Origin of the sequence: Streptomyces sp. NPDC058401 (assembly GCF_042722885.1) — a bacterium.
Taxonomy (GTDB): domain Bacteria; phylum Actinomycetota; class Actinomycetes; order Streptomycetales; family Streptomycetaceae; genus Streptomyces.
The window spans coordinates 28,472-78,808 of the sequence record NZ_JBHXKA010000025.1; the positions used below are offsets into that span (position 1 = coordinate 28,472).

The 50,337-nt window shown below is 73.1% G+C and carries 50 protein-coding genes, 3 pseudogenes and 1 riboswitch; of the genes and pseudogenes, 27 read left to right on the top strand and 26 right to left on the bottom strand.

From position 1 onward, the window contains the following. Nucleotides 1-137 precede the first annotated feature (137 nt). Nucleotides 138-830, top strand: coding sequence for a class F sortase (locus ACFWNV_RS12190; RefSeq protein ID WP_383944505.1), 693 nt, complete (start codon nucleotides 138-140; stop codon nucleotides 828-830). A gap of 204 nt (nucleotides 831-1,034) precedes the next feature. Here the strand turns inward: ACFWNV_RS12190 and ACFWNV_RS12195 are convergent, their stop codons facing one another. The 4 genes from ACFWNV_RS12195 to rpmG all read right to left on the bottom strand — a co-directional run bounded on the left by ACFWNV_RS12195 (nucleotide 1,035) and on the right by rpmG (nucleotide 3,402). Then, a complete protein-coding gene (locus ACFWNV_RS12195) occupies nucleotides 1,035-1,502 on the bottom strand; it encodes an Ohr family peroxiredoxin (RefSeq protein ID WP_383944508.1) in 468 nt (155 codons plus the stop codon). A gap of 75 nt (nucleotides 1,503-1,577) precedes the next feature. Further along, nucleotides 1,578-1,640: riboswitch (guanidine-III (ykkC-III) riboswitch) on the bottom strand. A 155-nt stretch (nucleotides 1,641-1,795) separates the two neighbouring features. Continuing rightward, on the bottom strand, nucleotides 1,796-2,938 hold the full coding sequence (locus tag ACFWNV_RS12200; RefSeq protein ID WP_383944511.1) for a CobW family GTP-binding protein: 1,143 nt from the start codon (nucleotides 2,936-2,938) through the stop codon (nucleotides 1,796-1,798). Beyond that, a complete protein-coding gene (locus ACFWNV_RS12205) occupies nucleotides 2,935-3,183 on the bottom strand; it encodes a type B 50S ribosomal protein L31 (RefSeq protein WP_383944513.1) in 249 nt (82 codons plus the stop codon). The genes ACFWNV_RS12200 and ACFWNV_RS12205 overlap by 4 nt, the downstream gene beginning before the upstream one ends. Nucleotides 3,184-3,237: 54 nt before the next feature. Further along, entirely contained in the window at nucleotides 3,238-3,402 is a 165-nt protein-coding gene (gene rpmG, locus ACFWNV_RS12210; RefSeq protein ID WP_383944517.1) for a 50S ribosomal protein L33, read from the bottom strand. Nucleotides 3,403-3,470: 68 nt separating this feature from the next. Here rpmG and rpmB point away from each other — a divergent pair, with 68 nt between their 5' ends. Both rpmB and rpsN read left to right on the top strand, forming a co-directional pair. Continuing rightward, a complete protein-coding gene (gene rpmB, locus ACFWNV_RS12215; protein WP_383944520.1) occupies nucleotides 3,471-3,707 on the top strand; it encodes a 50S ribosomal protein L28 in 237 nt (78 codons plus the stop codon). After that, nucleotides 3,707-4,012 carry a 30S ribosomal protein S14 gene (rpsN, locus tag ACFWNV_RS12220; RefSeq protein ID WP_383944523.1) on the top strand — a complete coding sequence of 102 codons (306 nt, stop codon included), beginning with the start codon at nucleotides 3,707-3,709 and terminating at the stop codon, nucleotides 4,010-4,012. Before rpmB ends, rpsN begins: the two co-directional genes overlap by 1 nt. Nucleotides 4,013-4,105: 93 nt before the next feature. Here rpsN and ACFWNV_RS12225 read toward each other — a convergent pair whose 3' ends face one another. The 5 genes from ACFWNV_RS12225 to ACFWNV_RS12245 all read right to left on the bottom strand — a co-directional run bounded on the left by ACFWNV_RS12225 (nucleotide 4,106) and on the right by ACFWNV_RS12245 (nucleotide 8,907). Then, nucleotides 4,106-4,657, bottom strand: a complete 552-nt coding sequence (locus tag ACFWNV_RS12225; RefSeq protein WP_383944526.1) for a hypothetical protein — start codon at nucleotides 4,655-4,657, stop codon at nucleotides 4,106-4,108. Nucleotides 4,658-4,677: 20 nt separating this feature from the next. Next, a complete protein-coding gene (locus tag ACFWNV_RS12230) occupies nucleotides 4,678-5,256 on the bottom strand; it encodes a fasciclin domain-containing protein (protein ID WP_383944529.1) in 579 nt (192 codons plus the stop codon). Nucleotides 5,257-5,399: 143 nt separating this feature from the next. Then, on the bottom strand, nucleotides 5,400-6,131 hold the full coding sequence (locus tag ACFWNV_RS12235; RefSeq protein ID WP_383944531.1) for an alpha/beta fold hydrolase: 732 nt from the start codon (nucleotides 6,129-6,131) through the stop codon (nucleotides 5,400-5,402). Next, nucleotides 6,128-7,411, bottom strand: coding sequence for a class I SAM-dependent methyltransferase (locus ACFWNV_RS12240; RefSeq protein ID WP_383944534.1), 1,284 nt, complete (start codon nucleotides 7,409-7,411; stop codon nucleotides 6,128-6,130). Before ACFWNV_RS12240 ends, ACFWNV_RS12235 begins: the two co-directional genes overlap by 4 nt. 251 nt (nucleotides 7,412-7,662) lie before the next feature. Then, complete coding sequence (locus tag ACFWNV_RS12245) at nucleotides 7,663-8,907, bottom strand: NAD(P)/FAD-dependent oxidoreductase (RefSeq protein ID WP_383944536.1); 1,245 nt, start codon at nucleotides 8,905-8,907, stop codon at nucleotides 7,663-7,665. Nucleotides 8,908-9,050: 143 nt separating this feature from the next. On the opposite strand from ACFWNV_RS12245, the pseudogene ACFWNV_RS12250 reads away from it, so the two are divergent. The 4 genes and pseudogenes from ACFWNV_RS12250 to ACFWNV_RS12265 all read left to right on the top strand — a co-directional run. After that, a pseudogene (locus ACFWNV_RS12250) lies at nucleotides 9,051-9,205 on the top strand (Sua5/YciO/YrdC/YwlC family protein); the annotation flags it as partial. Nucleotides 9,206-9,272: 67 nt separating this feature from the next. Then, nucleotides 9,273-10,853 carry a molybdopterin-dependent oxidoreductase gene (locus tag ACFWNV_RS12255; protein ID WP_383944538.1) on the top strand — a complete coding sequence of 527 codons (1,581 nt, stop codon included), beginning with the start codon at nucleotides 9,273-9,275 and terminating at the stop codon, nucleotides 10,851-10,853. 59 nt (nucleotides 10,854-10,912) lie between these two features. Continuing rightward, a complete protein-coding gene (locus ACFWNV_RS12260) occupies nucleotides 10,913-11,569 on the top strand; it encodes a fasciclin domain-containing protein (RefSeq protein WP_383944649.1) in 657 nt (218 codons plus the stop codon). Between the two features lie 172 nt (nucleotides 11,570-11,741). Beyond that, the gene (locus tag ACFWNV_RS12265; protein ID WP_383944541.1) at nucleotides 11,742-11,885 is read left to right on the top strand and encodes a hypothetical protein; all 144 of its coding nucleotides are present in this window, start codon (nucleotides 11,742-11,744) and stop codon (nucleotides 11,883-11,885) included. Nucleotides 11,886-11,908: 23 nt separating this feature from the next. Here ACFWNV_RS12265 and ACFWNV_RS12270 read toward each other — a convergent pair whose 3' ends face one another. From ACFWNV_RS12270 to ACFWNV_RS12285, 4 genes are all read right to left on the bottom strand, one after another. After that, nucleotides 11,909-12,346: a UBP-type zinc finger domain-containing protein gene (locus ACFWNV_RS12270; RefSeq protein WP_383944544.1), complete on the bottom strand. Its 438-nt coding sequence runs from the start codon at nucleotides 12,344-12,346 to the stop codon at nucleotides 11,909-11,911. A 366-nt stretch (nucleotides 12,347-12,712) separates the two neighbouring features. Further along, a complete protein-coding gene (locus ACFWNV_RS12275; RefSeq protein ID WP_383944546.1) occupies nucleotides 12,713-13,900 on the bottom strand; it encodes an FAD-dependent monooxygenase in 1,188 nt (395 codons plus the stop codon). 61 nt (nucleotides 13,901-13,961) lie between these two features. After that, a complete protein-coding gene (locus tag ACFWNV_RS12280) occupies nucleotides 13,962-15,422 on the bottom strand; it encodes an MFS transporter (RefSeq protein WP_383944549.1) in 1,461 nt (486 codons plus the stop codon). Between the two features lie 195 nt (nucleotides 15,423-15,617). Beyond that, nucleotides 15,618-16,034, bottom strand: a complete 417-nt coding sequence (locus ACFWNV_RS12285; RefSeq protein WP_383944552.1) for a hypothetical protein — start codon at nucleotides 16,032-16,034, stop codon at nucleotides 15,618-15,620. 148 nt (nucleotides 16,035-16,182) lie between these two features. Between ACFWNV_RS12285 and ACFWNV_RS12290 the strand changes: the two genes are divergently transcribed. The 3 genes from ACFWNV_RS12290 (at nucleotide 16,183) to ACFWNV_RS12300 (ending at nucleotide 18,759) form a co-directional block, all read left to right on the top strand. After that, nucleotides 16,183-16,722 (top strand): MarR family winged helix-turn-helix transcriptional regulator, encoded by a 540-nt coding sequence (locus ACFWNV_RS12290; RefSeq protein ID WP_383944555.1) that lies wholly within the window; start codon nucleotides 16,183-16,185, stop codon nucleotides 16,720-16,722. Between the two features lie 1,269 nt (nucleotides 16,723-17,991). Then, nucleotides 17,992-18,204 (top strand): hypothetical protein, encoded by a 213-nt coding sequence (locus ACFWNV_RS12295; protein ID WP_383944558.1) that lies wholly within the window; start codon nucleotides 17,992-17,994, stop codon nucleotides 18,202-18,204. A gap of 120 nt (nucleotides 18,205-18,324) precedes the next feature. Next, nucleotides 18,325-18,759: an ester cyclase gene (locus ACFWNV_RS12300; RefSeq protein WP_383944560.1), complete on the top strand. Its 435-nt coding sequence runs from the start codon at nucleotides 18,325-18,327 to the stop codon at nucleotides 18,757-18,759. On the opposite strand, the gene ACFWNV_RS12305 is transcribed toward ACFWNV_RS12300, so the two are convergent. Then, nucleotides 18,736-19,227 (bottom strand): winged helix-turn-helix transcriptional regulator, encoded by a 492-nt coding sequence (locus tag ACFWNV_RS12305; RefSeq protein ID WP_383944564.1) that lies wholly within the window; start codon nucleotides 19,225-19,227, stop codon nucleotides 18,736-18,738. The genes ACFWNV_RS12300 and ACFWNV_RS12305 overlap by 24 nt on opposite strands. A gap of 110 nt (nucleotides 19,228-19,337) precedes the next feature. On the opposite strand from ACFWNV_RS12305, the gene ACFWNV_RS12310 reads away from it, so the two are divergent. Next, complete coding sequence (locus ACFWNV_RS12310) at nucleotides 19,338-19,829, top strand: PaaI family thioesterase (RefSeq protein WP_383944568.1); 492 nt, start codon at nucleotides 19,338-19,340, stop codon at nucleotides 19,827-19,829. Nucleotides 19,830-19,922: 93 nt separating this feature from the next. Here the strand turns inward: ACFWNV_RS12310 and ACFWNV_RS12315 are convergent, their stop codons facing one another. Then, nucleotides 19,923-20,483: a TetR/AcrR family transcriptional regulator gene (locus tag ACFWNV_RS12315; protein WP_383944571.1), complete on the bottom strand. Its 561-nt coding sequence runs from the start codon at nucleotides 20,481-20,483 to the stop codon at nucleotides 19,923-19,925. A gap of 113 nt (nucleotides 20,484-20,596) precedes the next feature. On the opposite strand from ACFWNV_RS12315, the gene ACFWNV_RS12320 reads away from it, so the two are divergent. Beyond that, entirely contained in the window at nucleotides 20,597-21,289 is a 693-nt protein-coding gene (locus tag ACFWNV_RS12320; RefSeq protein ID WP_383944574.1) for an SDR family oxidoreductase, read from the top strand. Between the two features lie 64 nt (nucleotides 21,290-21,353). Here ACFWNV_RS12320 and ACFWNV_RS12325 read toward each other — a convergent pair whose 3' ends face one another. The 4 genes and pseudogenes from ACFWNV_RS12325 to ACFWNV_RS12340 all read right to left on the bottom strand — a co-directional run. Next, the gene (locus ACFWNV_RS12325) at nucleotides 21,354-22,301 is read right to left on the bottom strand and encodes a M56 family metallopeptidase (protein ID WP_383944577.1); all 948 of its coding nucleotides are present in this window, start codon (nucleotides 22,299-22,301) and stop codon (nucleotides 21,354-21,356) included. After that, nucleotides 22,298-22,678, bottom strand: coding sequence for a BlaI/MecI/CopY family transcriptional regulator (locus ACFWNV_RS12330; protein WP_383944580.1), 381 nt, complete (start codon nucleotides 22,676-22,678; stop codon nucleotides 22,298-22,300). Before ACFWNV_RS12330 ends, ACFWNV_RS12325 begins: the two co-directional genes overlap by 4 nt. A gap of 203 nt (nucleotides 22,679-22,881) precedes the next feature. Beyond that, a complete protein-coding gene (locus tag ACFWNV_RS12335) occupies nucleotides 22,882-23,532 on the bottom strand; it encodes a hypothetical protein (protein WP_383944583.1) in 651 nt (216 codons plus the stop codon). Beyond that, nucleotides 23,529-23,903 (bottom strand): annotated as a pseudogene (locus ACFWNV_RS12340) (BlaI/MecI/CopY family transcriptional regulator); the annotation flags it as partial. The gene ACFWNV_RS12335 and the pseudogene ACFWNV_RS12340, both read right to left, overlap by 4 nt. Nucleotides 23,904-24,017: 114 nt before the next feature. Between ACFWNV_RS12340 and ACFWNV_RS12345 the strand changes: the two are divergent. The 4 genes and pseudogenes from ACFWNV_RS12345 to ACFWNV_RS12360 form a co-directional block, all read left to right on the top strand. Then, complete coding sequence (locus ACFWNV_RS12345) at nucleotides 24,018-24,686, top strand: DedA family protein (protein WP_383944652.1); 669 nt, start codon at nucleotides 24,018-24,020, stop codon at nucleotides 24,684-24,686. After that, a complete protein-coding gene (locus ACFWNV_RS12350; RefSeq protein ID WP_383944586.1) occupies nucleotides 24,683-25,330 on the top strand; it encodes a phosphatase PAP2 family protein in 648 nt (215 codons plus the stop codon). The genes ACFWNV_RS12345 and ACFWNV_RS12350 overlap by 4 nt, the downstream gene beginning before the upstream one ends. Beyond that, the gene (locus ACFWNV_RS12355; RefSeq protein WP_383944589.1) at nucleotides 25,327-26,052 is read left to right on the top strand and encodes a phosphatase PAP2 family protein; all 726 of its coding nucleotides are present in this window, start codon (nucleotides 25,327-25,329) and stop codon (nucleotides 26,050-26,052) included. The genes ACFWNV_RS12350 and ACFWNV_RS12355 overlap by 4 nt, the downstream gene beginning before the upstream one ends. Before the next feature lie 12 nt (nucleotides 26,053-26,064). Then, nucleotides 26,065-26,541, top strand: a pseudogene (locus ACFWNV_RS12360) (ROK family protein); the annotation flags it as partial. An 11-nt stretch (nucleotides 26,542-26,552) separates the two neighbouring features. Here the strand turns inward: ACFWNV_RS12360 and ACFWNV_RS12365 are convergent. Both ACFWNV_RS12365 and ACFWNV_RS12370 read right to left on the bottom strand, forming a co-directional pair. Next, nucleotides 26,553-27,521 carry a YihY/virulence factor BrkB family protein gene (locus tag ACFWNV_RS12365; protein ID WP_383944592.1) on the bottom strand — a complete coding sequence of 323 codons (969 nt, stop codon included), beginning with the start codon at nucleotides 27,519-27,521 and terminating at the stop codon, nucleotides 26,553-26,555. 11 nt (nucleotides 27,522-27,532) lie between these two features. Beyond that, nucleotides 27,533-27,715, bottom strand: coding sequence for a hypothetical protein (locus ACFWNV_RS12370; protein WP_383944595.1), 183 nt, complete (start codon nucleotides 27,713-27,715; stop codon nucleotides 27,533-27,535). 213 nt (nucleotides 27,716-27,928) lie between these two features. Here ACFWNV_RS12370 and ACFWNV_RS12375 point away from each other — a divergent pair, with 213 nt between their 5' ends. The 6 genes from ACFWNV_RS12375 (at nucleotide 27,929) to ACFWNV_RS12400 (ending at nucleotide 36,212) form a co-directional block, all read left to right on the top strand. After that, nucleotides 27,929-28,279: a PRC-barrel domain-containing protein gene (locus ACFWNV_RS12375; RefSeq protein WP_383944598.1), complete on the top strand. Its 351-nt coding sequence runs from the start codon at nucleotides 27,929-27,931 to the stop codon at nucleotides 28,277-28,279. Nucleotides 28,280-28,459: 180 nt separating this feature from the next. Further along, the gene (locus ACFWNV_RS12380) at nucleotides 28,460-29,515 is read left to right on the top strand and encodes a glycoside hydrolase family 26 protein (RefSeq protein ID WP_383944601.1); all 1,056 of its coding nucleotides are present in this window, start codon (nucleotides 28,460-28,462) and stop codon (nucleotides 29,513-29,515) included. A 128-nt stretch (nucleotides 29,516-29,643) separates the two neighbouring features. Beyond that, nucleotides 29,644-32,352: a class III lanthionine synthetase LanKC gene (lanKC, locus tag ACFWNV_RS12385; RefSeq protein ID WP_383944604.1), complete on the top strand. Its 2,709-nt coding sequence runs from the start codon at nucleotides 29,644-29,646 to the stop codon at nucleotides 32,350-32,352. Further along, nucleotides 32,349-32,486, top strand: coding sequence for a SapB/AmfS family lanthipeptide (locus ACFWNV_RS12390; protein ID WP_383944607.1), 138 nt, complete (start codon nucleotides 32,349-32,351; stop codon nucleotides 32,484-32,486). Before lanKC ends, ACFWNV_RS12390 begins: the two co-directional genes overlap by 4 nt. Nucleotides 32,487-32,553: 67 nt before the next feature. Then, entirely contained in the window at nucleotides 32,554-34,401 is a 1,848-nt protein-coding gene (locus ACFWNV_RS12395) for an ABC transporter ATP-binding protein (protein WP_383944610.1), read from the top strand. Beyond that, nucleotides 34,398-36,212: an ATP-binding cassette domain-containing protein gene (locus ACFWNV_RS12400; protein ID WP_383944613.1), complete on the top strand. Its 1,815-nt coding sequence runs from the start codon at nucleotides 34,398-34,400 to the stop codon at nucleotides 36,210-36,212. The genes ACFWNV_RS12395 and ACFWNV_RS12400 overlap by 4 nt, the downstream gene beginning before the upstream one ends. A 56-nt stretch (nucleotides 36,213-36,268) precedes the next feature. On the opposite strand, the gene ACFWNV_RS12405 is transcribed toward ACFWNV_RS12400, so the two are convergent. The 3 genes from ACFWNV_RS12405 to ACFWNV_RS12415 all read right to left on the bottom strand — a co-directional run bounded on the left by ACFWNV_RS12405 (nucleotide 36,269) and on the right by ACFWNV_RS12415 (nucleotide 38,729). Continuing rightward, complete coding sequence (locus ACFWNV_RS12405; protein WP_383944616.1) at nucleotides 36,269-36,877, bottom strand: LuxR C-terminal-related transcriptional regulator; 609 nt, start codon at nucleotides 36,875-36,877, stop codon at nucleotides 36,269-36,271. 209 nt (nucleotides 36,878-37,086) lie between these two features. Further along, the gene (locus ACFWNV_RS12410) at nucleotides 37,087-37,773 is read right to left on the bottom strand and encodes a response regulator (protein ID WP_383944619.1); all 687 of its coding nucleotides are present in this window, start codon (nucleotides 37,771-37,773) and stop codon (nucleotides 37,087-37,089) included. Further along, a complete protein-coding gene (locus ACFWNV_RS12415) occupies nucleotides 37,770-38,729 on the bottom strand; it encodes a histidine kinase (protein WP_383944622.1) in 960 nt (319 codons plus the stop codon). Before ACFWNV_RS12415 ends, ACFWNV_RS12410 begins: the two co-directional genes overlap by 4 nt. A 292-nt stretch (nucleotides 38,730-39,021) precedes the next feature. On the opposite strand from ACFWNV_RS12415, the gene ACFWNV_RS12420 reads away from it, so the two are divergent. Further along, nucleotides 39,022-39,492: a cation:proton antiporter regulatory subunit gene (locus tag ACFWNV_RS12420; protein WP_383944625.1), complete on the top strand. Its 471-nt coding sequence runs from the start codon at nucleotides 39,022-39,024 to the stop codon at nucleotides 39,490-39,492. Between the two features lie 5 nt (nucleotides 39,493-39,497). Continuing rightward, a complete protein-coding gene (locus ACFWNV_RS12425) occupies nucleotides 39,498-40,787 on the top strand; it encodes a cation:proton antiporter (protein WP_383944627.1) in 1,290 nt (429 codons plus the stop codon). Nucleotides 40,788-40,839: 52 nt separating this feature from the next. Here the strand turns inward: ACFWNV_RS12425 and ACFWNV_RS12430 are convergent, their stop codons facing one another. Beyond that, nucleotides 40,840-41,532 (bottom strand): hypothetical protein, encoded by a 693-nt coding sequence (locus ACFWNV_RS12430; protein WP_383944630.1) that lies wholly within the window; start codon nucleotides 41,530-41,532, stop codon nucleotides 40,840-40,842. A 260-nt stretch (nucleotides 41,533-41,792) separates the two neighbouring features. Here ACFWNV_RS12430 and ACFWNV_RS12435 point away from each other — a divergent pair, with 260 nt between their 5' ends. The 3 genes from ACFWNV_RS12435 to ACFWNV_RS12445 all read left to right on the top strand — a co-directional run bounded on the left by ACFWNV_RS12435 (nucleotide 41,793) and on the right by ACFWNV_RS12445 (nucleotide 47,268). Then, nucleotides 41,793-42,938: a PP2C family protein-serine/threonine phosphatase gene (locus tag ACFWNV_RS12435; protein WP_383944633.1), complete on the top strand. Its 1,146-nt coding sequence runs from the start codon at nucleotides 41,793-41,795 to the stop codon at nucleotides 42,936-42,938. A 114-nt stretch (nucleotides 42,939-43,052) separates the two neighbouring features. Next, a complete protein-coding gene (locus ACFWNV_RS12440) occupies nucleotides 43,053-44,486 on the top strand; it encodes a serine hydrolase domain-containing protein (RefSeq protein WP_383944636.1) in 1,434 nt (477 codons plus the stop codon). Nucleotides 44,487-44,661: 175 nt separating this feature from the next. Beyond that, the gene (locus ACFWNV_RS12445; protein ID WP_383944639.1) at nucleotides 44,662-47,268 is read left to right on the top strand and encodes a SpoIIE family protein phosphatase; all 2,607 of its coding nucleotides are present in this window, start codon (nucleotides 44,662-44,664) and stop codon (nucleotides 47,266-47,268) included. Here the strand turns inward: ACFWNV_RS12445 and ACFWNV_RS12450 are convergent. Next, nucleotides 47,265-50,337 (bottom strand): AAA domain-containing protein (locus ACFWNV_RS12450; protein ID WP_383944642.1); only part of this gene is annotated, 3,073 nt, incomplete at its 5' end. The genes ACFWNV_RS12445 and ACFWNV_RS12450 overlap by 4 nt on opposite strands.

The window sequence follows — 50,337 nt, forward strand, 5'->3', positions numbered from 1 at the left end:
CGCGCCCCCCGGCCCGCCCCCCCCCCCCCCGCCCCCTCCCCACCCCCCCCCCCCTCCTGGGCGCCCCGCCGGCCCCCCCCGCCCCCGCCCCCCCCACCCCTGTGGGCCACCGACAGCACCTTGACCAGGGGGAGCACATGCCGGACGCACATCGTTGGGGGAACCGGACGATCGGATCTCTCGCCGTACTGACGGCAGCCGTGGGGGTCTGGCTGATCACCACCGACGACGTACCTCAGCCGCCGCCCCGGCCCTCACAAGCCGAAGGCCTTCTCGGCACCCAGCGCCGCCTCGTCGGCGAACTGGGAGAGGAGCGCCGGCGCGACCGTGGCCCCACGGCCGGTTCCCGGCCCGTGGCCGTGGCCCCGGCTGCGCCCGCACGCGTGCGCATCCCCTCGCTCCGCGTCGACGCCCCGCTCACCGGGCTGGGCCTCGAAAGCGACGGCAGCCTCCAGGCGCCCCCGCCGGAGGACAAGAACCTCGCGGGCTGGTACGCAGACGGCACATCACCCGGTGCCGACGGCACGGCCGTCATCGCCGGCCACGCCGACAACAAGCAGGGGCCGGCGGTCTTTTACCAGCTCGGAGCCCTCAAGAAGGGCGAGCGAATAGAAGTGCTCCGCCGGGACGGAACAGTGGCGGCCTTCACCGTCGACGCCGTCGACGCCGTCGAGGTCCACGACCGCGGAAACTTCCCCGACCAGCAGGTCTACGGAGCCACGGGCCGCCCCGAACTGCGCCTCATCACCTGCGGCGGCACGTACACGAAGAAGACCGGATACCCGGCCAACGTCGTCGTCTACGCACACCTTGCGTCCCCGGACGGGTGATGTGGGGGTTACGCGAGGCGAGCAGGACGGTGACCGAGGGGACCGCCTGCCCCACGACGCGCACGGCGCCCACGGTCCGCTTCCGTTCCGTCAGGAGGAGATCTTCGGACCCGTCGTGACCGTCCGGTCCTTCGCGGACGATACCGAGGCCCTGCACCTCACTCTCCCTGTCCGGCCTCCTGGACCACACCCAGGTCAAGCACGTCATGCTGGGAGCGGGGGCGCCGGCTCAGCGGTGGCCGGGTCGTCCACGGCCACGAGCGTCAGCGGTACGTTGCCGCGTACCGCCTGCGCGTACGGGCAGACGGCGTCCGCCCGGTGCAGCAGCGGCTGGAGGTCCGCGGCCCGCCATCCGGGCAGGCTGACGGTGAGGCTCACCGCGAGGCCGTAGCCCGCGGGCGTGTCCGTGGTACCGAGCTGTACCTCGCAGGCCACGCGCGCGGCGGAGGCGTCCGCCCCGAACTCGGCGGCGACCTCCGCGAGCGCGGAGGTGAAGCAGGCGGCGAAACCGGCCGCGAAGAGCTGCTCCGGGTTGGTGGTGCCCGGGACCTTCTTGCGCGGCGGGGCGAGGCGGACGTCGAGGCGCCCGTCGTCGGTGCGGACGGATCCGGTACGGCCCCCGGCGGCGTGCGCGGTCGTCCGGTAAAGGCTGCGGGTGAGTGGCACGGTCATGGCGTTCGGCCCATCCTGCTCGACGAGGACGCTGCCCGGGCACGGACAGCGGAAGGCACCGCTCGTGCGGAACCTCGCGCGTCGTCGTGCGTAACCGGGTACGGCGCATCTCGTCCGGGGCCTGGGGTCGGCCGCCGGACAATCTAGCAACGCGTGCGCCCGCCCGGGGCGCCGCCCGCCGGTGACCCTCCTCACCCGCGGCGACCTCTCCCCACTGTCGCCCCGGACTTCCAGGGGCTGCTCGCCGCTCCTTCGAAGGGCGCGGACGTGCGCGACGTGGGGCGGGGGAGCGGTCAGGAGACGGGGTCGAGGAGGGAATCGAAGGCGGCCGGCAGCCTCCGCCACGCTTCGGGCCCCGAGCCGTACTCGGCCTCCGTGAGCAGGCAGGACTCCAGGAGGCGGCCCAGCCCGTCGCGGTCGAGCCCGGGGGAGGTGAAGACGAGGTGCTGGCAGCAGTCGCCGTGCTCGGGATGCCAGTCGAGGGAGGCGGCTGCCCTGCGCATCGGCGGCACCATCTCCCAGGCGGCGTCCGGCAGGGAGGCGAGCCAGGGTCCGGCGCTCTCCACGCACAGGGCGCCGCCCGCGGCGTCCCAGGAGAGCAGCGTGTCGGGCCGGTCGGCGAGCCAGAAGCGGCCACGGCTGCGGGCAGCCGCGCAGCAGAGGTCTTCCAGGGCCTCGTAGAGCCGTCCGGGGTGGAACGGCCGGTGGCTGTGCCAGACGAAGGTGCCGACTCCCGCCTCCTCCGCTTCCTGCGGGAGCAGGGCACACGCCGGGTGCTGGGCGGCGGCCGCCGCTTCCACGTCGAAGCCGGCGAAGGCCAGCCGGGCCAGCTCGGCGGACCGGGCCGGCACCCGGCGGGCGGTCGGATGGAGCTGAGCCAGGAGGGCGCGGTCCTCGTCGGCGGCGTCCTCGCTGTCGACGAGGGCCAGTACGGGGGCGTACTCCAGCTGTCGTGCCCAGGTGTCCCCGACCGTCCGCCGGTCCGAGGCGGCCGCCGCGAGGCCGACGTCCGCCAGGTCGTCGCCGTTGACGAGGTAGGGCAGGACCAGCGCGGGGTCCACCGCGGTGATCACGCCCGTGAGGTCGAGTGCGCCGCCGCCGTGTTCGACGACGACCTCGGCCATCGCCCTGGGCTCGACGGAGTCCCACAGTTCGACGACGGCGAGCCGGGTCAGTCCGCTGCCGGCCAGCCGCTCCAGCTCCGGGACCAGGTCCTCGCGGAGCGCGCAGCAGGCGCAGTCGTTGAACAGGGGCGCCTCGCCGCGGGACAGCTCGCCCGAGGCGTCGCGCACCAGGCGCAGCACCGTGCCCGAGGGCGCCGTGGCCAGGTCGTGATGGAGTGCGACGCTGCCGGGGACGGAGCGGAGCAGCCGTTCGACGACCTCCTTGCGGGCGTCGGCATGGAGGCCGCCCACGATGACGACGGGCAGGCTCACTTGGCGCTCCCGTAGCGGCGCTGGAAGCGCTCGACGCGGCCCGCGGTGTCCAGGACGCGGGCGGTGCCGGTGTAGAAGGGGTGGCTCTGCGAGGAGATCTCGACGTCGATGACGGGGTAGGTGTGGCCGTCCTCCCACTCGACCGTCTTCTCGCTGGTGGCGGTCGAGCGGGTGAGGAAGGCGAAGTCGGCGGCCTTGTCGCGGAAGACGACGGGGCCGTAGGCGGGGTGGATTCCGGGCTTCACGGCGATGTCCTTCAGACAGTGGTGGCGGGGGTACTGGCGGGATCGGGCGTGGGGTCAGCGCTCTTCGCGGAAGTCGGCGTGCCGGCGCAGCACCGGGTCGAACTTGCGCAGCACCATCCGGTCGGGATCGTTCCGCCGGTTCTTGCGGGTGACGTAGGTGTAGCCGGTCCCCGCGGTGGAGCGGAGCTTGACGATCGGGCGTACTTCGTTGCGGGCCATGGCGCTAGTATATGGGAACGATTCCCATTTTCAATACAGTCCTTCGTGATCGAGAGGAAGGCAACCCCGTGTCCGCACACTGCCAACTGACCGGCTCCCGGCCGGGCTTCGGCAACGCCATCTCCCACTCGCACCGACGCACCTCCCGCCGCTTCGACCCCAACATCCAGAGCAAGCGCTACTGGCTGCCCGGCGAGGGGCGCCATGTCCGCCTCAAGCTGAGCGCGAAGGCGGTCAGGACCGTCGACGCGATCGGTGTCGAGGCGGCGGTGGCCCGGATCCGCGCCCGGGGGGTGAAGGTCTGATGGCCAAGAAGAGCAAGATCGCGCGGAACGAGCAGCGCAAGGCGGTCGTCGAGCGGTACGCCGCCCGGCGGGCCGAGCTGAAGAAGATCGTCCGGCGGCCCTCCTCGACGGAACCCGACCGGGAAGCGGCCGCGGCCGAGCTGCGCACACAACCGCGCAACGCCAGCGCGACCAGGGTGCGCAACAGGGACGGAGTCGACGGGCGGCCCCGCGGGTACCTCCGGAAGTTCGGGCTGTCCCGCGTGCGGCTGAGGGAGCAGGCCCACGCGGGCCTCCTCCCGGGAGTCACCAAGTCGTCCTGGTAGGACCTGCGCGTGGGCGGCCGGGAAGAGGCCCACGAGGTACGAGCCCGGGCCCCGTACGCCGGAAGCGGCGTACGGGGCCCGGGGGCTTTGGTGTCAGTTCTGTCCGGTCCGGGCGTTCAGGGGGCCGGTCCAGTGGGTGCCTTCGTAGTCGAAGACGTGGGGCACCGCCTCTATGTCGAGGGAGCCGACGGCTGCCCTGGGGATGTCGAAGACGTATGTGACCGTCGCGGACCGGCCGCGGCTGATGCTGCCCTCGAAGTCCGAGCCGATGCCGTTGGCGGAATCGAAGACCCGCTCGGCCCGCTCGCCGGCCGGGCCGTACTTGGCGTAGACGGCGACGAGCGACGTCTTGAAGGCCTTCGGCGTCCCGTTCTTGAGAGTGACCTTCCAGGCCACCGCCTGGTATCCCGCACGGTGGCCCGCGGAGGTGTCGCCCGGGGTGAACGCCGAAGGCGGGGCGACGGTCACCGCGAGGCCGTCGTCGTAGACGTGGGTCCGGCCCCAGGAGAGGCTCGAGGAGTCGTCCGGCGGCGCGAGTGCCGCGGCGGGAGCTGTGACGGCCAGCGCGAGGGCGCCCGCCAGGCCGAGTGCGATGGCCAGGCGCCGGCCGGGCAGGCGCGGTACCGGATGGTGTTCGGTGCTCATGTCCGTACTCCGGAGGTGTCTCACATCGGGGTGAGGACCGTGTCGATGATGTTCACGGTGGCGTTCGCGGTCTGGATGTCGCCGCAGACGATCTTTGCCTTGCCGTTGACGGTGAACGCCTCACCGGATCCCGCCGTGGTCAGTGCGCCACCCTCAAGGGTCTTGAAGGAGCCGGCGCCGAGCTGGTTCGGCGTGATCTTCTCGCCCACCACGTGGTAGGTGAGGATCTTGGTCAGCTGGACCTTGTCGGCGAGGATCTTGTCCAGGTCGGCCTTCGGGATCTTCGCGAAGGCGTCGTTGGTCGGGGCGAAGACGGTGATGCCCTTCGCGTTGTTCAGGGTGTCGACCAGACCGGCCTTCTTCACGGCCGTGACCAGCGTCGACAGGGCCGGGTTGTTGGACGCGGCGGTGGCCACGGGGTCCTTGGCCATGCCGGCGAGGCTGCCGGAGCCCTCCTTCGGCACCGATGCACAGGCCGGCCCGAAGGGATCGGACTGCTGCGAGCCGGCAAACGCCGGGGCTGCCACGCCCAGGGCTATCGGGAGTGCGAACGCTGCTGCCGCGAGTACGGCGCAATGACGGACGTGGTGGGTGGTCATGTGTTCCTCCTCGTGGAGGCGGGCTCACCGCTCTGCCCCGACCCGGGGCCCGCTCGTTCCCCTCACCCCTTCATTCGTCGCCGAACGCCGATCCGATTGGTGGAGAATGGTGCGAATTCTGAAGTCGTGCAGGCATGGGGGCTTCACCACGGCGGCGCGCCGGGGAGGTCGCGGGCCGGGCGGGGGTTCCCGGTCCACGACCTCCCCGACGCGAGCACGGAGTCCGCGAGGACCGCGCGGGTGGCTTCGGCGGTGATGCGGTGCCAGCGGCGGGCGTCGCGGATCATCGAATGGCCGCCACGGGGCATGGCGATGCCCAGGACCCGGGCTCCGGCGGCCTGGGCGTGGGTGAGGTGGGACCAGGTGTCGGCCGCACTGGTGACACGGTCGGCCTCGTCGTGCAGGGCGATGACGGTGCGGCCGTGCAGCTGGGCGGCGGGCTCGCCGGGCGGGCACCAGGGTGCCAGGGCGACGACTCCCTTGACCTGCGGATCCGCCGCCGCGCGCAGTGCCGCGCGGCCTCCCATGGAGTGCCCGATGAGGACGACGGGAACGGGACCCGTGAGTGCACGCAGTTCGTCCAGTGCCCGCCGTACGTCGGCGACCGGATGCGCGTTCGGTCCGTTCCAGCCGCGGTACCGGTAGCGGACGTGGGCGACGAGGACATCGTCGTGGAACGTGTCGCGCAGCAGCGCCGCGCCGAAGGGCCGCATCCGCAGTCCGGGCAGGTTGAGGCGTGGCGGTGGCCCGAGGGCGTCCGCGCGACCCCCGTGCAGGAGGAGGACCGCCGCCGCGGCTTCCTGCGGCAGGCGGTGACGGAAAACCGGGATCAGGGCCGCCGTGGTGGCCGGCGGGGTGTGGCCCAGGAGGTTCACCGGCCGTCCCCCGCGGACCCGGTTCCGGGGGTGGCGGGCATGCCCGAGTTCCCCTCGCGGGTGGGCCGGACGGCGAGGAACTGGTCGACGCCCATGCGGCGTTCGGAGAAGGCGAGGGATGCCCCGGCCAGGTACAGGCGCCACACCCGGCCGGTGGTCTCCCCGACGAGGTCCTCGATGTCGCCCCACCGTCCTTCGATGGTGGCGCGCCAGGCGTCGATGGTGGTCGCGTAGTGCTCGCGGAGGGATTCGACGTGCCGGACCTCCAGCCCGGCCGACTCCAGCAGGTCCGCGGTCCGGCCCAGGGGACGCATGTGCATGTCCGGGGCGATGTACGTCTCGATGAAGGGACCGCCGCCCGGCGCATGTGCCCCGCGGGACATCTGCTGGATGAGGAGCCGGCCTTCGGGGCGCAGCGCCCCGTGCAGCATCGAGGCGAACAGCGGGTACTCGGCGTCGCCGACGTGCTCGCCCATCTCCACGGCGGCGGCCGCGTCGTAGCCCCCGCCGTCGAGGTGTCGCCAGTGCCGGAGCTGGACGTCGACCAGGTCGGCCACGCCTTCGGCGGCGGCTCTCGCGGTGACGAACTCCCGCTGGGCGGCGGACAGGGTGACGGCCGTGACCCTCACCTTGTGCTCCCGGGCGGCGTGGACGGTGAGCGAGCCCCAGCCGCAGCCGACGTCCAGGAGCCGGTCGCCTGCGCGGAGCCCGAGCTTGCCGCAGATCAGCTCCAGCTTGTCGGCCTGGGCCTCGGCCAGACCGTACGAGGCGTCGGCGGGGCGCGTCCAGTAGGCGCAGGAGTACGCCATCGTCCGGTCGAGCAGCACGGCGTAGAACTCGTTGGACAGGTCGTAGTGGTGGCTGATGGCGGCACGGTCCCGGGAGGTGCTGTGCAGGCGGCCGCCGAGACGGGCGCGGCCGTCGGGTCGGCGCGGAGGCGGGCCCACGGCGCCCAGCCCTGCGGCGAGCGCGGTGGCCGCAGCCAGTGCGGCCGGCCGCGGCCTGCGGATCCCTTGCTCGCGGACGGATCGGCCGGCCCGGCCGAGCGCCTCGGCGAGATCGCCCTCGACGTCGAGGTCTCCGGTGATGTACGCCTCGGCGAGGCCGAGTTCGCCTGGCTGCCACACCAGGCGGCGCAGGGCGTCGGGGGATCGCAGGACGACCCGTGGTGCGTCGGCCGGCCCGGCCTCGCTGCCGTCCCAGGCACGCAGCCGTACCGGGAGGGGACCGGCGAGGAAATGGCCGAGGAGGTCGGCGAGCCGGTCGGCGGCGGGCCTCATCGGGTGGTCCCTTCCATGAGGAGGATCTGACGGAGCCCGGGGGCCCGTACGGCGGCGAGCTCGGACCTCGACGACGGGACGTGGGCGGCGGCCGGGCCTGCCGCGCCACGGCCGGACACCGCTGCCTTCCGTTGTTCCAGCACGATCGCTCCCGCCACTCGACACGCCGCCGGGCACGGCGGTTCCACCCGTACTTCGCGGCGGACGGTGGCGCGGATTGGCTGCGTGTCGAGTCGAACGGAGCGTGCCTCTCAGCCTCGCAGGTCGGCGAGGACCTCCCGGGCGGCGCGTGTGCCGGAGGCGAGGGCGCCCTGGAGCGAGCCGGTCGCCCGGTGGTCGCCGCACACGTACCGGTGGGGTGCGAAGCGGGTGGTGCGGGAGAGCGGCAGTGGCGCGGGCATGGCCGGGAGGGCGTCGTGGACGGTCGTACGGTGGATCGGTTCCCAGGTCTCGGTGTCCGTGGCGTACACCTCGGACAGGGCCGCACGGATGGCCAGTTCGTCCGCGGGTGCGGGCGTGCCGAGAACCGATGTCGCCACCAGAGCCCTTCCGTCCCGGGCGTAGCCGGCATGAACCTCGGTGAGGACGCACGTATTCAGGAAGCGCCGCTCGGTGTCGACGACCAGCGTGGGCTCCGTCAGCGGCGAGCGCTCCGCGGCGTGATAGAGGGTCGTGACCGTCCTGCCGCGGGGTACGGGCAGCCCGGGGAGCAGCCGGGCGGCGACAGCGTGTCCCGTGGCGACGACGACCGCGCGCGCGGGCAGCTCGGCCGAGCCGGCCAACGACACGCCTTCCGGAGTCAGCGCGGTGACAGGGGTGTTGGTGTGCAGTACGCCGTCGGGGAGGTGCGAGGCCAGCTGGGCCGGTACGGCGCCGATGCCGTCGGCCGGCAGGCACACCGTGCCGCGCAGGAGCGTCCGCCAGACGAGGTGGAAGAACCTGGCCGAGGTCTCGAGCTGGTCTTCGAGGAAGACACCGGACAGGAAGGGCCTGAAGAACGTCTCCACGAAGCGGGGCGAGAACCCGGCAGCGGACAGTGCGCTGAGCGTGGTGGCGTCGGAACGGGAACGCAGGCGCGCCGGAGGTGTCAGTACGTCGCGTGCGGACAGCACCGAGAGGGCCGCGAGGTCCCGGGCAGAGGCGAGTCGGCCCGAAAGGAGGTCACCGCTGTCCCGGAGACGGCGGGTGGGGTCGGTGAACCGCAGCCGCCCTTCGGGGGTGTGCACCAGGACGCCGGGAGTGAACGGCCGCAGCCGTAGGGAAGGCAGGTCGAGGCGACGCTTGACCTGGGGATAGGCGGTGTTGAAGACCTGGAACCCACGGTCGAGCGTGAATCCCCGGATCCTGTCGGTGCGCATCCGTCCACCCACGGCATCCGAAGCTTCGAGCAGGCGGACCCGTAGACCCGCGGCGACGAGGTCGGTCGCACACGCCAGCCCGGCGGCGCCCGCCCCGACGACGACCACGTCCGGGCCCGGACCGTCTGTCATCCACATCGCGGACGTCCTCTCCTTCGGGCATGGTGCGGGACTCGGCACGCTACGCGAGCCGTACCGCCGAACCGGCAAAGGCGCGCTCGACCGGGTCTCGGGCGTGACCGCGAGGGTCTGCACAGCAGCGGGCCGACATGGACGATGAGCTGGTCACCGACTTCTCCGAGCAGGGCTGGGCCCTGGTGGAGGCGTTCCGGCCGGGCGGGCTGACCCTGGTGGCCCGCCACCAGCCGTCGCTGACCTGGGACCCCGGGGAGACCCAGGCACGGTCGCGGTCCGGATGTCCTCCCATCCGGTGGCGCCGCGGGGAGCCCTGCGCGGAGGAGGCCCTTCGAGGAAGGACCAATCCGCCGGACGGATGACAGCGAATGGAGGGTGTGAGCACCTTTCGCACGTCCCTCTTCCGCGGCGCACTGGGCGCCGTGTCCGGCCTCCTGGCCGGGTACACGGCCCTGGCGGTGGCCGAGCTCGTGGCCTCCGTGGTGCGGCCGCAGGCCGGACCGGTGACGGTGGTCGGCGGCGCTGCCATCGACAGGACGCCCGCCGGGGTGAAGGACTTCGCGATCCGCACCTTCGGCGAGAACGACAAGCTCGTCCTCCAGCTCGGCATCCTCGCCGCCCTCGGCTTCCTCGGAGTCCTCCTCGGGATCATCTCCCTGCGCCACCGGCGCACCGGAGCGGCCGGGGTCCTCCTGTTCGGGCTCATCGGCGCGGCAGCCGCGCTGAGCCGCCCCGACACGGGCGGAATCGCGGACGCCCTGCCTTCGATGGCGGGCGCTGCCGCGGGCGCCGCGATCCTCTACCTCCTCGCCGGAAAGCTCTCGGCCACACCTACCCAGGCAGCCGCCACCGACGGCGGCTGGTCGCGGCGCGGCTTCCTCGTCGCCGCGTCCGTGACGGCCGTCGGCGCGACGGCCGCGGGCGCCCTGGGACGCACCCTGACCGGCCGGCGCGCCCAGGGCGCCGTCGCCTCCCGGTCCGCCGTCAAGCTGCCCGCCCCCTCCTCCCCGGCGCAGCCGCTCCCGAGGGGAGTCCAGCTGAAGGCGGAGGGCATCAGCTCCTTCACCACCCCCAACAGCGAGTTCTACCGCGTGGACACCGCTCTGGTCGTCCCCAGGATCGACAGCGACACGTGGCGGCTCCGGGTCCACGGAAAGGGCGTCACCCGTCCACGCACCTACACCTTCCGGGACCTGCTGGACCGTCCGCTCATCGAGCGGGACATCACCTTGACCTGCGTGTCCAACGAGGTCGGCGGCCCGTACATTGGACACGCACGCTGGCTCGGCGTACGCCTGGACGACCTGCTGCGCGAGTGCGGAGTCAAACCGCCGTCCAAGGGCGGCAAGGCCGATCAGCTGATCGCCCGCTCGGTGGACGGCATGACCCTGGGCTCGCCCGTCGAGGACGTCATGGACGGACGCGACGCGATCCTGGCCGTGGCCATGAACGGAGAACCCCTGCCGTTCGAGCACGGCTTCCCCGTCCGCATGCTCGTCCCCGGTCTCTACGGCTACGTGTCCGCCTGCAAGTGGATCGAGGACATCGAGCTCACGACCTTCGACTCCTACGACGCGTACTGGGTCAAGCGCAAGTGGGCCCGCAAGGGTCCCATCAAGACGCAGGCGCGCATCGACACCCCCAAGCCCTTCGCCCGGCCCACCGCCGCGACCGTCACGATCGCCGGCGTCGCCTGGGCCCAGCACCGCGGCATCCGGCGCGTCGAAGTCCGCATCGACGACGGACCGTGGCAGGACGCGGACCTCGCCGCCCAGGCCACCGTCGATACCTGGCGCCAGTGGTCCTACCCCTGGAAGACCACACCCGGCGGCCACACCCTCACCGTCCGCGCCACCGACGGAACCGGCCAGGTCCAGACCGAGGAACGCACCCGGACCATCCCCGACGGCGCCAGCGGTTGGCACAGCGTCTTCGTCACCGCAGGTTGACCGCCTCCCGCCTTCTGCCTCCCTGCTCAACCCCTTTGAAAACCAAGAGGAGTTCCCACATGTCCAGCACGCTCCGTTTCCGTCGTACCGCTCTCGCCGTGGCCGCTGCGGCCGTTCTGCCCTTCGCGCTGTCCGCCTGTTCCGACTCCGGCAGTGATTCCGCGTCCGGATCCTCCGCGGACAAGAGCAGCGAAGCCCCTGCCGCCTCGCAGCCCGCGACGCCGGAGGCTTCGATGGCCTCGGACAAGCCGTTCGGCCCGGCCTGTGCCGGAGTTCCCGCCGATGGCGCCGGCTCCTTCGACGGGATGGCCAAGGACCCGGTCGCGACCGCCGCGTCCAACAACCCGGCCCTGTCCACCCTGGTGGCGGCCGTCAAGCAGGCCGGGCTCGTCGACACCCTCAACAACGCTCAGGGCATCACGGTGTTCGCGCCGACCAACGACGCCTTCGCCAAGATCCCGAAGGCCGACCTCGACAAGGTCCTCGCCGACAAGGCCACCCTCACCAAGATCCTCACGTACCACGTCGTCGGCCAGGAGCTGACCCCGAAGCAGCTGGAGTCGGGCTCCTTCGACACCCTGGAGAAGACCAAGCTCACCACCAGCGGCTCGGGCGAGACCTACAAGGTCAACGACACCTCGAACGTCGTCTGCGGCAACGTCAAGACCGCCAACGCCAACGTCTACATCGTCGACACGGTCCTGATGCCCAAGTAACACCCGCGTGGTGCCCGAGTAGTCACGGGTCGGACCCCTTGCCCAGGGGTCCGACCCGCGCTCACGCTCCGACCGCCGAGACGGTCCACGGAAGTCGCCACCGCCGGCGGGCCAATCCTGCGGTAGTCCCGCTACGAATCACCTACGTAGAGAGTTCTGCGAGGTGAACCCCATGACCGACGAAGAGTTCGAGACCCTCCTGGTGCAAGCCCGGGCGGAAGCACGCCAGATCACCTTCCCGGCCCCGCCGTCAGAAGACGAGGCGGAGTACGCCTTCCACCCGCAGCACGCGGAATTCGGCGGGTCCGCCCACTGACGCGGAGCCCCTCCCGGGACCCCTCAGCGGGGCCTGCCTGATTCCTTGCCCCCAGGAACGCGAACGAGAAAGACTTCGTCCGCGAAACACCACGCCCAGGCCTCGTCGGGATCCATCGACAGGACCACGGGGTGCCCCGTCCGCGCATGATGGGCGTACGCGTGGCGCCCTCGCGAACTGTCGCAGCATCCGACGTGCCCGCACGTCGCACACCACCGCAGCCGGGTCCACGTCCACCCGCGTGCGCGGCATGCCGCGCACACCGCCACAGGCATCGCCGGCTGTACGGGCAGCGCGGTGAGGTGGGAACACGCACGTTCTTCGAGACGCCCGCCGTCGGGTGACACCGCCCATGTTGCGGCGGGACGCGGAGAGTTCACAGGGAAGCTCACGATCCCGCGATCCGGGCCCGGCGTGACACCGTGGGTGTTCATGGTGCCTCCTGGACGCAGTGCGGTCATTCAGCCCTTCCATGTTTCCGCGCCGGTCCGCCCCGCGCCTTGCGCATCGGTCGTGCACCGTCTGGCGGACCCGACTCGTCCCGCTGCGCCAGTGGTTGTTGATGCCGCCTGTGCTCCGTTCCTTACGAAGAGTGTTTAGGTCCGGAGATTTCGGTTACACCAAGTAACTAGAGTTCATCATCGGACGGAAGGCAGGAAAGTGACCCTAACCACCGTGCTCATTCTTGGCGTGGCCCTCGTGCTCATGCTTCTCCTGACTCTGGCCCCGAATGTTCCCGCGCGCCGGAATCCGTTCCCGGGCCGGTCCAGGGGGAATCGCCGTCGCCCTTCCCGGCGGCGCGTGCCCGGGCAACGCGGAATCCGGAATCACGCCCGCTGAACGGTGTCCCAGTCGATGTGGTGGCCGTAGGTCTGCCGGCTCTGTTCGCCGTTGGCCAGCCGCGGCAGGACCAGAGGCATCAGCAGGTCGCGGATGATCCGTCCGGCCGGGCCCGCGGCCTTGTTGTTGTTGATCCGGGCGGCCTGTTTGACGATCCGTTCGACGCGCGGGCGGCGCAGGGCCTCGTAGGCGGCGAAGGCGCTCTCGATCGTGGGCCGGTCGCGCAGGGCCTTGGCCAGCTCGACTGCGTCCTCGATGGACAGCGAGGCGCCCTGGCCGGAGGTCGGTGAGGGGGCGTGGGCGGCGTCTCCGATGGCGATCATCCGGCCCCGGTGCCACGCGGGGAGGGTCAGCAAGGCGTGCATGGGGCCGGCCGGAGTGATCACCTGGGCGGCGCGGATCAACGCGGCGGCGGGGCCCGTGTCCTCGGCGAACAGTTCGGTGAGTTCGCGGCGCCACTGCTCGGAGACGATGCCCTCCAGCTCGCCTCGGGCGGGCTCGGCGGGACGGGGCAGGTTGGCGAACCACCAGACCTCGCCGTCGGGCGCGGGCACGTAGCCGAAGAAGGCGCGCTTGCCGAACATCATCTGGTAGCTGCCCGTCCGCGTGCTCACGGGCACTCCGCGGGTGTAGCCGCCGAGCCCGATGAGCCCGGAGTACGAGGGCGCGGGGGCCGCGGGGTCGATGATGCCCCGGACCGTGGAGTGGATTCCGTCGCAGCCGATGAGCAGGTCTCCGTACTCCTCGCTGCCGTCGGCGAAGACCGCGCGGACACCGTCCCCGGTGTCCTGCGCGTCGACCAGGCGCTTGCCGTGCTCGATACGGATCCCTCGGCGCACCGCCTCGCCGCGGATGGCGCGGTAGAGGTCGGCTCGCTTGAGGGTCCGGCTGGTGATGTCTCCGTCCGGGCGGCTCGTGCGGACCCGGCCGAGCGCCTTGCCGGTGGTGGAGACCATCTCGATCGCCGGAGTCGGGAAGCCGGCGGCGATGGCAGGGGCGTCGGCGTCGATGGTGCGCAGGGCGTCGATGCCGTTCGAGCCCAGGGTCAGGAAGACGCCGACGTGGTCGGCGCCGCCGGGGTGAGCCTCGTAGACGACCGAGTCGATACCGGCCTTCCGCAGTGCCATGGCGGCGGCGGGTCCGGCTATTCCGCTACCGATGATCAGTGCCTTCATGGTGAGTGTCCCTCTCGTGGCATGGGTGTGTGGGGGTGCGGGAACGGCCGCGGGCGGCCGTTCAGGCGGCGTCGTGTTGGGCGGCCCGCCCGGGCATCAGGAAGGTGGCGGCGAGTGCGGCGGCGAAGGCGGCGACGGGCAGCCACAGGGTGTGCTGGAGCGCGGGGTCGTAGGCGGCGGGGCCGGGGACGTGGTGGCCGGTGCGGCTGAAGAAGAAGGCGCCGAGTCCGGCGATGCCGATGGCGCTGCCGACCTGCTGGACGGTGTTGTAGAGGCCGGAGGCGGAGCCGGCGTCGGCCACGGGGACGTCGGCGAGGGTGAAGTCGAGGAGCGGGGCGACCACCAGGCCCATGCCGATGCCGCCGATGAGCAGGGCCGGGACGAGCCTCATGGTGGTCACCTCGCCGGAGCCGACCGTCCACATCAGGGTGAGCATGGCGAGGATGTCCAGGACCAGGCCGATCTGGAGGACCGGGCGGCCCAGCTTGGGTGCGAGCACCGCGGCGGAGACGCCGGCGAAGACGGGCACCATCAAGCCCCAGGGCAGGTTGGTCAGGCCCGAGCGCATGACGGAGAAGCCGAGTCCGGTCTGCAGGTAGACGGTGAAGACCAGGAAGTAGCCGACCACGCCGCCCATGAAGAGCAGGTTGACCAGCAGGCCGCCGGAGAAGGACTTGTAGCGGAACAGGCTGAGCTCGATCAGCGGAGAGCCGGTCGTGCGGGTACGGCGCCTCTGATGGGCGGCGAACGCGGCGAGGACGAGCAGGGAGCCGGCCATGGAGGCGAAGGTCCAGGCGGGCCACCCCAGGTCCTGGCCCTTGATCAGCGGGTAGATCAGCATGAGCAGGGCGAGGGAGGACAGGAGGACGCCGGAGACGTCGAGGCGGGTTCCGCGCGGGGCCCTGGACTCGGGCAGGTAGATGACGGCGAGCGCGAGGGCGGCGATGCCGACCGGCACGTTGACCAGGAAGATCGCGCGCCAGCCCAGGCCGGCGATGTCGCCGCTCGTGAGCAGCGCGCCGAGGACGGGGCCGCCGACGGTGGCCATGCCGGCGAGTGCGCCGAACATGCCGATCGCCTTGCCGCGGTCCGCGGGCGCGTACATGGTCTGGATGATCGCCAGGACCTGCGGGATCATCAGCGCCGCCATCACGCCCTGTACGACGCGGGCGGCGATCAGCTGCCAGGGCTCCTGGGAGATCCCGCACAGTGCGGAGGCGATCGTGAAGCCGGCGGCTCCGGTGAGGAAGAGGCGGCGCCTGCCGAAGATGTCGCCGAGACGGCTGCCGGTGATCAGGGCGAGGGCGAAGGCCAGGGTGTAGCCGGCGGCGATCCACTGGACGGCGGCGTAGGTGCCGCCGAGGTCCTGGTGGATGGAGGGCAGCGCGACGTTGATGATCGTGTTGTCGAGGAGGTCCATGAACATCGCCAGCAGGACGACGAACAGGGCTATCGAGCGGTGGCGGCCGGTGGCGGCCGGCACGAACCCGGTCTCGGCATCGGGCGGGGCGGCGGTGACCATGCGGATCTCCGGTGAGGGGGCTCGCGGCCTTGGCGGCGGAGCGGGTGTGCGTGGTGTGTCGTGTGCCGTGAGGCTGGCCCGGGGGGTGTGGTCACGCCGAGCGCGGGCCGGGCGGAGGGCGGACCCGAATGGTCCGCCGCGCCCGGCTGTTCCTGCGTCGGCTCGGGGTCGGTCCCGCACCGGGGGAGTCGGGTGTCAGGCGGCCGAGTCGAGGGTCGCGGTGATCTTGCGGATCATGGACGCTTCGGCGGGACCGGCCTCGCCCCGGTGGGCGCGGGAGGCGGCGTCCATCACGACGGCGATCGTGTCGCGGAAGTTGTCGACCTCCTGCGGGGCCTTGGCCTTGAGCAGCGCCATCGATGTGGTCAGGGCGCCGAAAACCTGGTCGGCGACATCGGCGGTGGACTTGCCGCCCAGCTCCATGCCCTTCGGGCTCTCCGCCAGAACCCGGCCGACAGCCCCGGTCGCGGCGGACAGGGCCTTGCCGCCGGCCATGCCGGAGCGGGTGGAGGAGATGACGCCGGGGTCGGCGGCGGCCATCAGGCCGACGACGCCGTGGGCGGCGGTCTGGAGGATGAGCTGCTCGTCGGGGGTAAAGGCGATCTCGGGCATGGCGGTGCTCTTCTCTGTTTGATGAGGTGGTGGGGGAGCGGGCAGGACGGAGTCGCCGGTGCCGGCGGCCGGATCCCGCGCCTAGCTCGAATCTCAGGTATCTTGGATGTCGAGCAACTGATGTCCACCATGAACGGAGATAGCTTGAATGTCAAGCGAAGAAGAGGGGATCGGCGCAAGGCTGGGTAAGGCCGTCCAGGACTACCAGTCGGCCGTTGACGACTACGACCGCGAGACAGCTCGCCTCCTGGGTGTCAACGAGACGGATCTGCGGTGTCTGGAGATCCTCATGTCCACGGAGGAGACCGCTCCCAGTGCGCTCAGTGCGCAGCTCGGGCTGACCACGGGCAGCGTCACCACGATGCTCGACCGCTTGGAGAAGGCCGGCTACCTCACCCGCAGCCCGCACCCCACCGACCGGCGCCGCACCCTGGTGCGCGTCACCCCGGAAGCCTCGCAGCGGTCCTACGCCCTGATCGCCCCGTTCATCGAGGACTCCACGCGGCAGGTCATGGAGCGCTACACCGCCGAACAGCTCGAACTCGTCGCGGACTTCCTCACCTTCAGCCAGGGCATCCAGCAGGAACACGTCCAGCGACTGCGCGAGACGCCGGCCCCGGGCCCCGCCCGCAGCGGCGGCCGGCAGACCTCGGGCCCGCGCCGCAACGGAGCCACCGGGAGCCGGTGACCCGGAGCGGCGGCGGCGAAGACTGCGGCGGTCGGCCTCCCCTCGACCATCACCGCATCGTCCCGGCCGGCGGCCACGGCGGCCACGGCGGCCACGGCGTCCGCGGCGGCCGCGGCGGCCCGATTGCGGGCCGGCAGTGCGTCGCGGTCGTTCCCGCGGGCTTCGAGCGCGGCGCTCCCGGCGTCCGCTGTCCCGCGCAGCAGGAGTACCGCCCCCTCCGGCGTTCTCGCGGTCTCCCGCCCGCTCAGTGCCAGGTGGGACAGGGCTTTTGGCGTCGCGTCCTCGTCGGCCACCGCGCGTGCCGGCGCCTCACACCGTCCGTGAGCCAGTCGACCGTTCGGGGCGGGATCCGGGCCGGCTCGGCCGGTGCGGAGTCGGCGCGGGTCGGATCGAAGGGGTGCCACAGCCGCCACCCCCCCCTGGGCCGCCAACGGCTGTACGGCCTCGCGGCGTGCGCGGGTCTTGCCGGTGGACGAGGATCCGGCCAGGCCATCCGGCTGTTCCTGGTGGCCGCGTCGGCGACGGCCCCGGCCAACTCGGCGTCGTGCGGGCGCCGTACGTAAGCCGGCAGGCCGGAGGCCTTGCGCCCGGGCCGCGGTTCGCCCACGGGCGGCGCCGGTTCGACGGTCGGGTGGACTTCCAGGTCGTGGGGGTGCCACTCCTGGATGGGGCGGCCGGCATCGCGGGTCGGCGGGGCCGGTGGGGCCGGTGGGGCCGGTGGGGTCGGGGTGGCGGTCGGGGCGGCGGGGCCGGTGGGGTCGGGGTGGCCGGGGCGGCGGTCGGGACCGGCTCGGCCGGAGAGGTCGCGCGGGCCGCTGGGTGCGACGCCGGCAGGGGGCCCGGTTCCAGGCCGAGCGCAAGCGCGAGCGCGGCCACGGTCTGGGCGGAGGAGGCGGGGGCGGGGGCGGCGGCCGAGGCGCTGAACGCCTGGCTGGCGACCGTACGGCCCAGGGCCGTCCGGCGGGCGAGCGTGCTCTTGGTGAGCCCGGACACGGCCAGCGCCTCGTCGAGGCGGGCACGCAACTCGGCCCCCTCAGCGGGCCCTTGTGCGGTCCGGGGTGCTTCGTCGTTTGTGGCCGTCCATGGCCGTCCATGGCCGTCCATGGCCGTCCATGGCCGTCCACGCCCCCTCGTACGCCGGTGCCAACTCGGTGTTCGTGACTGTTCATTGCCGACCGGGCGCACCATGGCGAACAGGGGAAGCGAGACATTCGGTTCATCACCCACGTGTGCCGCCCGGTCGGCGCGCCGAGCCGAAGGGGACGCCCCATGTCCAGCCGAGCCACCCTGATCCTGTTGGTGTCCGCCCTCGCCGTCGTCGTCTGCGGCCTGGTGGGAGTGGGCGCCGCCTATCTCGCCCGGCGTGACGGCGCGTCGTACCCGCAGGCCCTGAGCCGGGCGGCGGGCGCGTTCGCCGTCGGCATCACCGTCGTCTCCGCGACGGCGACGGCCCTCGTGAACCTGATCGGCCAGGGTCCGTGAGCCCGGATCCTGCTCGGAGTCCGGTTTGACCTTGCCGCGACGTCAGGGTCTGTACTGGGTGGTATCCGGCCCGGGGCGAACCGAGTTCACGGGACGGCCGCCACCCGAGAGGACTCCCAGATGACCGCGACCACAGCTGTCGAGAAGAACATGGCCCTGCTGCGCACCGCGTACCGGCTGGTGGAGGGCGGTGAGCTCGACGCTGCCGGGCAGCTGCTGAACGAGGACTTCATCGCCAACGTCCCCGGATGTCCCGACCCGCTGCACGGCCGGGAGACCTGGCGGTCGGGTACGCAGATGATGAAGGACGCGTTCCCCGACCTGAAGATCGACGTCCTGGACATGTTCGGCGCCGGAGACAAGGTGACGGTGCTGATCCGCTTCCGGGCCACGCACCGGGGCGCGTTCCACCAGTTCGAGGCGACCGGGCGGGAGGTCGGCTACCGCAGTGTCGAGGTCTACCGCTTCGAGGGCGACCGGATCGCCGAGGAATGGGTGGCACCGGACCTGATCAGCCTCTTCCAGCAGATCTCACCCGCCCCCGCCGGTCACTGACGCCCGGCCCGCACCGGGACCCGGCCGGACGCTGACGTCCTGCGGGGTCAGGGCGGTGTGCTCGGCGGTGCACTGAACGGTGACGCGGACCGGAGCGCCGCAGTCGGTGTGGGTCACGTCCAGGACGGGGCGGGGCACCTCGGGGCCGAGGGCGTACGTCTCGCCCCACTGGCCGAGCGCCATCAGGACGGGCCACAGGTCCCAGCCCTTGCGGGTCAGGCGGTACTCGTTGCGGGAGCGCCGTCCCGGTTCCTGGTAGGTGACGGTCTTGAGCACCCCGGCAGAGGTCAGCTTCCGCAGGCGGTCGCTGAGGACGGCCTCCGAGAGGCCGATGTGACGGTGGAAGCCGTCGAAGCGGCGCACCCCGTTGACGGCGTCGCGCAGTATCAGCAGCGTCCACTTCTCCCCGACCACGTCGAGCGCGCGCTGGACGGGGCAGTTCTCCGTGCTGACCTCAAGCCACTCCATCCCGTCATCGTAAGGCCCCCGGCTCGGCTGGCTTCGTCATTGACAGTCAGCCGGGGGCAGGGCTAGCTTCAGCCGCGGAAGCCAGCTGATCGACAGGAAGGCACCCGGCCGTGGGGCGAACGCGTACGTACAGCTGGGAAGACCCCGAGATCCCGGCGCGGGCCGCCCGCGGCATGGCGGGCCTGGACTTCCTGCGCGAGGTGCAGGCGGGGCGGGTCGCGCGGCCGCCGATCGGCCGGACCCTCGACTTCGAACTGGACGAGGTGGAGCACGGCCGGGCGGTCTTCTCGCTGCTGCCGGGCGAAGAGCACTACAACCCGATCGGCAGCGTGCACGGGGGCGTGTTCGCCACGCTGCTCGACTCGGCGGCGGGCTGCGCCGTGCAGTCCACGCTCCCGCAGGGAATGGCGTACACCTCGCTCGACCTGACCGTGAAGTTCCTGCGGCCGATCAGCGTGGACACGGGCCGGGTACGGGCCATCGGCACGGTGCTGAACGCCGGCCGCCGCATCGCCCTCGCCCAGGCCGAACTGGTCGACGCGCAGGACCGCCTGCTCGCCCACGCCACGAGCAGTTGCATGCTGTTCCCGGTGCCCGCGTAGTACTGCGGGCGGGGGCGGGTGACGCTCCCAGTTCGCGCGTATCCCGATCCGGCGCGTACTCCGGTTCCGCACGTACCCCGGATCCGCCCCTGATCAGTCCGTTCGCGTCAGGGCGGCGTGCGCCGAAGTGAGGATTTCCTCGGAGAGCGGCGACCCCTTGGTGGCCCGGGACAGGAGCAGCGCGCCCAGCAGGGTGCAGAGCCGGGCGGTCCCGTCCTGGTCGTCGGTGGCCAGGAAATCGGCGAACCGGGCCGCTCCCTCGGTGTAGGCGCGCCGGGCCTCGGGCCCCCCGTCCTCCCGCGCCATGTCGGTGGCGAGCGCGGCGACCGGGCAGCCGTCCGCCGGTGCGTCGCGGTGCTCGACGGAGAGGTAGGCGTCGATCAGCGCCTGCTGGGCGGCGTCCCGCTGCCCGTCGGAGTCCTCGAGGCCGGCGGTGTGCCGCAGGGCGAGTTCGGCGAAGGCCTGGGCGGTGGCCTCGGCCACGAGTGCCTCCTTCGAGGCGAACTGCTTGTAGAAGGCGCCGTGGGTCAGACCGGCCGCCTTCATCAGGTCGGCGACGCTGACCTGCGTACCCCGTTCCCTGATGAGCCGCGAGGCGGTGTCCACCACCCGTCGGCGATTTTCCTGCGCCTGCGCCTGCGACACGCGGCCCATGGCCACCTCCCGTTTGGATGTCGACTGGCATCTATCCTAGTCCAGTGTTTAGATTGCAGTCATAATCTAATGCGCGGGCCGCCGGACGGCACCCGCCAGGACGAGGAGCAGGCATGGAACTGAAGAACGCGGTCGCGGTCGTCACCGGCGCCAACCGGGGCCTCGGGCGGCACCTGGCCGCCCAGCTCGTGGAACGCGGTGCGAAGGTCTACGCGGCGGCCCGCCGCCCGGAGTCCGTCGACCTCCCCGGCGTCATCCCGCTGCGCCTGGACGTCACGGACCCGGAGTCGGTGCGGGAAGCCGCCCGCATCGCCTCCGATGCGACCCTGCTGATCAACAACGCGGGCATCTCCACCGGTGCGACGCTGATCGGAGGCGATCCGGACGAGGTGCGCCGGGAGATGGAGACCAACTTCTTCGGCCCGCTGACCGCGACCCGGGCCTTCGCCCCCGTCATCGAGGGCAACGGCGGCGGAACCGTCCTCAACGTCCTGTCGGTGCTGTCCTGGGCGCACCCGGCCCACCTCGGTTCCTACGCCGCCACCAAGGCCGCCGCCTGGGCCCTGACCGGGGCGACCCGCGAAGAGCTGGCGCCCCGGGGCATCGCCGTATCGGCCCTGCACGTGGGCTACATGGACACCGACATGGCCGCCGCCGTCCCCGCCGACCGGAAGGTCTCCGCTGCCGACGTCGCCGCCCAGACCCTGGACGGCATCGAGGCGGGCCTGGCGGAGATCGTCGCCGACGAACTCACCCGGCAGGTCAAGCAGGGACTCGCCGCCGCACCGCAGCCGATCGCGGCCTGAGGCCCACCGTCGTAGGCGGCCCCCCGGCCCGACGGGTCGACGTTGGTGTTGTCCGTCGCGAGGTTCAGCCGGCGTGCAGGGCCCTGGCGGCGAGCTCGACGTACTCGTGCAGTCCGTAGGCCAGGGCCAGGCCCGACAGGGCCGCCGCCGACACCGCCGCGGCGAGTGCCACGACGGCCGCCCGGGTCCGGTGACTCCGCGGCCGGACGGGAACCGGCCGCAGCAGCGCTTCGACCCGCTGCGGAACGGGCCCCGTGCCGACCGCCAGCAGGGGCCCGCGGGTCTCGGGCTGCCTCTCGGCGGTCGAGGCGGCGAGGGCCGCGCGCGCGATCGCGGTGGCCGCGAGGCGCCGGTTGCCCACCGCGGTGGCGGCGGACTCGTCCGCCCACCGCTCCAGATGGAAGTCCAGGGCCGGGCGCAGGGACCGTAGGGCAGGGTGCACTGCGGCCGCGATGTCCGCGGTGAGGGACAGCAGGTGGTGGCGGCCCCTCAGATGGGCGCGCTCGTGCCCGAGGAGCACGGCGCGCTCGGCCGGGCCGAGGATGCGGAGCATGCCCGTCGTCACGACGACCCGGCCGGCGCGCCCCCGCCACGCGGGCAGTGCGAAGGCGTGCGGGTCGCCGTCCGGTACGACCAGGAGGTCGCCGTCGGACACGGCGTCACCCGTGGACGCCCACGCCCGCGCGAGCACGGAGCGGTGCGCGTACCAGCGGCGGGCCGCCCGTACCGTCTGGAGCGCCAGTACCGCCCCGGCCGCCGCGGCGGCCGGCACGGTGGCGGGCCACTCGGCAGCCGCCCGCGCCAAGGGGATCTGCTCCAGGGACGCCAGGAACGGTACGTGGAACAGGCCGATCAGCGCCGCCACCGTGCCACCGGTCAGGAGCACGGCCGCCGCGGTCAGGGCCGCACACGCTTCGCGCGGCGGCAGGAGCGAGGCGAGCCTGCGCGTCGCCGCCGCTGCGCCCCAGGGAAGGACCAGGGCCGGCATGACCAGGGCGAGGGCGAGGGTCATGCGCCTTCCTCTGCCTCCAGGAGCAGGCGCCTGAGCGCGTCCTCGTCGTCTCCGGACAGGGAGGACACGAAGCGCTTCAGGACGAGGTCGCGCTGCGGTCCCCGTTCGAGTTCGCGGTGCATGCGGCCGGCCGCCAGCCCGGCGGCGTCGTCCGCAGCCGCGTAGGCGAAGCCCCGGCCCTCGCGGGTCCGCAGGACCGTGCCCTTCTCGTACAGGCGGCCCAGGATCGTCGTCACCGTCGTCCTGGCCAGGTCCCGGCCGAGTGCGGCGTTGATCTGCTGCGGGGTCATCGGCCCGTCGGCCGCCCACAGGATCGCCAGTACGTCCGCGACGAGCTCGCCGTGCGGACGCCTCGGCTCCTGGCCTTCCTGCACCATCCTGCTACCGCCCCGCTCCTGCCCGGACCGCTACGCCCGGCGTCCATAGGTTTGCCTTACCTACTGTAAGGGGGGTGGGCCGTGCCCCGTAGGGGCGGTGCCCGCGCACCGGAGTCCTCATTTCCCGGCGCTTTCCCCCTGGGCGACTTCGATCGCCTCGTGCAGGCTGTCGGCAGCCCCGAGGGGGGCGCCCGCCGAGACGGTCAGGCAGGCCAGCAGGGCCCGGGCCGTGAGGCGGCGGTCACCCACGGCCCGGGCTGCGGATTCGTCGGCACTGCGTTCCAGTGCGTAGCCGAGGGGTTCGCGTACGGCGCGCAGGGCCGGATGGCAGCAGGCAGCCAACTCGACCAGTGCCACGTGGAGATGGTGCCGGTCCCTGAGGTGGGCCCGCTCACGGGCGAACAGGGCCCCCGCTCGTCGGCGGACAGGGCGCGCAGCATTCCGGAGGTCACCACGATGCGGCCGGGACGGCCCGGTAGCGCGTACGCGTCGGGGTGTTCCTCGTCGAGGACGAAGAGTTCGTCCGGGCCGGCCTCGGCCAGGACGCGTGCCGCACGGAGCTGCTTCCGCCGTCGGACCCCGGTGCGCAGCAGCACCGTGCCCCGGGCGGCGAGCAGGGCGAGGGAGGCGGCGGAGGTCATGGCGAGGGCGGCGGCCGAACCCGTCAACAGCCACACGGCCCGGCGTGGTGGAAGGGCGCCGGCCAGGACCCGGCAGGCCGGACCGGCCAGGAGGGGTAGGGGGAGGGGCAGCAACAGCACCAGGTGCGGCAGCAGCGGCGGTAGGTGGGGCTGCGACAGCGGTAGGTGGGGCAGTAACAGCACCAGGTGGGGCCGCGACAGCAGTCGGCTCATGCGGGTCCCTCCGTGCCGTCCTCCAGCAGGGTGCGCAGCAGGGTCTCGTCCTCGGCGGTGAGCTGGGAGACGAAACGGCTCAGCACGCTCACGCGGTCCTCGGTCCGGGCGAGTTCGGCATGCATGCGGCGCGCGGTCAGTCCGGAGGCGTCCTCGGCGGGCTGGTAGGCGAACCCCCGGCCCGACCGCCTCCGCGTCACCATGCCCTTCTCGTACAGGCGGGACAGGATCGTCGTCACCGTGGTCCGGGCGGGGGAGGGGCCCAGAACTCTCTGGACCTGCGCCGGTGTCTGCGGCTCGCCGGCCGCCCAGAGCGCTGCCAGGACGCTCGCGCCGAGCTCGCCGGCGGGCCGCCGACCCGCGTGCGCATCCCCATGGGCATCTCCTCGCCATCCCGTCGTCTACAGTGACGTAGACCGTCTACAGGGTTGTAGTCGATGCTGCTGCTTTCGCCCCGGCCCGCTCACCCCTGGGAGCCGCCCACCATGGTCCTGTCCGCCCACCTGGCAGTGCCTCAGGCCGTGAACCTGCTCGACGCGGGATCACTGCTGTCCGCCTTCGGCGCGCTTGGCATCGCGGTCGTGCTCTTCGCCGAGACCGGCCTCCTGATCGGCTTCTTCCTGCCCGGCGACTCCCTCCTGTTCACCGCCGGGCTCCTCTGCGTGCCGGGCGGCGGCGGAACCGCCCACCTCTCGCTGCCCCAGGTCCTGGCCTGCGCCGTCATCGGCGCGTTGCTCGGAGCCCAGGCGGGCTACCTCCTCGGCCGGCGCGGCGGCCGCGCACTGCTCGCCCGCAGCCGCAGCCGCAAGCTCCACGAGGGAGCCGAGCGGGCCGAGGAACTCCTGGAGCGCTACGGACACGCGAAGGCCATCGTCCTGGCGCGCTTCGTCCCCCTCGTGCGGACCGTCCTCAACCCGCTGGCCGGTGCGCTCGGCGTGCCGGCCCGGGTCTTCGCCCTCTGGCAGATCGTCGGCGGGGTGCTCTGGACCGTCGGCCTCGTGCTCGCCGGGTACGCCCTCGGCTCCTCCGTGCCCGACGTCGACCGCTACCTGCTGCCGATCGTGGCCCTCGTGGTCCTGCTCTCCCTGACGCCGCTGGCCATCGAAGTGATCCGCCGCCGTCGGCAGCGGGGCACCGACGGAGGCGTGCGGTGAGTCCGATCGCGCGGGGCGGGGCGTCCGCCGACGGCGGCCTGTACCTCTGGATCGTGGACCTGGCGCAGCGGGCGCCCTCCTGGGCCGACAGCCTCATCTCCGCCTGGTCCACCTACGGGTTGGCCCTGTTCGGGCTCCTCATGGCCGCCGCCTGGTGGAGAGCGCGGGCGCGAGCAGGGGCGCGGGCCCAAGCCCGGGCCTCCGTGGAGCGGCAGCGGGCCGTACTGGCCCTCATGGCGCCGCTCTTCGTCGTCACCGCCTTCCTCGTCGACACCGGCATCAAGTCCCTCATCCGCGAACAGCGGCCCTGCCAGAGCCTGCACGCCCTCACCCTCGAGGCCTGCCCGCCGCTCGGTGACTGGTCCTTCCCCAGCAACCACGCCGCCATCGCCGCGGCGGCCGCCACCACCCTGTGGTTCACCGACCGCCGCCTCGCCGCGCTCGCGGTGCCCGCCGCGTTCCTGATGGCGGTCTCCCGCGTCTGGGTCGGGGTCCACTACCCCCATGACGTCCTCGTCGGGCTGGCCGCCGGAGCGGTCGTGGCGTGGTTCCTCGTCCTCATGGCCGGCCGCGTCCTGCGGCGTGGCCCGCGGGCCCCCGAGTACGAAGGCTCCGCCGCACCCCTTGCCGGGAAGCAGGGGTGAGCCTCACCGCTGCTCCTCCGTACCGCCGGGCGCGGCCGGGCACTGCCGGACTGCTCGCCGCCGGGCTGTTCGGCGCCTCGTTCGCCCTGCTTGCCACCTTGGTCGCGGCCCGCCACGGTGCTCCGTACGCCCTGGACCGGGACATCCACCAGTGGGCGGTGGACCACCGTCCCCCCGTCCTTACCGCACTGCTCCGCCTCGTCACCGCGACCGGCACCGGACCCCTCCCGTACCTCTGCGCCGCGGGAGCCGGATGGATCGCCGGGCACGACATCCGAAGCCGCCTCCGGACGGCCGCCGGTGCACTGGCCTTCCTCCTCACGGCGCAGGCGGTCCGCTACGCCGTCATGTACTGCCTCGCGCGCTCGCGGCCCCCCACGGCCGATTGGGCCGCCCACGCCTCCGGCTTCGCCTTCCCCTCCGGCCACACCACCACCTCGGCCCTCGTGGCCGGGCTCCTCGCACTGGCGCTGTGCCGGAAGACCGGCTCGGCCGGACACCGCTGGATCCGGGCCCTCCTCGGCTGCTGGGCCGTCGGCGTGGGGCTGAGCCGCATCTGCCTGGGCGTGCACTGGCCCACGGACGTGCTGGGCGGTTGGCTCTACGCCCTCGCCTGGCTGAGCGCGGCCGCGACGTGGCTCCGGTCCGTACCCGGCTCACACCACGGCCGTCCGGCGACGGCATCCGGTCGGCACTCGCCGATACCTCAGGACCGGAGATGACCGAGCGCCCCGTTCGTATCGCTCGGCACCGGCATCGCGGGGGCCATCGGCATCGACGACCGCATCGAGACCGGCGCCCATGGCCGCGCCGGCGAGATCGGCCACATCGTCGTACGCCCCGGCGGGCCCGTGTGCGGCTGCGGCGGGCGCGGCTGTCTGGAGGCGGTGGGCTCCGCGGCGGCGGTCGGCCGTGCCTGGGCCGCAGCCCGGGGAGACCCCGCCGCCGACGCCGCCGACTGCGCCCAGGCCGTGGCGGCGGGCGACGGGGCAGCGGTCCGGGTTTGGCAGGCGGCGGTCGACGCTCTCGCCGACGGCCTGGTCACCGCGCACACGGTCCTCGATCCGCACACGCTGATCATCGGCGGCGGCCTCGCCGAGGCAGGCGGCACCCTGTTCACACCCCTGCGCGCGGCAGTCGCCGAACGCGTCACCTTCCAGAGGGTGCCCGCGATCGTCCCGGCGGCACTCGGGGACGCCGCCGGGTGCCTGGTCACCGCCGGTCAACGAGCAGATCGGGGACGTCCCGGGCGGGCAGATGCCGATGACTTTGGGCGAACGTCGTTCGGGCCGTCCGGCCGGGGTGTGAAGGCGGCTGAAGAGGCCGGGTCGCGAGCGCGTTCGGCATTGAACTGGGCTCCGGTGAGCATGGCCAGGTTCGCGAGCCAGAGCCAGATGACGAAGACCACGATGCCGGCCAGTGAACCGTAGAGCTGCCCGTACGTGTTCAGCTCCGTGTACAGGGTGAAGAGGCCCGTCGCCGCGAGCCAGAGCAGGGCTGCCAGGATGCCGCCGGGCAGCCCCCGGCGGGTGCCCCGGCTCTGGGCCGGGCCGCTTCGGAAGAGCATCAGCACCAGCAGGGTGACGACCGCCAGCAGTACGGGCCAGCGCAGGAGCGCGATGCCTCCGGCGCCGGGCCAGTCCGCGGTGCGCGCCACCCATCGGGCCGTCGGCCCGGACACCACCAGCACCGCGGCGGCGGCGATGAGCAGGAGGAGCAGTACCACGGCGTTGACGAGCAGCATGTGGGCGGCGCGCAGCGGGGGCCGGGTGTCCGGCACCTGGTGCATCGCGTGCAGGGTGCGGCGGAACACCGCGAGGTAACTGCACGCCGACCAGAGGGCGCTCAGTACGCCGCTGATCAACAGGGCCCACATAGAGGAGTGTTCCGTCGCGAGGCCGCCCAGCGCATCGCGCAGCACCTGCGCCGACTGGGGCGGTGCGTACGAGGTGAGCCGGGTGGTCAGCCGGTCCCTCGTCGCATCGCCCAGGAGACCCACGAGGGAGACGGCGATCACGAGCGCGGGCAGGAGGGCCAGTACGGCGTAGTAGGTGAGGGCGGCAGCCTGGTCGGCGAGGTTGCCGGTCCAGACGCGGACCGCCGTACGCCGCAGGTCGGCTCCGGTGCGTGACAGGAGGACGGCGGCGGACGGACGGCTCCGGCCCGATGCGGTGAGGGGCGTGTCGGTCATCCTTGAGGGTGTCAGCGCCTGCGGCCCCGACCGCGCGATGCCCACCCGGTGCCGATGCCGGCGACGTGCAGGGCGAGCGCGGCGAGACCGAGCAGCATGATGTTGGTGGAGCTCAGTACGTCGTTGGTGGCGATGCCGGCCGCGTTGATCAGGAACGCGATGAAGAACAGCACTGCGGCGATGATGCCGAGCATGTCCATGCCCCTTTCGGTTGGTGACGGCCGTGTGCCCCGTACGGGCCGAATCATGAGCGGCCGCCGCAGGATCTCGGGCGAAGGAGACGACCCGGCCGGGCCGACGTGTGAGACCCGGGTCTCGGGGCAGCCGCCTGTCCGAGGCGCCCGCTCCTCCGCCGTCGAGTGACAACGGGGGATCGGGTGCGCGGACCCGGAGAAGAGGAGACACCCGTGAACGTGAACGTGTGGAGCTACCGAGAGACCTCGGGCCGTCTGGAGGCGATAGACCTGAGCGGCTTCAAGGTCGAGGCGGCCGACGGGAGCATCGGCAAGGTGAGCAAGCACTCCGACGAGGTCGGCTCCTCGTACATCGTGGTGGACACCGGGCCCTGGATCTTCGGCCGAGAGGTGCTCCTGCCGGCCGGCACGGTCACCCATGTCGACGTGGAGGGCGAGAAGATCCACGTCGACCGCACCAAGGACCAGATCAAGGCCGCTCCCGAGTTCTTCAGCGAGAAGCACATCGGGGACACGGACTACTACAGCCGCATCGGCGGCTACTACGGCGGCTTCATGGGCTGAGGCGCCGCCCGCCCCGGCTGAGACGCCGCCCGCCCCGGTCCCCCTTCGCCCGGTCGGGTCAAGGGAGGCGGGCGGGTGCCGCGAATGGCCCAGGATCGGGGCACCGGGCAGGCCGTGTGTCGGATGAGATGCCTAATGTCGCTGCCAGGCACATCGGTGCGCGCGGCTCGTGGAGGTGTCATGTCCCGTCGAGGCGGTTTGCTGGCGGGTGTCTGCGCGACGGTGGTAGCCGTCGGCCTGCTCCTGACCGGGGGCGCCCGCGGCGCCCCGACCACGCCGCCGCGGCAGGATTCCGGCAGGCGCGCCGGGAGCGAGGTCGCACTGGGTGCCTACCTGCACTACGGGACGCCCGGCGTCGAGCGGATGCAGGAGCTCTCGCGCTGGCTCGGGGGTACCGAGCTGCGGGCAGGGCACACCTATCTGCCCGGCGACACCTGGGCGAACATCGAGGGGGCGCCCGATTCCCTGCGCAGCTGGGCGCGGTGGCGGGGCGAGAAGGCCGACCGGCTGTTCGTCCTGAACGTGCCCATGCAGGAGCGCAACGAGGCCCGATTCCCCGACGCCCGGGTCGCCGAGCTGATCCGCACCGGCGCGCGGGGCACGTACGACCACCACTTCCGGCGGCTGGCCGAGCGGCTGGTCGGCCTCGGCGTGCCGGACGCGGTGCTCGTGCTCGGCTGGGAGATGAACGGCTTCGACTACACCCACCGCTGCCGGCCCGACCCCGAGAACTGGAAGAAGTACTGGCGGCGCATCGTGGCCGCCATGCGCTCCGTGGAGGGGCAGGACTTCCGTTTCGACTTCGCCCCCAACCGCGGCGGGGACGCGATCGCGTGGACCCGGTGCTACCCGGGTGACGACGTGGTCGATGTCATCGGGATGGACTCCTACGACCAGGAACCCGGCCGGACCTTCGACGAGCAGGTCGCACAGCCCTACGGACTGCGGCATCAGGTCGATTTCGCCAGGGCCCACGGCAAGGACACCTCGTACCCCGAGTGGGGGCTGTTCCGGCACGGAGACAACCCCGAGTACGTGCGGCGCATGCTGCAGTGGTTCGAAGAGCACAGGCCGCTCTACCACAGCATCACGGACTTCTGCCCGCACGGAGTGTGGCAGTGCGGGCAGAACCCGCGCTCCTCACGGGTGTTCCGGGACGCCCTCTCCGGCGGGCACGACCGACGCTCCCGGAATGTGGAATCGCGGCTGCTCCGGGGAGGGGAGGCGGTGCCGTGAGCGGGCGCGGGGCGACCCCCGCGCTTTGTGACTCGTGAGTACTGCACATCCGGCGGTGACAGCGGTGACTGTCGGCGCCCTCGCCGGACATGACACGGTCGGTTCAGCAACCGACCGAGGGAGCAGGTGTGAACAAGGGGTACGCCGCCTTCTGCGACGCAGACCGCTGGTTCTACGACGCGCCGTACCGGCGCGCCGGAGAGAGCTACCGGGCCGCCCTCGCCCCCGTCCCGCCGGAATGGCGCTCCCATCGGAGCGGCGACTGGCTGGCGTTGCGCCCCGTGGATGCCGAACTGCCCTCCCAGGGCTGGAAGATCCACGTCTCGGCCACCCTCGGCAATGCCGAGTCGCTGCTGGAGACGGTGTACGCGTACTGCACCGCCCGGCGCATCGCCTTCAAGTTCGTCCCCAGCGCGTACCTGTTGCACCTGCGCAACGCCAAGTACGCCGACCGCGCGGCGAGCGGGAAGTTCATCACCGTGTACCCGGCCGACGAGGAGCAGTGCCGCCGGATCGCACAGGACCTCGACACCGCGCTCGACGGCGCGGCCGGCCCGTACATCCTGAGCGACCTGCGGTGGGGCGCCGGACCGGTCCACCTCCGCTACGGCAGCTTCACGCTACGGCACTGCTACGACGAGCACGGCGAGCTGGTCCCGGCGATCGAGAACCCCGACGGGCAGCTCGTACCGGACATCCGCGGGCCGGTCTTCCAGCCGCCCGAGTGGCTCGAACTCCCCGACTTCCTCCAGCCGCACCTCGCGGCACGCTCCGCGATCACCCTGACGGGGATCCCGTTCACGGTGGAGCGGGCCCTCCACTTCTCCAACGGCGGCGGGGTCTACGTCGGCAAGGACACCCGGACCGGCGAGTCCGTCGTCCTCAAGGAGGCCCGGCCCCACGCGGGCCTCGCCGCCGACGGGGCCGACGCCGTGACCCGGCTGCACCGCGAACAGGCCGCACTGGAAAGGCTGTCGGGCCTCGACTGCGTTCCCGCGGTCCGCGGCACCTTCATGCTCGGAGACCACCACTTCCTGGTGCTGGAACACCTCGCGGGCCACCCGCTCAACACCTACTTCGCCCGCCGCCACCCACTGATCGAGGCCGATCCCGACGCCGCCGAGCTCGCCGCCTACACCGAGTGGGCCCTCGCGATCCACCGGCGCGTGACGGAGGCCGTCGACGCCGTGCACGCCCGCGGGGTGGTCTTCAACGACCTCCACCTCTTCAACATCATGGTCGCGGAGGACGAGACCGGTGAACCCGCCGTCTCGCTCCTGGACTTCGAAGCCGCCGCGCACATCGACGAGGGACTGCGGCAGACCGTGGCGAACCCCGCCTTCGTCGCCCCGGCCGAACGGCGCGGATTCTCCGTCGACCGCTACGCCCTCGCCTGCCTGCGGCTCGCCCTGTTCCTCCCGCTGACCAGCCTCCTCGTGCTCGACCGGGCCAAGGCCGGCCACCTGGCCGAAGTCATCGCCGAACAGTTCCCCGTACCAAGGCAGTTCCTCGACGAGGCCGTTGAGGAGATCCTGGCCGGGGCCCCGCAGGTGGAACCGCACGGAGCCCCGCAGGCCGCACCCGGGGCCGAACCGCACGCCGCACCGGCCGGGCGCCTCCCCGCGCCGCGGGGACCGTACCCGCCCGCGCCGCCGCGGCCGTACCTGGCCGTCGAGCCGGGGCAGTGGCCCGCCGCCCGCACGTCGATGGCCGCGGCGGTGCGTGCCAGTGCCACCCCCGACCGCGAGGACCGCCTCGTCCCCGGCGACATCGCCCAGTTCGCGACCGCCGGCGGAGGCATCGGCTTCGGCAACGGCATCGCGGGAGTGCTCCACGCCCTCAACGAGACGGGGGCCGAGCCCTGGCCCGAGGCCGAGCAGTGGCTGCTCGACCGGACCGCGAAGACCACGTCCGGCACTCCGCTCGGCTTCTACGACGGCCTCGCCGGCACGGCCTGGACCCTGCACCGGCTCGGACACGCGGACCGCGCCCTCGACCTGGTCGACCAACTGCTGCGCCAGCCCTGGCAGAGCGCCGGACCCGACCTGCACGGCGGACTCGCCGGCATCGGCCTGGCCCTGGACGCACTCGCCACCGCCACCGGCGAGGGCGACCTGCACACCGCCGCCCTGCGCTGCGCCGAACTGATCGCCGGGCCCGAACACCGCCCCGCCCGGGCGGGCCTGCTGTACGGCAACTCCGGTCCCGCCCTGCTCCTGGTACGGCTGTACGAGCGCACCGGGGACAAGGAGCTGCTGCTCCAGGCCTCCCAGGCGCTCCACCGCGACCTCGACCGCTGCGTCACCAGCGCCTTCGGCACCCTCCAGGTCAACGAGGGCTGGCGCACGATGCCGTACCTCGGCGAAGGCAGCGTCGGCATCGGCATGGTGCTCGACGACTGGCTGGAACACGGCCCGGACGAGCGCTTCGAACAGGCCCGGCCGGAGATCGTACGGGCCGCCCAGGCGACCTTCTACGCCCAGCCCGGGCTGATGCGCGGCGCCGCCGGAATGATCCTCCACCTGGCCCGTACCACCACCCCGGGGCCCGGAACCGACCGCGGAGCCATCGCCCGCCAGATCGGCGCACTGGCCCGGCACGCGGTCCCGTACCAAGGGCACCTGGCCTTCCCCGGCGAGCAGATGATGCGCCTGTCCATGGACCTCTCCACGGGCACCGCCGGCGCACTCCTCGCCCTCGGCAGCGCCGCGCCCGGCGGGCGCGCCCACCTGCCGTTCCTCCCGCCGCTGCGCGCACGCGCGGCGGCCCCAGAGCCGGCCCCGTCCGGGGCCGTGACCCATCGCACCACTCGACCGAAGAAGAGGAATCTGACATGACGCTTCTTGACCTGCAGTCGATGGAGACCCCGAAGGAAGAGACCACGGAGCTGCACGGCGGCGGTGGCGGCGGCAGCCGGGCCAGCCTCCTGCTCTGCGGTGACAGCAGCCTGAGCATCACGACCTGTCACTGACCAGGTCACTTCGGGCCCGGGCGGTTCACCGCCCGGGCCCGCACCACACCCCTGGAGGCACCCGCCGATGGAAGCCCCCGGCCCGGAGGCCGACACCGCGCAGGCGCGGGCCGTCGCACGCGCCGCCGACCGGGCGCTCGTCGAGGCGGCCCGGCACAGCGGTGGGCGCACCGCCGCCGTGCTGGCATGCACCCTGGCGGCCGCCGCGGCGGCGCTCGCCGAACCGGCCGTCCTCGGCCACACCCTCGACCTGCTGCTCCGCCGGGACCCCTCCGGCCGGGCCTGGACCCTGCTGTGCGCCGCGGTCATCGCGGCCGAAGTGGTCCTTGACGCCGCCGCGGCCCGGCTGTCCGGAGACGTGGACGGCCGCTCCACCGCCCGGCTGCGCAGACTCGGGCTCGCCCGGCTGCTGCGGACGGCCCCGCACCACGCGGCCCGCCACGCACCCGGCGAAACCGCCGCCCGGCTGACCGCGAGCGCGGCCGAGGCCGGGAAGGTGCCCACCGCCGTCGCCCACGCCGTCGCCGCCCTGCTGCCGCCGCTCGGCGCGGTCGCCGCGCTCCTCCTCATCGACCTGTGGACCGCGCTCGTCTTCCTCGCGGGCATCCCGCTGCTGGTGCTCCTGCTCCGGGCCTTCGCCCGCGACACCCGTACGAGCGTCGCCCGCTACCAACAGGTGCAGCTCGCGACCGCCGGCCGGCTCGTCGAGGCGCTCGCCGGAGCCCGCACCATCGCCGCCGCCGGCACCGCGGACCGCGAACGCGCCCGCATCCTCGCCCAGTTGCCCGAACTCGGCACCGAGGGACGGCGCATGTGGCAGGTCTACGGCGGCACGACGGCCCGCTCGGCCGCCCTCATGCCGATGCTCCTCTACGCGGTCCTCGCCGTCGGTGGCATCCGGCTGTCGGCCGGAGCCCTGGGCGTCGGCGAACTCCTCGCCGCCGTGCGGTACGCGGGCCTCGCCGCCGGAATCGGAGCCGTGACCGGAGGGCTCGCGGCCGTGGTCCGCGGCCGGGCCGGCGCCCGGCGTACCGCCGTACTCTTCTCCCTTCCCGAACTGGCATACGGACGGGCCGAGTTGCCGGACGGTGGCCCCGGCGCCCTGGAACTGCGCGGGGTCCGGGTCGTACGCGGCGGCTCGACCGTCCTGCACGACATCGACCTGGTCGTCCCCGGCGGAGCCACGGTGGCCGTGGTGGGCCGCTCGGGGGCCGGCAAGACCCTGTTCGCCGCCGTGGCCGGCCGGCTCACCGACCCCGACGCGGGCCAGGTCCTCCTGGACGGCGTACCCCTGCGGGAGCTGACCGCCGAGGCACTGCGCCGCGAGGTCGGGTACGCCTTCGACCGGCCGGCACTGCTCGGCGACACCATCGGCGGGGCCATCGGCTTCGGCCCGGGACCGGACCCCGGCCGCGAAGCGGTCCGAGCCGCGGCCCGCGCGGCGGGCGCCGAGGCCTTCGTGACACGCCTGCCACAGGGGTACGACACGCGACTCGCCGACGCCCCGATGTCCGGGGGCGAGGTCCAACGCCTGGGACTGGCACGGGCCTTCTGCCACGCGGGCCGGCTCCTCGTGCTGGACGACGCCACCTCCAGCCTCGATACCGTCACCGCCCGCGAGGTCGAGCGGGCCCTCGCCCACGAGGTGCGGCCGGGCACCCGCATCGTGATCGCGCACCGCCTCTCGTCCGCGGTCCGCGCCGACCTCGTCGTCTGGCTGGAGGACGGGCGGGTACGGGCGACCGGCAGCCATGAAGAGCTGTGGAGGCAGGACCACGCCTACCGCGCGGTGTTCGCCGAAGGGGCCGCGGAAACGGACGAACGTCAGGCGCCCGCGGAAGTCGACGACCAGCAGGCGCCCCCGGAGGTCGACGAGCGGCAGGCGCCCCCGGAGAAGGAAGGGGCGGCGCGGTGACCGAGGGCGAGACCTGGCGGCGGGTGGCCCCCGAGGGCCGCCGCTTCCTGCGGGGCCGCACGCGCACCGTGGGGCGACTGGCGGCGTGGTCGCTCCTGGAGTCCGTGCACACCTTCCTCGGCGGCTACGGCGTGGCCCGCGCACTCGACGACGGCTTCCTCGCCGGCCACGTCGCCGTCGGCCTCGCCTGGCTGGCCGCGGCCGGAGCCGGCGCGCTGCTCGGCGGATACGCGCTGCGCGGGGTCTTCGCCGAACTGGCCGACCTCGTAGAGCCGTTGCGGGACGGCCTGGTCAGGCGGGCGGTGCGGCAGGCGCTCGACCGCGCCGTCGGTGACCCGGCGCGCGCACCCGACACCGGATCGGTGTCCCGGCTGACCCAGCAGACCGAGATGGCGCGGGACTCCTTCGCCGGACTGGTCCTCACCGCACGCTCCTTCGTGTTCACCGCCGTGGGCGCCTTCGCGGGCATGGCGGCCCTGGCCCCCGTCCTGCTGCTGATCGTGGTCCCCCCGCTGCTGCTGGGAGCGGCCGCCTTCCTGGCCACGCTCCGCCCCATGGCCTCCGTGCAACGCCGCTCGCTGGACACCGACGAGGCGCTGTCGGACCGGGTGGGAGCGGTGGCCGAGGGGCTGCGCGACATCGTTGCCTGCGGCGGGCAGAGGGCTGCCGAAGCCGGGGTGGAGCCCCTCGTCGCGGCCCAGGAACGGCTGGCGCGCCGCCTCGCGCACTGGTCCGCCCTGCGCACGCTGGCCCTGGGCACCGCGGGCCGGCTGCCGGTGGTCGCCCTGCTCCTCGCGACGCCCTGGCTCCTCGCGCGCGGGATCACCGCCGGCACGCTGGCCGGAGCCCTCACCTATCTGGTGCAGGCCCTGCTGCCCGCCCTGAACACGCTCATGGCGGCCCTGGGCACGGCGGGCACCCGCCTGCTGGTGGTCCTCGAACGCTTCTGCGATCCGGCGCCGCCGGCCCGGGACGACACCGGCACGGCCCCGCCGCGGACCCAGGCCGACGCCGGCACGGCCCCGCCGAGGGAGCACGGCCACGCCTCCCTGCGCGCCGCCGCCGTGTCCACGGCCGCGGCCGAACTCCGCGGCCTCACCTTCGCCTACGGGGCGGGCGCGGCGCCCGTGCTCGACGGCCTAGACCTGGTGGTACGGCCGGGCGAGCACCTCGCCGTCGTCGGACCGAGCGGCATCGGGAAGTCCACGCTCACCGCCCTGCTCGCCGGGATGCTGCCGCCCGGTGCGGGAACGGTCCTGGTCGCGGGCGAGCCCGCCCGCCGGGAACCAGGAGCCGCAGGGCCGGACCCGCGGCGCACCCTGCTGCCGCAGCAGGCGTACGTGTTCACCGGCACCGTGCGCGAGAACCTCACCCACCTGGCCGCGTCCCCGGACGGCCGCATGCCCGGGGACGCACAGGTGCGGAGCGCCGTCGCCCGCCTGGGGCTCGACGTACTCGTGGAGCGGCTGGGCGGCCTGGACGGAGAGGTGTCCCCCCGGCTGCTGTCGCGGGGCGAGAGCCAGCACCTGGCGCTCGCCGCCGCCTACCTCTCACCGGCGCCGCTGCTCCTCCTCGACGAGGCCACCTGCCACCTGGACCCGCGTACGGAGGCGCACGCCGAGCGGGTCCTCGCGGAGCGCCCCGGCACCCTCGTCGTCGTGGCCCACCGCATCTCCTCCGCGGCCCGCGCCGACCGGGTCCTCGTCCTCGACGGAACGCGCGCCGTCTGCGGCACGCACGCCGAACTCCCCGCCAGATCCCCGCTGTACCGCGATCTGGTGGGGATGTGGGGCCGCGCCGCGGACGCGTGACGCAGCCGCGCTCCCACCCGCCGCCGTGCTCCCACCCGCGGCCGCCGGGCATCCGGTCAGACCCAGCCCTCCCGCCGGGATATCCGGATCGCGTCGATGAGGTTGCGCCCGCCCGTCTTGCGGGTCGCCGCGGCCATGTAGTTGCGCACCGTGCCCGTGGCCAGGTGCAGGGTGCCGGCGATCTCGGCTATGGAATCGCCCTCCGCGGCCCGCGCCAGCACGCTGAGTTCGCGCCGGCTCAGCGGCGCGGGATCGGCCTCCATGAAGGCGGAGGCCAGCGAGGCGTCGATGAACTTCTCTCCCGCGGCGACCTGGAGGACCGCCCTGACGAGCCGCCCGGGCGAACCGCCCTTGTCGACGTACCCGCGGGCCTCGGCCCGGAAGGCCCGGTGCAAGGCGCCGGGCGCCCCCGCCGAGGCGAGCATCAGCACCCGGGAGGGGGAGGTGAGGACCCCGTGGTCCGCTTTCCCGCCGCAGGCCAGGGCGGCCGCGGTCCCCGGACAGTCGACGTCGATGACGGTCACGTCTGGTCGTAAGGACTCCGCGCGGCGCCCGGCGGTCCTCCAGCCCGCCGACGTCACTTCGAAGGGCCCTTCGGATCTGAGCAGGGCGGCGAGTGCGGACCTGACCAAGCTGACGCTGTGCAGGACGAGGACCGTCGTCATGGTGTGCTCTCCTCGGTAGACGAACCAACGACACCACGCGGGTGCCCCTCTACGGGGACGATGGAACGTCACTGCGGGGGCGCGCAGGGGCGTACGGAGAACCTTGGCCGAGAAGCCCATGGAACTCCGCTTCCGTTCGGCGGATTACCGCCTTGAATATGGCGAATATGGGCAGAGTCCCCGACGGGCAGCCCCCGGCGGGCGCCGTACTACGGCTCGATCAGGCCCACCCGGATGGCGTAGCGGGTCAGCTCCAGGCGGTCCCGCATCCCCAGCTTCTGGAGCAGGTTCGCCCGGTGGCGCTCCACCGTCTTCGCGCTGATCACCAGCAGTTCCCCGATCTCCTTGGAGGAGTGGCCCTCGGCCACGAGCTTGAGGATCTCCTCCTCCCGCTCGGTGATCGCCCGGGCCGGCAGCGGATCCTGTCGGCGGGCACGGTCGAGGTAGTTGCGGATCAGGGTGGTCTCGGCGCCCGGGTAGATGAACGGCTCGTCCCGGATCGCCGCGCGGCAGGCCTCGACGAGGTCGCGGTCGGCGACGGACTTGGGGACGTAACCGGCGGCCCCGGCCTTGAGGGCCTCGAAGAAGTACTGCTCGTTGTCGTACATCGTCAGGATGAGGATCCGCAGCTCCGGCCGCAGCCGGGACAGTTCCCGGGCGGCCTGAAGACCGGTCATGCGGGGCATCGAGACGTCCAGAACGGCGAGGTCGACCTCCTGCGTACGGGCCAGGGCGACGGCCTCGGCTCCGTCCCCGGCCTCGGCGACCACCGTCAGGTCCGGTTCGGCGTCGAGGATGAGCCGTACGCCCCGCCGGACGAGGGCGTGGTCGTCGGCGAGCAGGACGCGGGTCGGGGCGGCCGGTGCGGCCGCGGCGGCCGGGTCCGGTGGGGTCATCGCAGGCCCTCCCCGGTCCTGTGCGCGGGGACGTCCAGTCGTACCTCGGTTCCGCCGTGCGGACCGGCTCCGACGGCGAAAGCGGCGCCGATCAGCAGGGCACGTTCGCGCATGCCCTGGATCCCCGCCCCCTCGGCCGCCCGGCCGATGCCCGCCCCGTCGTCCCGTACGAGGAGCCGTACGGCTCCCGCGGGCCCGTCGGAGAGGTGCATCCCGACCTCGTTAGCGCCCGCGTGGCGGGCCGCGTTGGTCAGGGCTTCCTGGGCGACCCGGTAGACGACGAGTTCCGTGGCCTCGTCCAGCGCGGGCAGTCCCGGCGCGATGAAATGGCGTACACGGAGCGAAGAGGTGGTGAACTCCGGCGTGAGCGCCCGCAGCGCACTGTGCAGGCCCAGTTCCTCCAGCACCCCCGGCCGCAGGCGCCGGGCGATGCGCCGGATCTCGTCCAGACCGGCGCGGGTGGTCTCCTGCACCTGGCGGAGCTCCTCGCGCAGCGGGTCCGGGCTCCGGTCGGCGGCGTGCTTGAGCTGGAGCAGGACGGCCGTCAGGGTCTGACCGACCTCGTCGTGGAGCTCCCGGGCGATGCGGCGGCGTTCGGCCTCCTGCGCGGAGAGGGCCCGGGCGGTGCTCGTCGCGCGCTCGGCCTCCAGCCGGGCCAGCATCGCGTTGAACGAGGTGGTCAGCTCGGCCACCTCGCCGGGACCCTCCACGCGGGTCCGGCTGCCGGGGCGGAGCAGGTCGACCGCGGTCATGGCCCGGGTCAGCCGGTCGAGGGGCGCCAGACCGAACCGCAGCAGGGCGGCATTCGCGACGAGCATGGCCGCCAGCCCTCCGAGCAGGACGACGGCCTCGCCGAACAGGACCGGGGTGGAGACGGTGACCGGGCCGAGGAGCAGCAGTACCGCCGTGACGAGAACGGCGGCGTTCAGCGCGAAGATCCGCCAGTACAGCGACACGTCCGCTCCTCCTCCCGTTGGCCACCCGTCCGATCGGCGCGCTCACCTCCGCCGTCCCCGTACTACGTATCCACCCGCACCCGCTGTGACCTGCGGCGGGGCCGGTGACCCCTGCAGCCTGTCGTGTTGTCGGGGCGATGTCCATCCGTGCCGGCACCCATATTCCGGCGGCCCGGAAAATGCAACCATGGGGCCGCCGAGCGGCCGTCTCCTGCCCGAGAAACGGCCCACACTGCCGACGGCACCACGTACGGAACGAAGACGAAGGGGGACAGCTGTGCCTGCTCCGCGGATGAGCACCACACCACTGCCCGGCATCGGGGTCCAGTACGACCTCACCACCCGCGAGCGCCGCCACCTGTCCGTGGTCGCGCACCGCGACGGCACCCGGACCGTGAACCTCTACCGGGCCGACGACCCCGACGCCTGCGCCCACTCGCTGCACCTGACCGGACCGGAAGCGGCGTCCCTGATCGACGCGCTGATGCCCGCTCACCACAGCCCGAACGTGCTGCACACCACCGACCTCGGCCTGGTCGCGGAGCGGATCGAACTGTCCGCGCACTCCTACTGGAACGGCCGGGTCCTGGGCGAGACGCGGATGCGGACCGAGACGGGCGTCTCGATCGTGGCCGTACTGCGCCGCGCGGAGGCCCGCCCCTCGCCCGCACCGGACTTCCGCTTCGCGGGCGGGGACACCCTCATCGTGATCGGCACCCGCGAGGGCGTCGACGCGGCCGCCGCGATACTCGGCCGGGAGTGACGCCCGTGCACTCGGCTGTGTTCCTCATCGAGTTCGGCGCGATCATCCTCGGCCTGGGGCTGCTGGGCCGGGTCGCCGGACGCCTGAAATTCTCCCCCATCCCCCTCTACCTGCTGGCCGGCCTGGCCTTCGGCACCGGCGGCCTGCTGCCGATGGGAGCCAGCGAGGAGTTCGTCGCCATCGGCGCCGAGATCGGCGTGATCCTCCTCCTGCTCATGCTCGGCCTGGAGTACAGCGCGTCGGATCTGGTCTCCAACCTCAAGACCCAGTACCCGGCCGGCCTGGTCGACTTCGGCCTCAACGCGGTCCCCGGCGCGGCCGCCGCGCTGCTCATGGGCTGGGGTCCGGTCGCCGCCGTCGTCCTGGCCGGGGTCACCTGGATCTCCTCCTCCGGAGTCATCGCCAAGGTCATGGGAGACCTCGGCCGGGTCGGCAACCGCGAGACCCCGGTCATCCTGTCGATCCTGGTCCTCGAAGACCTCGCGATGGCGGTCTACCTGCCGATCATCACCGCCCTGCTCGCGGGCGTCAGCCTCGCCGCGGGCAGCGCGACCCTGGCCATCGCCCTCGGCGTCGCCGGCGCCGTCCTGTTCGTCGCGGTCCGCTACGGACGTCACATCTCGCGCTTCGTCTCCAGCGACGACCCCGAGAAGCTCCTCCTCGTGGTCCTCGGCCTGACCCTGCTCGTCGCGGGCATCGCCCAGCAGCTCCAGGTCTCCGCCGCGGTGGGCGCGTTCCTCGTCGGCATCGCCCTGTCCGGCGAGGTCGCCGAGGGGACCCATACCCTGCTCAGCCCGCTCCGGGACCTCTTCGCCGCCGTGTTCTTCGTCTTCTTCGGCCTGCACACCGACCCGGCCAGCATCCCGCCGGTGCTGCTGCCCGCACTTGCGCTGGCGCTCGTCACCGCCGGTACGAAGATCATGACCGGGTACTGGGCGGCGAAGCGGGCCGGGATCGGGGTCAAGGGGCGCTGGCGGGCCGGTGGCACGCTCGTGGCCCGCGGGGAGTTCTCCATCGTCATCGCCGGGCTCGCCGTCACGGCCGGGATCGAGCCCGCGATGGGCCCGCTCGCCACCGCGTACGTGCTGATCCTCGTGGTGATCGGCCCGCTGACCGCCCGCTACACCGAGCCGGCGGCGGCCTGGATCGCCGGCAGGCGGACCCTGCCGGGGGAGGGCGCCCCGGCCGCGGTACCGCCCCAGCCGGGACCCCCGGAGGGCCTCAAGGACGAAGGCACCCAGGCCGACCAGACCGACCAGGTTGACCCGGTCCAGGATCCCGCCGGCCGACCGTGAGCGGTGCCCCTGTGTGCCGGCTCCAGGACCGGCCGGTGCCGGTGCCCGCCGGCTACTGGAGCCGGGACACGTCGACCGAGTCGGCGGCCGCGGGGGGCTTGGCCTGGACGGGCTGGTCGAAGGCGGAGAAGGTCGCCTCGAGCCGCTCGGCGGGGGCCTTGGTGCCCTGGATCCGCAGGAGGTACGGCTTGCCCTCGGTGGAGACCTGGAAGGTGCCCGCCTCGTCCTCGTGCCGGCTCGTGACCGTGATGGCCGGACGGCCGTCGACGTCGGTCCGGGATCCCTTGGTCAGCTGTTCGTCCGCCGGTTTCGAGGCGAACTCCTTCTTGAAGAAGTCCAGGTCGCACACTTCGGCGAAGCTCCGCAACAGGGAACTGTCCGTGGTGCCGTGCACGTAGCGCCCGTTGACGAGCGCGATCGCCGCCTCGGCCGCGAAGCCCGGTATCTGTGCCCTCAGAAGGGCGTCGTCGAGCTTCATCCACACGTCGTCGCCGCGTTTGATGATGTCGGCCCGGCCCGAACCGCCGGGAGGCGTGACGGTGCCGACGCAGTCGCCCTGCTCGTCGAACCGGAGGTCCAGAGCGGTGGTGCCCGCCTTGTCGGTCACCTCGGCCACCATGCGCATGGACGTCAGCCCGGACATGGCCGCGCGGGAGGCGTCGGCAATGGCACGGGGGCTCTTGCCTGCGATGCCGTTGTCATCGGCCGTGGCGCTTCCCGCGCCCACGAGGACCAACGCGCACACGGCTCCGGCGGCCACACAGCGGGCCGCGGCTTTCCGAGGTAGGACTGCCCGGGGTGCGGACATCCGGCCTCACCTCCCTCGGACCGTCTCCGGACGGCAATCGCGCTCGCCGTGGCCTCCGGTACGGCCGTCACCTGACCAGCGTAGGTCCGCGCCGCGGCAGGCGCAGTCCGGGTGCCCGCGGACCCCGAAACGCGCGGCTGCCCCTGGTCACGGGTCTTCGGGAGGCCCCGGCAGCTCCGGCGGGGCAGGCTGTTCCCATGAGGTCACAGCCTCGGTTGCCCGGCCTGCCGGGAGCGTACGGTCACGGCGAGGTCCGGTTCGTGCTGGCGCGGTGCGCGCCCTTCGCGATCGCGCTGGGCGTGCTGGGGATCGAGCTCTCGCCCGCGCACGACCTGGTCACCGGTCCCGTCCTCAGCACGACTCCGGCGCTGGCCGCGCTGACGATGGGCCCGACCGGCACGCTGTCCGCGGCGGCCGTCGCCGTGGCCGTGAACGTGACCTCCGCGACCTGCAACCACTCGTGGGGAACGCAGACCCAGCTGATCATCGGCAACTTCGTGGGGCTGATCGTGGTGACCGTGGCCAGCGTCATCCTGAGCAACGCGGTGCGCACGCGCACGCGGAACGAGCTCGACCAGGTCCGCCGGATCGCCGTGGCGGCTCAGGAGGTCGTCCTGCGGCCCGTCCCCGAGCTGCTGGGCCCGGTACGGGCGGCCAGCCTCTCCCTCGCGGCCGGGAGCGGGGCGCTGGTGGGCGGCGATCTGTACGAGGCGGTGCAGACGCGCTACGGCGTCCGCCTGATCGTGGGGGACGTCCGGGGAAAGGGGCTGTCGGCCATCCGCGCGGTCGCGGTGGCACTGGGCGCGTTCAGGGAGGCCGTCCACTACGAGGAGCAGGTGCAGGAGGTCATGAACCACTGCGCGGCCGCGCTGCGGCGGGAAGCCGCCGTGCGGGGCACGTACTCCCAGGCCGAGCTTCCCGAAGTCCTCCTGGAGGGGTTCACCACCGCGCTCATCGCCCAGGTGCCGGACGAACCGGTGGTGCACCTGGTCAACCGCGGCCATCCGCCCCCGCTGGTGCTGCACGCGGGCAGGGTGCAGGCCCTGATGCCCGCCTCGCCGATGCCGCCGCTCGGGCTGGAAGACCTCGTCGACGGCCCTCCCGCCACGCCGGAGAGCCACCCCTTCCTGCCCGGTGACCGGCTGCTGCTCTACACCGACGGCGTCATCGAAGCCCGCAACCGCGCCAACGAGTTCCTCCCCCTGCCGGAGATCATGGAGGAGATACCCGCCGGCACCACCCCGCGGGAGTTCCTCGACGCACTGCACGAGGCCCTCGTACGCCACACCGGGGGCCGCCTGACGGACGACGTGGCGATGATCCTCATCGACCGGCTCGTATGAGGCACGAGGCGGCCCCCTCCGCGGCCCTTCCCTTGTCGGCCGCCCCTGCGTAGCTTCGCCGCTGCCGGGCGGCACCGCCCGGCGGTGTCGACACGGGGGACAGCGATGAAAGGCATGCGCAGAACAGCCAAGACAGGCAGGACACGCACCACCCGCACGACACGCACCACCCGCACGACACGCGCCACCCGCACCACACGGGGCCGCCTCGCGGTGGCCGCCGCGACGTTCCTGATCGCGGCCATGGGACTGCCGTCCACGCCGGCCGCCGCCCACGACAGCCACGAACCGCTGCTCGCCGCGCTGCGCGCCGAGGCGGGGACCGCCGTCGGCGGCGACGGGATCCCCGGGGTGATCGCCCGTACCTACAAGGACGGCGTCTCCTGGACCGGTACCGGAGCCACGGACGCGGGAACGCCCGTACGAAACCCGGACAGCCCCTTCCGGGCCGCCTCGATCACCAAGACCTTCACCGCGACGACCGTGCTCCAGCTCGTAGCCGAGGGCCGGCTCGGCCTCGACGAGGACGTGTTCGGCCTGCTGGGCCCGGTCCTGAAGACCAACCCCGTCGCGGGCTGCAACCCCAGCACCGGGCAGTGCTTCAACCCGCCGCCCGGCAGCCCGCCCATCACCGTACGGAACCTGCTCCAGCACTCCAGCGGCGTCTTCAACTACCTCGGCGACCTGGGCGTGCTGGCGAGCGCCGGCAGCAGCTTCCCCAACCTGCCCGACTACTCCGCCCAGCAGCTCGTCGACGAGGGTGCCTCCCACGGACCGCAGTTCGCACCGGGCGCCGGCATGCACTACAGCAACACCAACTACGTCCTGCTCGGCATGGTCATCGAGCGGGTGACCGGACACCCGTGGGCCGAGGAGATCACGCGCCGGGTCATCCAGCCGCTCGGCCTCACCAGCACGGTGCTCCCCGGATCCACGGCCACGCTGCCGACGCCGCACGACCAGTTCTTCACGAACTACCTCCGGCCCCGCGGAGCGTTCGGCCACCTGTCCCGCCCGGCCGCCGACTGGAACCCGTCCATCGGCGGCGCGGCCGGAGCCGTCGTGTCCACCAGCGGCGACCTGATGACCTTCATCCGCGCCCTGCTCGGCGGCCGGCTCCTGCCCCCGGCCCAGCTCGCGCAGATGATGACTGACCTGAACCCCACCGGGGCCGGCCCCGTCGGTTCCCAGCTGCCCGGCGTGCCCTGCGACCCGGCCCGCGCCTGGCCCGAGTGCATCGTGAACCCGGCGATCAGCACGGTCAGTTCGGGGGACAAGGCCACGCCCGGCTACTGGTACGCGAGCAGGCCCTGGAAGGCCGTCCAGGCCGACTACGGGCTCGGTCTCACCCGGCGCACGATCACCTGTGCGGACGGCTCCACCGTCGCCCTCTACGGGCACAACGGCGGCGGATTCGGATCACTGAGCTACCTCTACTCCACGGCGGACGGCAGCCACGCCATCGTGCTCAACATGAACGGCGACTGGCCGCTCTGGGAGCTGTACAGCCTGAACGGCATGCTGGCCGCCGAATTCTGCACCGGCTGACAGCCGGATAACAGCACGTGACCGCCGGGTGCCGCGAAGTGATCTCGCGCGCCCGGGGGCCACGGGGGCCGAGAGGTGCTACAACTGGGTGCGTGACCCCCCTTCCTTGCCATCCGTGCCGGGCGTGTCGGTGCGGTCACTCCTAGGCAACAGACTCCGCAGCGTCGCCGGACAGGTGTTCGTCCTCCAGGTGGCGATCGTGGTGTTGCTCGCGACCGGCGCCCTGCTGTCCCTGCTGCTCCAGTCGCGGCACGACAGCGACCGCGAGGCGCGCAACCGGTCGGTCTCCGTCGCGGAGACCTTCGCCCACTCCCTGGGCCTGCAGGACGCGCTGAAGACCTCCGACCCCTCCGCCGTCCTGCAACCCCTGGCCGAGACCACGCGCAAGGCCGCCGGCGTGGACTTCATCGTGGTGATGGACACCAACGGCATCCGGTACAGCCATCCCCAGCCGGACCGCATCGGGAAACGGTTCGTCGGCACGATCGAGCCCTCGCTCGCCGGACGGGTCCACACCGAGAGCGTGCAGGGCCCGCTCGGCAAGGAGATCCAGGCGGTCGTGCCGGTCACCGCGCCCGACGGCCGGGTCGTCGGCCTGGTCTCGGCGGGCCTGACGGTGAAGAACGTGACCGGTGTCGTCGACCGCCAGCTCCCGGTCATCCTGCTGGCCATAGCGACCGGCCTGGCCCTGGCCACCTGCGGCACCGCCCTGATCAGCCGACGCCTGCGCCGGCAGACCCACGGGCTCGGCACGCAGGAGATGACCCGCATGTACGAGCACCACGACGCGGTGCTCCACGCCGTCCGCGAAGGGGTGCTGATCACGGACGGCGACGGGCGGCTACGGCTGGCCAACGACGAGGCCAGACGGCTGCTCGGCCTGCCGGAGGACGCCGAGGGACGCAGCGTGGGCGACGTGCCCGGCCTGGACCGCCGGATGGCGGACCTGCTGCTGTCGGGCCGCGTGGCCACCGACGAGGTGCTCGAATCGGGCGACCGGCTGCTCGTGGTCAACCAGCGGCCCACCCACCCCGGGGGCCGCCGGGAAGGCGCGGTGGTCACCATCCGGGACTCCACCGAGATGCAGGTCCTGACGAGCCGGGCGGAAACGGCCCGCCGAAGGCTCAAGCTGCTCTACGACGCCGGAGGCGACGTCGGAACCAGCCTCGATGTCGTGCGGACGGCCGAGGAGCTCGCCGCCGTCGCCGTGCCCCGCTTCGCGGACTACGTCACGGTCGACCTGGCCGACTCCGTGCTCGACGGCGACGAACCGGCCGCCGGCGCCGACATGCGCCGCACGGCGGTCAGCGGCATCCGCGCCGACCACCCCCTCTACCCGCGCGGCCGGCTGATCGACTTCCTGCCGTCCACCCCGCAGGCGCGCGGCTACGGCACCGGCGAAGCGGAACTGGTGCCCCACCTGGCCGATGCCGCGGGCTGGCACGCCCAGGACCCGCCGCGAGCCCGTGCCATCGTCGACTACGGGATCCACTCGCTCATCGTGGCCCCGCTCAGGGCCCGGGGCGTCGTACTCGGCGTGGTCAACTTCTGGCGGTCGCAGAAACCGGAGCCCTTCGACGAGGACGAGCTGTCACTGGCCGAGGAACTCGTCGCCCGGGCGGCGGTCAGCATGGACAACGCCCGCCGCTACACCCGTGAGCACGCCCTCGCCGAAACCCTCCAGCGCAGCCTGCTGCCGCGCGCCCTGCCCGAGCAGAGCGCCGTGGACGTGGCGCACTTCTACCTGCCCGCCCAGTCCGGGGTCGGCGGCGACTGGTTCGACGTGATCCCGCTGCCCGGCAGCCGGGTCGCGCTGGTCGTCGGAGACGTCGTCGGACACGGGCTGCACGCCGCGGCCACCATGGGACGGCTGCGCACCGCGGTGCACAACTTCTCCACCCTCGACCTGCCGCCCGACGAGATCCTCGCCCGCCTGGACGACCTCGTACAGCGCATCGACCGCGACGGGGCGGCCGACGACCTGGACGGCGGGGTCCTCGGCGCTACCTGCCTGTACGCCGTCTACGACCCGGTGTCCCAGCGCTGCACCATGGCGCGGGCCGGGCACCTGCCGCCCCTCGTGGTGGCTCCCGACGGCACGACGGAGATCGTGGAACTGCCGGCCGGGCCCCCGCTCGGACTCGGGGGCATCCCGTTCGAAACCGCGGAGCTGCACCTGGCGGAAGGCAGCCAGCTCGTCCTGTACACGGACGGGCTGATCGAGGAGCGGACCCGGGACATCGGCGAGGGACTGGAGCTGCTCCGCTCGGCGCTGAGCCATCCGGACCGGGACCCGGCGGAGAGCTGCCGGGCCGTACTCGATCTGCTGCTGCCGGACCGCCCGACCGACGACGTGGCGCTGCTCATCGCACGGACGCGGACCCTCGGCCCGGACCGGGTCACGGAGTGGGACGTGCCCTTCGAGCCGAGTGCGGTCGCCTCCGTGCGCAGCCTCGCCGTGAAGCAGCTCGACGCATGGGGCCTGTCGGAGCTCGGCTTCGCCACCGAACTGATCCTCAGCGAACTCGTCACCAACGCCCTGCGGCACGGCAGCGCGCCGGTCCGGGTACGGCTGCTGCACGCCCGCACCCTGACCTGCGAGGTGTGGGACGGCAGCAGCACCGCCCCGCACCCCCGGTACGCCGCCGCCACGGACGAGGGAGGGCGCGGCCTGTTCCTGGTGGCGCAGCTCAGCGATCAGTGGGGCACCCGCTACACCCCCGAGGGAAAGATCATCTGGGCGGAACAGGCCCTCCCGGACACCCCGCACGCCGGTTCCTAGGCCGTCTCGGTGTCCTGCGGCCAGACGGCCCGGTCGCTGAGGTGGTGGAACTCCGTCAGCTCGCGGGCGAGGACCTCGAAGTGGGGGAGCGGGGCCCACAGGCTGCGCTCGCCGATGACGTAGAGGCGCCGTTTGGCGCGACTCGCGGCGACGTTGAGCAGGTGCGGGGTGCCGGCCGCCCACGCGCGGGCACCGGGCCGGCCGCCGCCGAGCACGAGGACGACGACGTCGGCCTCCTTGCCCTGGGCCCGGTGGACGGTGGCGCAGCGCTGCTCGATCAGTTCGGAGGTCCAGCCCTCCCGGCCGCGGCAGACCTTCTGGCATTCGGCGACCAGCGCCCGGAAGGGGGCGATGACGCGCACCCGCTCCACGCCGACGCCGTGGCGGTGCAGGGAGTCGAGGACGAACTCGAAGGCCCGGCGGTCGCGTTCGCCCCACGGGGCCTCGGACGGGCGGCCCGGGTCGTCGGTGTTGAGCCAGCGGCTGGGCAGCAGGCCGTCCCGCTCCGCCCCGGGGAACGCCTTGTGGCCGGTGCCGTGGACCATGAGGTTGCCGTACGCGACCTCGTTGCTCACCGTGAACATCGGGTCCTCGCAGCGCCGGTGTACGCGCAGCGGCGAGCCCACCCAGACGTGCTCGCCGTCGGTGCCCGGGGCCGGCAGGTAGGTGCCGTAGCGGTTCGTCCGGTCGGCCACGGCCTGGGCCGAGGTGGCCGAGGGCAGCCAGTGCTCGGCCACTCCGTAGGCGCCGAGCAGCCGGAGCTGGAGTGCCGCGGGCATGGTGACGACGGGTTCGAGCTGGAGCGGATCACCGACCAGGACGGCACGGCGGGCACGCCACAGTGCCCCGGCGGCGGCCTGCGGGGTCGCCTGCCCGGCCTCGTCGACGAGGACCCAGCCGATCGACTCCCGGCCGAGGCGGGCGAACATGCTGCCGACGGAGGAGAACGTGGTCGAGACGACGGGCACCAGGAGGAACAGGGTCCGCCAGGCGTGCTCCACCTCCTCGTCGGGGACGGCCCCGTTGGTACCGGCCATCAGCTCCATCAGGACCTGGAGGTTGCCGCGGACCTTCTTCGCGGCCCCGGCGGCGAAGGCCCGGTGCAGATCGAGGGCGCGCAGGAACAGATCGCTGCGCGCCGTGGACCACGCCTCGTCGGACCACGGCGAGCCCAGTTCCTGGTCCGCTTCGTCGAGGTGCGGCCAGCCGAGCGGGAGCGACGGCAGCGCCCGGGCGGCCTCCCGCAATTCACGGTGCAGGCCGTCGAGTTCGGCCACGGCGCCCCGCAGAGCGAGGCCGGAGGAGTCCGCGTCCTGCCGGGCACGGCGGAGGGCGGCGGCCGCCGCGGTCTCCCGCGCGCCCGCGGCCCGTTCGCGGTCGAGGGCGGCGGCGAGGCCGGCCGAGGCCTCCTCGACGACGGTGCCCGACCCGGTGTGCCGGTCGGCGGCCAGGGACTCGGCGCGCACGGCCGCCGCGACCTGTTCCAGGGAGTCGTCGAGCGCGGCACGCTGCCGGACGAGCAGGTGCGCGATCTCGGCCTGCGTGTGCTCCTGCTGCCGTTCGGCGGCCTGCCGGTCGGCGGAGCTCTGCAGCAGTCGGCGCAGCCCGCCGCGCAGGCCCCGCTCTACGACCGGGGGCGCGTCGTGCCGGGCGATCAGCGCGGCCACGTACTCGCGGTGGTGCGCGGCCAGTTCACGGGCGGCCGACAGGTCCGCACGGGCCCCGGCCAGCTCCTGCCGGGCCTGCGGTACGCGTGCGAAGGCGGCCCCGTATCCGGCCTCGGCCGCCACCGTGGCCGAACGGGCGGCTGCCGTGGCGGCGGCGGCCCGGTCCAGGACCGTCGTGGCCGCGGCGACCTGCTGGTGGGCCCGGGACACGGCGGCCTCCAGGTCCCCGATCCGCCGCCCGCCCGACGGGGACTCGACGGCCGCCAGGGCCCCGGCCAGCCGGGCCCGCCCGGCGCGCAGCCGCTCGACCTCCGCCTGGGCGGCCCGGAACGCCGCGACGGCACCCGTCCACGACGGTACGGGGCGTGCGGGCCCGGCCGCCGCGGCCGCGGTCGGGTCCGCGGCGGTGCCGGGCCGCCGGCCCCCGGACGCGGCACCGGGCACGGGCTTGGGCGGGATCCAGTCGCTCAGCTCCTCCCGCATGCCGCGCAGCGGCGGCAGGCCGGCGGCGGAGCGGGCGTCGGTCTCCTTCTCGGGCAGCCGTCCCCACCAGAACCGGTCCCCGAACTCCTTGCGGTTGCCCTTGTTGCCGAGCACCGCCGCGACCAGCCCCCAGGCCGGGCCGCCGAGGAGCGCGGAGGCGAGGTCGGAGAAATGGTCCGGTCCGCCGTGCCAGTGCTCGCCGAGCGCGCCCATGCCCGGGAGTTCGGCGGTGATGTTCTCCACGGCGCCGTTGTTGGAGGAGGCGACCACGATCTCGAAGCCCGTCAGCCGCGGGTCGAGCCGCGACACGAAGCGGGGGTGCTGCCCCTGGCGGTCCCGGCCCCGCCACGGCGGACCGGGGAACGCCTGCCCGGGCCGGTCGAAGGTGGCCAGCACCGCCGCCCGCTCGACGACCAGCGCGGCGACCAGGTCGCGCAGCATCGTGGTCTTGCCCGTGCCCGGCGGGCCGTTCACGGAGAACATCCCGCCGTCGGTGCCCGCCCGGTCGGCGAGCATGCGGTCGACCGCGAACTGCTGGCTCAGCGCGAGCGGCTGATCGGCCGGAGCGGGCCAGCGGCCGGCCGGGACGAGGGCCGGAGCCACCCCGTCCAGGACGGCCCCGCGCTCCCGGCGCACATCCGTCCGCGCCCCCACGGCGACGGAGCCGAGCTCGGTCAGGTACGCCTCCAGCGCCGGGCCGATGCCCTTGCCGACCGCCGCGGACACCCGGGCCAGATCGGGCGGGAAGAGACTGTTCAGGAACGGCGCAGTGGCAGCGGCCTTCTTCCGCGGATCCGCCGGCCGGCGGACCAGCCTGCTGCGCACCCGTACCACCTGGGGCCGCAGGTGGTCCCGTACCCCGCATAGGTCGGCGATCTGCGCGGTCAGGGCGACCAGGTCGGCGAACCCGAGCGGACGG

Coding starts and splice junctions, on each gene's coding strand:
- ACFWNV_RS12420 (WP_383944625.1), top strand. CDS start 39,022: ATGAGCACCACACCACTGCCCGGCATCGGGGTCCAGTACGACCTCACC.
- rpmG (WP_383944517.1), bottom strand. CDS start 3,402: ATGGCCCGCAACGAAGTACGCCCGATCGTCAAGCTCCGCTCCACCGCG.
- ACFWNV_RS12435 (WP_383944633.1), top strand. CDS start 41,793: ATGAGGTCACAGCCTCGGTTGCCCGGCCTGCCGGGAGCGTACGGTCAC.
- ACFWNV_RS12260 (WP_383944649.1), top strand. CDS start 10,913: ATGTCCAGCACGCTCCGTTTCCGTCGTACCGCTCTCGCCGTGGCCGCT.
- ACFWNV_RS12440 (WP_383944636.1), top strand. CDS start 43,053: ATGCGCAGAACAGCCAAGACAGGCAGGACACGCACCACCCGCACGACA.
- ACFWNV_RS12280 (WP_383944549.1), bottom strand. CDS start 15,422: ATGGTCACCGCCGCCCCGCCCGATGCCGAGACCGGGTTCGTGCCGGCC.
- ACFWNV_RS12325 (WP_383944577.1), bottom strand. CDS start 22,301: ATGACCCTCGCCCTCGCCCTGGTCATGCCGGCCCTGGTCCTTCCCTGG.
- ACFWNV_RS12255 (WP_383944538.1), top strand. CDS start 9,273: ATGGAGGGTGTGAGCACCTTTCGCACGTCCCTCTTCCGCGGCGCACTG.
- ACFWNV_RS12410 (WP_383944619.1), bottom strand. CDS start 37,773: ATGACCCCACCGGACCCGGCCGCCGCGGCCGCACCGGCCGCCCCGACC.
- ACFWNV_RS12365 (WP_383944592.1), bottom strand. CDS start 27,521: ATGACCGACACGCCCCTCACCGCATCGGGCCGGAGCCGTCCGTCCGCC.
- ACFWNV_RS12335 (WP_383944583.1), bottom strand. CDS start 23,532: ATGAGCCGACTGCTGTCGCGGCCCCACCTGGTGCTGTTACTGCCCCAC.
- ACFWNV_RS12270 (WP_383944544.1), bottom strand. CDS start 12,346: ATGACCGCACTGCGTCCAGGAGGCACCATGAACACCCACGGTGTCACG.
- ACFWNV_RS12230 (WP_383944529.1), bottom strand. CDS start 5,256: ATGACCACCCACCACGTCCGTCATTGCGCCGTACTCGCGGCAGCAGCG.
- ACFWNV_RS12285 (WP_383944552.1), bottom strand. CDS start 16,034: ATGCCCGAGATCGCCTTTACCCCCGACGAGCAGCTCATCCTCCAGACC.
- ACFWNV_RS12265 (WP_383944541.1), top strand. CDS start 11,742: ATGACCGACGAAGAGTTCGAGACCCTCCTGGTGCAAGCCCGGGCGGAA.
- ACFWNV_RS12345 (WP_383944652.1), top strand. CDS start 24,018: ATGGTCCTGTCCGCCCACCTGGCAGTGCCTCAGGCCGTGAACCTGCTC.
- ACFWNV_RS12330 (WP_383944580.1), bottom strand. CDS start 22,678: ATGGTGCAGGAAGGCCAGGAGCCGAGGCGTCCGCACGGCGAGCTCGTC.
- ACFWNV_RS12305 (WP_383944564.1), bottom strand. CDS start 19,227: ATGGAGTGGCTTGAGGTCAGCACGGAGAACTGCCCCGTCCAGCGCGCG.
- ACFWNV_RS12275 (WP_383944546.1), bottom strand. CDS start 13,900: ATGAAGGCACTGATCATCGGTAGCGGAATAGCCGGACCCGCCGCCGCC.
- ACFWNV_RS12225 (WP_383944526.1), bottom strand. CDS start 4,657: ATGAGCACCGAACACCATCCGGTACCGCGCCTGCCCGGCCGGCGCCTG.
- ACFWNV_RS12290 (WP_383944555.1), top strand. CDS start 16,183: ATGTCAAGCGAAGAAGAGGGGATCGGCGCAAGGCTGGGTAAGGCCGTC.
- ACFWNV_RS12190 (WP_383944505.1), top strand. CDS start 138: ATGCCGGACGCACATCGTTGGGGGAACCGGACGATCGGATCTCTCGCC.
- ACFWNV_RS12315 (WP_383944571.1), bottom strand. CDS start 20,483: ATGGGCCGCGTGTCGCAGGCGCAGGCGCAGGAAAATCGCCGACGGGTG.
- ACFWNV_RS12240 (WP_383944534.1), bottom strand. CDS start 7,411: ATGAGGCCCGCCGCCGACCGGCTCGCCGACCTCCTCGGCCATTTCCTC.
- ACFWNV_RS12405 (WP_383944616.1), bottom strand. CDS start 36,877: ATGACGACGGTCCTCGTCCTGCACAGCGTCAGCTTGGTCAGGTCCGCA.
- ACFWNV_RS12370 (WP_383944595.1), bottom strand. CDS start 27,715: ATGCTCGGCATCATCGCCGCAGTGCTGTTCTTCATCGCGTTCCTGATC.
- ACFWNV_RS12380 (WP_383944601.1), top strand. CDS start 28,460: ATGTCCCGTCGAGGCGGTTTGCTGGCGGGTGTCTGCGCGACGGTGGTA.
- rpsN (WP_383944523.1), top strand. CDS start 3,707: ATGGCCAAGAAGAGCAAGATCGCGCGGAACGAGCAGCGCAAGGCGGTC.
- ACFWNV_RS12295 (WP_383944558.1), top strand. CDS start 17,992: ATGTCCAGCCGAGCCACCCTGATCCTGTTGGTGTCCGCCCTCGCCGTC.
- ACFWNV_RS12390 (WP_383944607.1), top strand. CDS start 32,349: ATGACGCTTCTTGACCTGCAGTCGATGGAGACCCCGAAGGAAGAGACC.
- ACFWNV_RS12245 (WP_383944536.1), bottom strand. CDS start 8,907: ATGTGGATGACAGACGGTCCGGGCCCGGACGTGGTCGTCGTCGGGGCG.
- ACFWNV_RS12300 (WP_383944560.1), top strand. CDS start 18,325: ATGACCGCGACCACAGCTGTCGAGAAGAACATGGCCCTGCTGCGCACC.
- ACFWNV_RS12195 (WP_383944508.1), bottom strand. CDS start 1,502: ATGACCGTGCCACTCACCCGCAGCCTTTACCGGACGACCGCGCACGCC.
- ACFWNV_RS12320 (WP_383944574.1), top strand. CDS start 20,597: ATGGAACTGAAGAACGCGGTCGCGGTCGTCACCGGCGCCAACCGGGGC.
- ACFWNV_RS12395 (WP_383944610.1), top strand. CDS start 32,554: ATGGAAGCCCCCGGCCCGGAGGCCGACACCGCGCAGGCGCGGGCCGTC.